At 27.4% G+C, this 57671-nt stretch carries 51 protein-coding genes, 1 tRNA gene and 1 other RNA gene (2 of these 53 cut by a window edge); 45 read left to right on the forward strand and 8 right to left on the reverse strand.

The window, feature by feature from the left end; translation table 11 throughout:
- On the forward strand, nucleotides 1-252 hold the 3' portion of the coding sequence (locus tag J2S18_RS11095) for a hypothetical protein (RefSeq protein WP_307486923.1). It extends 132 nt beyond the left edge of the window; 252 of the gene's 384 nt are visible here — the last part of the coding sequence; its start codon lies off the left edge, out of view; it ends in the stop codon at nucleotides 250-252.
- A 126-nt stretch (nucleotides 253-378) separates the two neighbouring features.
- On the opposite strand, the gene hdhA is transcribed toward J2S18_RS11095, so the two are convergent.
- Nucleotides 379-1167 carry a 7alpha-hydroxysteroid dehydrogenase gene (gene hdhA, locus J2S18_RS11100; RefSeq protein WP_307486924.1) on the reverse strand — a complete coding sequence of 263 codons (789 nt, stop codon included), beginning with the start codon at nucleotides 1165-1167 and terminating at the stop codon, nucleotides 379-381.
- Nucleotides 1168-1548: 381 nt separating this feature from the next.
- Here hdhA and J2S18_RS11105 point away from each other — a divergent pair, with 381 nt between their 5' ends.
- From J2S18_RS11105 to ffs, 14 genes are all read left to right on the forward strand, one after another.
- Nucleotides 1549-2970: a putative bifunctional diguanylate cyclase/phosphodiesterase gene (locus tag J2S18_RS11105; protein ID WP_307486926.1), complete on the forward strand. Its 1422-nt coding sequence runs from the start codon at nucleotides 1549-1551 to the stop codon at nucleotides 2968-2970.
- Nucleotides 2971-3064: 94 nt separating this feature from the next.
- Nucleotides 3065-3850 carry a sulfite exporter TauE/SafE family protein gene (locus J2S18_RS11110; RefSeq protein WP_307486928.1) on the forward strand — a complete coding sequence of 262 codons (786 nt, stop codon included), beginning with the start codon at nucleotides 3065-3067 and terminating at the stop codon, nucleotides 3848-3850.
- Nucleotides 3851-4146: 296 nt separating this feature from the next.
- A complete protein-coding gene (gene nifJ, locus J2S18_RS11115) occupies nucleotides 4147-7659 on the forward strand; it encodes a pyruvate:ferredoxin (flavodoxin) oxidoreductase (RefSeq protein WP_307486930.1) in 3513 nt (1170 codons plus the stop codon).
- Nucleotides 7660-7959: 300 nt separating this feature from the next.
- Nucleotides 7960-8166: a hypothetical protein gene (locus tag J2S18_RS11120; RefSeq protein WP_307486932.1), complete on the forward strand. Its 207-nt coding sequence runs from the start codon at nucleotides 7960-7962 to the stop codon at nucleotides 8164-8166.
- Between the two features lie 27 nt (nucleotides 8167-8193).
- The gene (locus J2S18_RS11125; protein WP_307486933.1) at nucleotides 8194-8640 is read left to right on the forward strand and encodes a hypothetical protein; all 447 of its coding nucleotides are present in this window, start codon (nucleotides 8194-8196) and stop codon (nucleotides 8638-8640) included.
- 296 nt (nucleotides 8641-8936) lie between these two features.
- A complete protein-coding gene (locus tag J2S18_RS11130; RefSeq protein ID WP_307486935.1) occupies nucleotides 8937-9149 on the forward strand; it encodes a hypothetical protein in 213 nt (70 codons plus the stop codon).
- 192 nt (nucleotides 9150-9341) lie between these two features.
- Complete coding sequence (locus J2S18_RS11135; RefSeq protein ID WP_307486936.1) at nucleotides 9342-9728, forward strand: heavy metal-associated domain-containing protein; 387 nt, start codon at nucleotides 9342-9344, stop codon at nucleotides 9726-9728.
- A 358-nt stretch (nucleotides 9729-10086) separates the two neighbouring features.
- Nucleotides 10087-11337 (forward strand): HlyC/CorC family transporter, encoded by a 1251-nt coding sequence (locus J2S18_RS11140; RefSeq protein ID WP_307487014.1) that lies wholly within the window; start codon nucleotides 10087-10089, stop codon nucleotides 11335-11337.
- Between the two features lie 65 nt (nucleotides 11338-11402).
- A complete protein-coding gene (locus J2S18_RS11145; protein ID WP_307486938.1) occupies nucleotides 11403-11861 on the forward strand; it encodes a nucleoside deaminase in 459 nt (152 codons plus the stop codon).
- A gap of 60 nt (nucleotides 11862-11921) precedes the next feature.
- The gene (lgt, locus tag J2S18_RS11150; RefSeq protein WP_307486940.1) at nucleotides 11922-12692 is read left to right on the forward strand and encodes a prolipoprotein diacylglyceryl transferase; all 771 of its coding nucleotides are present in this window, start codon (nucleotides 11922-11924) and stop codon (nucleotides 12690-12692) included.
- A gap of 640 nt (nucleotides 12693-13332) precedes the next feature.
- Nucleotides 13333-14673, forward strand: coding sequence for a 2-hydroxycarboxylate transporter family protein (locus J2S18_RS11155; protein ID WP_307486942.1), 1341 nt, complete (start codon nucleotides 13333-13335; stop codon nucleotides 14671-14673).
- 239 nt (nucleotides 14674-14912) lie between these two features.
- A complete protein-coding gene (locus J2S18_RS11160; protein ID WP_307486944.1) occupies nucleotides 14913-15101 on the forward strand; it encodes a hypothetical protein in 189 nt (62 codons plus the stop codon).
- Nucleotides 15102-15264: 163 nt separating this feature from the next.
- Nucleotides 15265-15354 (forward strand) — tRNA-Ser (locus J2S18_RS11165).
- A 3-nt stretch (nucleotides 15355-15357) separates the two neighbouring features.
- An RNA gene (ffs, locus tag J2S18_RS11170) (signal recognition particle sRNA large type) lies at nucleotides 15358-15622 on the forward strand.
- A gap of 213 nt (nucleotides 15623-15835) precedes the next feature.
- Here the strand turns inward: ffs and J2S18_RS11175 are convergent.
- The 4 genes from J2S18_RS11175 to J2S18_RS11190 form a co-directional block, all read right to left on the reverse strand.
- A complete protein-coding gene (locus J2S18_RS11175; protein ID WP_307486945.1) occupies nucleotides 15836-16291 on the reverse strand; it encodes a hypothetical protein in 456 nt (151 codons plus the stop codon).
- Nucleotides 16292-16520: 229 nt separating this feature from the next.
- Nucleotides 16521-17012: a dihydrofolate reductase gene (locus tag J2S18_RS11180; protein ID WP_307486947.1), complete on the reverse strand. Its 492-nt coding sequence runs from the start codon at nucleotides 17010-17012 to the stop codon at nucleotides 16521-16523.
- Nucleotides 17012-17803 (reverse strand): thymidylate synthase, encoded by a 792-nt coding sequence (locus tag J2S18_RS11185; protein ID WP_307486949.1) that lies wholly within the window; start codon nucleotides 17801-17803, stop codon nucleotides 17012-17014. The genes J2S18_RS11180 and J2S18_RS11185 overlap by 1 nt, the downstream gene beginning before the upstream one ends.
- A 214-nt stretch (nucleotides 17804-18017) precedes the next feature.
- The gene (locus J2S18_RS11190; RefSeq protein ID WP_307486950.1) at nucleotides 18018-18635 is read right to left on the reverse strand and encodes a hypothetical protein; all 618 of its coding nucleotides are present in this window, start codon (nucleotides 18633-18635) and stop codon (nucleotides 18018-18020) included.
- Nucleotides 18636-18888: 253 nt separating this feature from the next.
- Here J2S18_RS11190 and dnaX point away from each other — a divergent pair, with 253 nt between their 5' ends.
- From dnaX to J2S18_RS11285, 19 genes are all read left to right on the forward strand, one after another.
- Nucleotides 18889-20529, forward strand: a complete 1641-nt coding sequence (gene dnaX / locus J2S18_RS11195) for a DNA polymerase III subunit gamma/tau (protein ID WP_307486952.1) — start codon at nucleotides 18889-18891, stop codon at nucleotides 20527-20529.
- 146 nt (nucleotides 20530-20675) lie between these two features.
- The gene (locus tag J2S18_RS11200; protein ID WP_307486954.1) at nucleotides 20676-21014 is read left to right on the forward strand and encodes a YbaB/EbfC family nucleoid-associated protein; all 339 of its coding nucleotides are present in this window, start codon (nucleotides 20676-20678) and stop codon (nucleotides 21012-21014) included.
- Between the two features lie 138 nt (nucleotides 21015-21152).
- Nucleotides 21153-21989 carry a CPBP family intramembrane glutamic endopeptidase gene (locus J2S18_RS11205; protein ID WP_307486955.1) on the forward strand — a complete coding sequence of 279 codons (837 nt, stop codon included), beginning with the start codon at nucleotides 21153-21155 and terminating at the stop codon, nucleotides 21987-21989.
- A 319-nt stretch (nucleotides 21990-22308) separates the two neighbouring features.
- Nucleotides 22309-23211, forward strand: a complete 903-nt coding sequence (locus tag J2S18_RS11210; RefSeq protein WP_307486957.1) for a trans-4-hydroxy-L-proline dehydratase activase — start codon at nucleotides 22309-22311, stop codon at nucleotides 23209-23211.
- Between the two features lie 8 nt (nucleotides 23212-23219).
- The gene (gene hypD, locus J2S18_RS11215) at nucleotides 23220-25583 is read left to right on the forward strand and encodes a trans-4-hydroxy-L-proline dehydratase (protein ID WP_307486958.1); all 2364 of its coding nucleotides are present in this window, start codon (nucleotides 23220-23222) and stop codon (nucleotides 25581-25583) included.
- 29 nt (nucleotides 25584-25612) lie between these two features.
- Nucleotides 25613-26419 (forward strand): pyrroline-5-carboxylate reductase, encoded by an 807-nt coding sequence (proC, locus tag J2S18_RS11220; protein ID WP_307486960.1) that lies wholly within the window; start codon nucleotides 25613-25615, stop codon nucleotides 26417-26419.
- 198 nt (nucleotides 26420-26617) lie between these two features.
- Nucleotides 26618-27214, forward strand: coding sequence for a recombination mediator RecR (gene recR, locus J2S18_RS11225; RefSeq protein ID WP_307486961.1), 597 nt, complete (start codon nucleotides 26618-26620; stop codon nucleotides 27212-27214).
- Nucleotides 27215-27498: 284 nt separating this feature from the next.
- On the forward strand, nucleotides 27499-27747 hold the full coding sequence (locus J2S18_RS11230; protein WP_307486963.1) for a pro-sigmaK processing inhibitor BofA family protein: 249 nt from the start codon (nucleotides 27499-27501) through the stop codon (nucleotides 27745-27747).
- 154 nt (nucleotides 27748-27901) lie between these two features.
- Nucleotides 27902-28816 (forward strand): ABC transporter ATP-binding protein, encoded by a 915-nt coding sequence (locus tag J2S18_RS11235; protein WP_307486965.1) that lies wholly within the window; start codon nucleotides 27902-27904, stop codon nucleotides 28814-28816.
- Nucleotides 28816-30084, forward strand: a complete 1269-nt coding sequence (locus J2S18_RS11240) for a DUF2705 family protein (RefSeq protein WP_307486967.1) — start codon at nucleotides 28816-28818, stop codon at nucleotides 30082-30084. Before J2S18_RS11235 ends, J2S18_RS11240 begins: the two co-directional genes overlap by 1 nt.
- A gap of 226 nt (nucleotides 30085-30310) precedes the next feature.
- Nucleotides 30311-30487, forward strand: coding sequence for a hypothetical protein (locus J2S18_RS11245; protein WP_307486968.1), 177 nt, complete (start codon nucleotides 30311-30313; stop codon nucleotides 30485-30487).
- A 25-nt stretch (nucleotides 30488-30512) separates the two neighbouring features.
- Nucleotides 30513-32009: a carboxypeptidase M32 gene (locus J2S18_RS11250; RefSeq protein ID WP_307486970.1), complete on the forward strand. Its 1497-nt coding sequence runs from the start codon at nucleotides 30513-30515 to the stop codon at nucleotides 32007-32009.
- 633 nt (nucleotides 32010-32642) lie between these two features.
- Complete coding sequence (gene gadC / locus J2S18_RS11255; protein ID WP_307486971.1) at nucleotides 32643-34208, forward strand: glutamate/gamma-aminobutyrate antiporter; 1566 nt, start codon at nucleotides 32643-32645, stop codon at nucleotides 34206-34208.
- 101 nt (nucleotides 34209-34309) lie between these two features.
- Nucleotides 34310-35713, forward strand: a complete 1404-nt coding sequence (gene gad / locus J2S18_RS11260; protein ID WP_307486973.1) for a glutamate decarboxylase — start codon at nucleotides 34310-34312, stop codon at nucleotides 35711-35713.
- A 168-nt stretch (nucleotides 35714-35881) separates the two neighbouring features.
- On the forward strand, nucleotides 35882-36958 hold the full coding sequence (locus J2S18_RS11265; RefSeq protein WP_307486975.1) for a pyridoxal-phosphate-dependent aminotransferase family protein: 1077 nt from the start codon (nucleotides 35882-35884) through the stop codon (nucleotides 36956-36958).
- 22 nt (nucleotides 36959-36980) lie between these two features.
- Complete coding sequence (locus J2S18_RS11270; RefSeq protein WP_307486977.1) at nucleotides 36981-37889, forward strand: D-2-hydroxyacid dehydrogenase; 909 nt, start codon at nucleotides 36981-36983, stop codon at nucleotides 37887-37889.
- A gap of 74 nt (nucleotides 37890-37963) precedes the next feature.
- Nucleotides 37964-39205, forward strand: a complete 1242-nt coding sequence (locus J2S18_RS11275) for a DUF1015 domain-containing protein (protein ID WP_307486979.1) — start codon at nucleotides 37964-37966, stop codon at nucleotides 39203-39205.
- Between the two features lie 127 nt (nucleotides 39206-39332).
- A complete protein-coding gene (locus J2S18_RS11280) occupies nucleotides 39333-41132 on the forward strand; it encodes an ABC transporter ATP-binding protein (RefSeq protein ID WP_307486981.1) in 1800 nt (599 codons plus the stop codon).
- On the forward strand, nucleotides 41125-42912 hold the full coding sequence (locus tag J2S18_RS11285; RefSeq protein ID WP_307486982.1) for an ABC transporter ATP-binding protein: 1788 nt from the start codon (nucleotides 41125-41127) through the stop codon (nucleotides 42910-42912). Before J2S18_RS11280 ends, J2S18_RS11285 begins: the two co-directional genes overlap by 8 nt.
- A 112-nt stretch (nucleotides 42913-43024) precedes the next feature.
- Here J2S18_RS11285 and J2S18_RS11290 read toward each other — a convergent pair whose 3' ends face one another.
- Nucleotides 43025-43480, reverse strand: coding sequence for an NUDIX hydrolase (locus tag J2S18_RS11290; RefSeq protein WP_307486984.1), 456 nt, complete (start codon nucleotides 43478-43480; stop codon nucleotides 43025-43027).
- A gap of 4 nt (nucleotides 43481-43484) precedes the next feature.
- Nucleotides 43485-43685 carry a helix-turn-helix transcriptional regulator gene (locus J2S18_RS11295; protein ID WP_307486985.1) on the reverse strand — a complete coding sequence of 67 codons (201 nt, stop codon included), beginning with the start codon at nucleotides 43683-43685 and terminating at the stop codon, nucleotides 43485-43487.
- 268 nt (nucleotides 43686-43953) lie between these two features.
- Here J2S18_RS11295 and J2S18_RS11300 point away from each other — a divergent pair, with 268 nt between their 5' ends.
- Nucleotides 43954-45687, forward strand: a complete 1734-nt coding sequence (locus tag J2S18_RS11300) for a putative mucin/carbohydrate-binding domain-containing protein (RefSeq protein WP_307486987.1) — start codon at nucleotides 43954-43956, stop codon at nucleotides 45685-45687.
- Between the two features lie 73 nt (nucleotides 45688-45760).
- On the opposite strand, the gene J2S18_RS11305 is transcribed toward J2S18_RS11300, so the two are convergent.
- Nucleotides 45761-46453: a 5'-methylthioadenosine/adenosylhomocysteine nucleosidase gene (locus tag J2S18_RS11305; RefSeq protein ID WP_307486988.1), complete on the reverse strand. Its 693-nt coding sequence runs from the start codon at nucleotides 46451-46453 to the stop codon at nucleotides 45761-45763.
- 892 nt (nucleotides 46454-47345) lie between these two features.
- Between J2S18_RS11305 and J2S18_RS11310 the strand changes: the two genes are divergently transcribed.
- The 10 genes from J2S18_RS11310 to J2S18_RS11355 all read left to right on the forward strand — a co-directional run.
- The gene (locus J2S18_RS11310) at nucleotides 47346-48110 is read left to right on the forward strand and encodes a tRNA threonylcarbamoyladenosine dehydratase (protein WP_307486990.1); all 765 of its coding nucleotides are present in this window, start codon (nucleotides 47346-47348) and stop codon (nucleotides 48108-48110) included.
- 453 nt (nucleotides 48111-48563) lie between these two features.
- Entirely contained in the window at nucleotides 48564-50693 is a 2130-nt protein-coding gene (locus tag J2S18_RS11315; protein ID WP_307486992.1) for a BglG family transcription antiterminator, read from the forward strand.
- A 19-nt stretch (nucleotides 50694-50712) separates the two neighbouring features.
- Entirely contained in the window at nucleotides 50713-51531 is an 819-nt protein-coding gene (locus J2S18_RS11320; protein WP_307486993.1) for a transketolase, read from the forward strand.
- 12 nt (nucleotides 51532-51543) lie between these two features.
- A complete protein-coding gene (locus tag J2S18_RS11325) occupies nucleotides 51544-52470 on the forward strand; it encodes a transketolase family protein (protein ID WP_307486995.1) in 927 nt (308 codons plus the stop codon).
- Nucleotides 52471-52720: 250 nt separating this feature from the next.
- Nucleotides 52721-53182, forward strand: a complete 462-nt coding sequence (locus tag J2S18_RS11330; protein WP_307486997.1) for a PTS sugar transporter subunit IIA — start codon at nucleotides 52721-52723, stop codon at nucleotides 53180-53182.
- Nucleotides 53183-53201: 19 nt separating this feature from the next.
- Nucleotides 53202-53486: a PTS sugar transporter subunit IIB gene (locus J2S18_RS11335; protein WP_307486999.1), complete on the forward strand. Its 285-nt coding sequence runs from the start codon at nucleotides 53202-53204 to the stop codon at nucleotides 53484-53486.
- 59 nt (nucleotides 53487-53545) lie between these two features.
- On the forward strand, nucleotides 53546-54805 hold the full coding sequence (gene ulaA, locus J2S18_RS11340; RefSeq protein ID WP_307487000.1) for a PTS ascorbate transporter subunit IIC: 1260 nt from the start codon (nucleotides 53546-53548) through the stop codon (nucleotides 54803-54805).
- Nucleotides 54806-54852: 47 nt separating this feature from the next.
- Nucleotides 54853-55491, forward strand: a complete 639-nt coding sequence (gene fsa, locus J2S18_RS11345; protein ID WP_307487002.1) for a fructose-6-phosphate aldolase — start codon at nucleotides 54853-54855, stop codon at nucleotides 55489-55491.
- A gap of 224 nt (nucleotides 55492-55715) precedes the next feature.
- A complete protein-coding gene (locus J2S18_RS11350) occupies nucleotides 55716-56672 on the forward strand; it encodes a polysaccharide deacetylase family protein (RefSeq protein ID WP_307487004.1) in 957 nt (318 codons plus the stop codon).
- A gap of 192 nt (nucleotides 56673-56864) precedes the next feature.
- Nucleotides 56865-57671: the 5' portion of a GNAT family N-acetyltransferase gene (locus tag J2S18_RS11355; RefSeq protein ID WP_307487005.1), read on the forward strand. The gene runs 126 nt beyond the window's last position; only the first 807 of its 933 coding nucleotides appear in the window; the start codon lies at nucleotides 56865-56867; its stop codon lies off the right edge, out of view.

Here is a 57671-nt window from a genome sequence, read left to right on the forward strand (position 1 = left end):
GATTATTCATTAGCTAATTCACTTCCAAGTCTTTTAAATACACTAATAATATATAAAGTTATATATTGTCTAAATAAGTCCATAGAGAAAAATAATGCTGATAAAATTTTACTTATGTTTGCAGTTCCTATTGGATGTATATTATCTGAATTAATCCAAAAAACATTATATTTAGGAACTTATGATTTTAATGATATTATATTCATAATATTAAGTATTCCAGTAATATTTTTATTAGAAAAGTTTAATTGATTATTACTTTGAATAATTTTTAATTTAATAGAAAATAAATTTTAAGAGGATTCTACAAAATATAGAATTCTCTTATATTGTTTTAACTTATTTTTGCTAAAATATTTTTAATATAGTAGAGTTAAATTATTTACCCATTAAATACATGTATTCAGCATATTGAGGTGTACCTAATGCAAATCCACCTGCAACTTCATTAATTGTTCCTGTAACATAATTTGAATCATCACTTGCATAATATAATACTGATCTTGCTATATCCTCAGGTACACCAACACGATTTAGAGGCACATGTTTTAAGAAAGATTCTCTAAATTCATCACTCATATTATTAAGAGCTGCTTTAGTTGCTATAAGACCTGGAAGTATTGCGTTACATCTTATATTTTTGTTAGCGTATTGCAAAGCAATATTTTGTGTTAAAGCATTTACTGCAGATTTAGATACACAATAAGCAGTTCTTGATAAGTCAGGAACTATAGAACCTATACTTGATATATTTATTATGCTGCCTCCACCACTTTTTATCATATAAGGTATAGCTCTTTTACTTGTTAAATAAACACTTGCAATATTTGATCTTAATATGCTGAAAAATGCATCAGCATCACCATCTACAACGTTACGATCTAATTTTACATTTGTTGCACCATAATTATTAACTAATATATCTAATCTTCCTTCATTTTCATAAACAGTATCAATCATTTCAAAATAAGTATTTTCATCTTTAGCATTAAAGTATACAAATTTAGCTTTTCCACCTTCACTTAAAATACGCTCTACTGAGTTTTCTTCTTCAATTCCTGCAATGTATACTGTAGCACCATGTTTTGCTAAAAGTCTTGCAGAAGCAAAGCCTATTCCCCTTGATGCAGCTGTTATTATAGCCACTTTTCCTTCTAAATTTTTCATAAAAGTCCTCCTTAACTGTAGTAAAAATTTTAATACTTAAAAAAGTATTTAAAAAACATTGTAATAATATTTTTAAACATTTTAAAGTTATATAAATGTTATAAATATAAAGTTTATAAAGATAACATTAATATACAGTTAATAAAATATATAAATTAATAAAAATAAGAATATTTTCTTAGAAAGTGTTCTTATTTTTATGCTTTTTTGTGTATTTTATATTTTCTTTTATTTAACAATATAAATAAAAATTACAAGTTGTTAATAAAAGAAATTTTATATAGAAAAAACTTAATAGAGTTAATAAAACTTTATAATATTTTAGGGCGAAAATAGGTTATATTATTGTACAGAGTAATATGAATTTTGGGGAGGAAGACTATGGCTATTGATAATGAATTAGATGAAGTAAAGTATATATTAAAAAGTAGTAACCTATGTGATGAAAAAAATATTGATGAATTTTTAGATGCTTTGAAAAATAGAAAAGTTACTGAATTAAAAGCTTACATAAAGGGATTAGAAAATCTTATATATAATGATTATTTAACAGGAATCAATAATAGGAGAAGCCTCTATAAATACATAAATAATTTGAATGTGTCTAAGGGAGAATTTAGTAATATAGCATTATTTATTTTAGATTTAGATAACTTTAAAAATTTCAATGATACCTTTGGACATTTTGTAGGAGACAAAGTTTTAATTTCAGTTGCTAAAGCCATTGTAGATACTTGTAAAGATGCTTTTGTTGCAAGAATTGCTGGAGATGAATTTATAGTAATTTATAAAGATATTACTGATGAAGAGGCTGTTATGAAAATAGGAGAAAATATTTTAAAGGCAATAAATAACATATACATTAAAGATGCTGATTTTAATAAAATTTCAGCAAGTTTAGGGGCAGTTATCGGATGTAAAGATGGGGATAGTATAGAGGATCTTTTAGTAAAAGGTGATATTGCATTATATAAAGCTAAATCTATAGGAAAAAATAAAAGTGTACTTTATACCATTAAATTAGATAAGGAAAGAAAATTCACTTTAGAAATAGAAAAAGACATTGTAAAAGCTATAAAAAACGATGAAATAGAAGTACATTATCAACCTAAGTATACTTGTAAGAAAAAATTAGTAGGATTTGAAGCTTTATTTAGATGGAATAATCCTAAATATAAAAAGATACAAGTTTTAAAGATAATAAACATAATAGAACAAAGTAATTCCTTTGAGATTTTCAATGATTACATTATGAAGGAAGCTTTCAAATTTTCTAAAAAAATAAACAAAAAAAATACTAAAAACCCAATAAAAGTTTCTATAAATATATCTTCAAAACAAATAATGAGTCCAAATTTTATTTTTAAATTTAAAGAGTTATTAAGAGAAGAGGAAGTAGATCCTAAATTTATAGAAATTGAAATTACAGAAACTGTACTTTTAGAAAATATAGATGAAAATATAAGTAAGATAAAAATTTTAAAGGATATGGGTGTTTCTATATATTTAGATGACTTTGGAACAGGATATTCATCTTTAAAATACTTAATATCTCTGCCTGTATCAGGAGTTAAGATAGATAGAGGTTTTGTGGCAAAAATGAATAAGGGAGAAGAATATATAAAACTATTAAATTCAATTGTTAAAATATGCTGTACTTTAAAATTACCAGTTGTAGCTGAAGGTGTTGAAACAGAAAAGGAATTAAACATTTTAAAGAAGATGGATATCAAATATATTCAAGGGTATTTATTCTCAAAACCATTGCCGAAGGATGAAGCTTTAAAGTTACTTAGAAAATAAAGATAAAATATTTAAGGAGAGAACTTTTATTATCTATTCCAAAATAATAGCTAATACTTATTAAAATATGTTTTATAAAAAATAATTATAGAAGGTGATAGTTTTGATAGAAATAATTGTGTATATAATAGCAGGGATTTTAGCGGGAACAGGTATTGGTTTAGTTGGATTATCGGCAGCTTCAATTATTACTCCTGTACTTGTTGTTATTTTGGGATTTAGTGCTTATAAAGCAATAGGTATAGCACTAGCTGCCGATGTATTAGCTGCAATGGTATCATCAATAACTTATTTTAAACATAAAAATATAGATTTGAAAAATGGAATAATAATGATGATATCAACTATGACTTTTACTTATATTTCAAGTTGCTTTGCTAAAAATATTTCAAATGATACATTAGGGAGCATATCAATATATGCAACAATATTTTTAGGAATAAGGCTTATAACAAAACCGATAACAACTCCAAAGGGTGAGGTAAATAAAAATAGAAGTAGGAAAAAGCAAATAATATTATCTATAATATGGGGGGCATTAATAGGAGTGGTTTGTGGTTCTATAGGTGTAGGTGGAGGAGTTATGATTTTATTAGTTTTAACTTCTATTCTTGGATATGATTTAAAGACAGCTGTTGGAACAAGCGTATTTATAATGGCTTTTACAGCCCTTACAGGATCAGTTACTCACATTATTCATGGAGGAACTAACTTAATGGCAATGGCTTTTTGTGGTATTTTTGCCCTTATAAGTTCTAGAACTGCAGCTATTTTTGCAAATAAAACAGATGATAAAAAGTTAAATAAAATAACAGGAATATTTTTAATAATATTTGGTGTTATTTTATTATGTATAAAATTATTTGGACATGTAATTTAATACATAGATTTTTAAATAAAGACTAAGAATTAAGAGATAACATTAAATTTAACAAAAGTTATCATTTTAGACACAAAAAAACAATTGGGTAAATATTTATAGATTTGTTTATGCCTTTAGCATAACAAGTCTATTTTTATTGAAACTTTTTATAATTTTTTTATTATAAGTCTTAATATATGTATTTTCTTATTTATATTATAAATTTTTAATATTATAAAATATAGAAGTAGAGGTGTATAATTTTTATTAGTAATTTAATATTAAAATAAAATTTTGATAAGGAGTAGGTTATTATGAAAAAAATGAAGACTATGGATGGTAATACTGCAGCAGCTCATATATCTTATGCATTCACAGAAGTTGCAGCAATCTATCCTATAACCCCATCATCACCAATGGCTGAACATGTTGACGAATGGGCTGCTAAAGGAAGAAAAAATATCTTTGGACAACCCGTTAAGATTGTAGAAATGCAATCAGAAGGTGGGGCATCAGGTGCAGTTCATGGAGCACTTCAAGGTGGAGCCTTAACAACAACTTATACTGCATCACAAGGATTATTATTAATGATTCCTAACATGTATAAAATTGCTGGTGAATTACTTCCAGGAGTATTTCATGTAGCTGCTAGAGCAATAGCTGCTTCATCACTAAGTATATTTGGAGATCATCAAGATGTCATGGCAACAAGACAAACTGGATTTGCAATACTTGCTGAAGGCGCAGTTCAAGAAGTAATGGACTTATCAGCAGTAGCACATTTATCAGCTATTAAATCAAGAATTCCTTTCATAAATTTTTTTGATGGATTTAGAACTTCTCATGAAATACAAAAAATTGAAGTATTAGACCAAGAAGATTTAAAACCATTAATTGATATGGAAGCTTTAAGAGGATTTAGACAAAGAGCTTTAAGTCCAAATCATCCTGTAACTAGAGGAACAGCTCAAAACCCAGATATATATTTCCAAGAAAGAGAAGCTGTAAATAAATTCTACGATGCAGTACCAGATATTGTTGAAGGATATATGGCTGAAATTACAAAGTTAACTGGAAGAGAATATCACTGCTTCGATTATTATGGTGCAAAGGATGCAGATAGAATAATAATCGCTATGGGTTCATGTACAGATTTATGTGAAGAAACAGTAGATTACTTAAATGCAAAGGGACAAAAGGTTGGTGTTGTTAAAGTAAGACTTTACAGACCATTTGATGTTGAAAGATTAAAGAAAGCTATTCCAGCTACTGTTAAGAAAATTGCTGTGTTAGATAAAACTAAAGAACCAGGAAGCAATGGAGAACCACTATACTTAGATATTGTGAATGCATTTAATGGAGATAAAAATGCTCCTGTAATTATAGGTGGTAGATATGGATTAGGTTCAAAGGATCCAAATCCAAGTCATATAGTTGCTGTATATGACAACTTAGCTAAAGATGAACCAAAGAAAGGATTTACTATAGGAATTGTTGATGATGTAACTAATACTTCATTAGAAATAGATAAGGATATAGATGCAACTAAAGAAGGAACAGTTGCTTGTAAGTTCTGGGGACTTGGATCAGATGGTACTGTTGGTGCAAACAAGAGTGCTATTAAGATTATTGGAGATCATACAGAAATGTATGCTCAAGGATACTTCTCATATGATTCTAAGAAATCAGGTGGAGTTACAGTATCTCACTTAAGATTTGGTAAAACTCCAATTAAATCACCTTATTTAATAGATAAAGCTGACTTCGTAGCTTGTCATAATCAAGCTTATGTTCATAAATATAATGTTTTAGACGGATTAAAGAAAAATGGAACATTCTTATTAAATACTATTTGGACTCCAGAAGAAGTAGATAAGCATTTACCTGCTTCATATAAGAGATATATAGCTAAAAATAATATTAAATTCTACACTTTAAATGCTGTTAAAATAGCACAAGAAATTGGTCTTGGTGGAAGAATTAATATGATAATGCAATCAGCATTCTTTAAATTAGCTAATATTATTCCACTAGATGATGCTGTTAAATATTTAAAAGATGCAGTTGTAACTTCTTATGGTAAGAAGGGACAAAAAGTTGTTGATATGAACAACGCTGCAATTGATAAGGGAATAGAATCACTAGTTGAAATTAAAGTTCCAGCAAAATGGAAAGATGCTAAAGATGAAGCAAAACCTGAATTAAAGGGAGCAACAGAATTTGTAAAGAGAATTGTTGAACCTATGAATAGATTAGAAGGATTTGACCTTCCAGTGTCAGCATTTAATGGAATGGAAGATGGTACTTTTGAACAAGGAACAGCTGCCTTTGAAAAGAGAGGAATAGCTATAAATGTACCAGAATGGGATAAGGATAAATGTATTCAATGTAACCAATGTTCATATGTATGTCCACATGCTGCAATTAGACCATTCTTATTAAATGAAAAAGAAAAGGAAAATGCACCAGAAGGATTTAAATCAGTAGCTGCTAAGGGATTAAAAACAGCTGAACCAATGAACTTTACAATTCAAGTAGATCCAATAGATTGTACTGGATGTGGAAACTGTGCTCAAGTTTGTCCAGCACCAGGAAAGGCTTTAGTTATGAAACCAGCTCATACTCAAGCAAAGGAAATGGAAAACTTTGAATATGCAACTACAGAAGTATCTGTAAAAGAAAATCCAATGAGCAAAACTACTGTAAAAGGTAGCCAATTTGAAAAACCATTACTTGAGTTCTCAGGAGCTTGTGGTGGATGTGGAGAAACTCCATATGTTAAGCTTATAACTCAATTATTTGGAGATAGAATGATGATATCAAATGCAACTGGATGTTCATCAATATGGGGAGGTTCAGCACCTTCAACTCCATATACAACTAATCATAAGGGCTTTGGACCATCTTGGGCTAACTCATTATTTGAAGATAATGCAGAATATGGTCTTGGAATGTTCTTAGGAGCTAAGGCTATAAGAGAAAGACTAGTTCAAAAAGCTAATGACCTTATACTTGCAATAGAAGAAGGAGAAGCTAAGGAAGCTCTTAAAGACTTTGTAGAACACGTAGAAGATGGAACTGGAACTAGAGAAAGAGCTGATAGAGTTATCAAAGCTTTAGAAAAATTAGATAATGATATTGCAAAAGAAATATTAGAAGAAAAAGACTTCTTAATAAAACCATCACAATGGATATTTGGTGGAGACGGATGGTCTTATGATATTGGATATGGTGGAGTTGACCATGTACTTGCATCAGGTGAAGATGTAAATATATTTGTATTTGATACAGAAGTTTACTCAAATACTGGTGGTCAAGCTTCAAAGGCAACACCAACAGCAGCAGTTGCTAAGTTTACTGCATCAGGTAAGAAGACTAAGAAGAAAGACCTTGGAATGATGGCAATGAGCTATGGATATGTATATGTTGCTCAAGTTTCTATGGGAGCTGATAAGAACCAAGTTCTTAAAGCAATAGCAGAAGCTGAAAATTATGATGGACCATCATTGATAATAGGTTACGCTCCATGTATTAATCATGGAATTAAACTTGGAATGGGTAATAGCCAATTAGAAGCTAAGAGAGCAGTTGACTGTGGATATTGGAGTATGTATAGATATAATCCTGAACTAAAGGGAACTGGAAAGAATCCATTTACTTTAGATTCAAAGGAACCAAAGGGAGACTTTAGAGAATTCCTAATGGGAGAAGTTAGATATGCATCTCTTGCTAAATCATTCCCAGAATTTGCAGAAGCATTATTTGAAAAAACATATAATGATGCAATGGAAAGATTAGAAAACTATAAAAAATTAGCCTCAAATTAATATTTTTATTGCCATAACAAAAATATTATAATAAAAAGCGAATTCTTAATTGAATTCGCTTTTTTTGCAAATAATTTTTATGAAAAATTAAGAATATTATAAAAGGGTAAATTAAATAATAACACATAGCTATCTTAAAGTAATTGGAGGAAAATCATAGTATCCTATTAAAATATATTCAAATTGAAAAGTTAGTGATAAATTAGGGCTAATATGGCTAAAATAAAGGGTTTATAGTTTTTACAGCATAATATTTTAGTGGTATTATGTATTTAAATTTAGAGGATGAGGTGATTTGAAATGAGCACTCAAGGTACTAGAAAATTTAGAGAAAAAGCTATTGGTTATGATAAAGAAAGAGTTTCAGAAATGAGAAGAGAAGAAGAAAAATCAGAGAATTTAAATAAACACAAAGGTTGTGGATGTCACGGAAAAAAGGAAGAAATTGAAAGACTAGATGAAGAGACTGAACATAAGAAATGTGGATGCCATAACAAGAAAAACTAGAGTTTATAAAAAGAGGGAGGAATAGTTATGGATATGTATGAAGAAGTTGATGTAGAAAAAGTATTTTCAGGTGAAGATAATATAGATGATTTTAATAAGTTTTTAAAAGCATATGGAATAGAAGATGGATTACAAGACGTTACATTAAAGCATACAAAGGATAGGTTAGAAGCTCTTATAGCAATAGCAGAAGAAGGAACTGATCCAAAATTAACTGCAAAGAAAGCTTTATTAAAGAAGATGTTAGATAATCTAAAAAATGAAAAAGATAAGATAGCAGCAATGAAAGCTTTAAAGAGAATTTATTCAGAAGAATTTTCAATGGAAGATATGGATATAAAAGAATTAGACAAAAAGTTAAAACATTGTTTAAGAGAATATAAAAAGTATGAGCATTTTAAGAAACATGAAGAAAGAATTGCTGATAAATGGATTAGAAATTTAACTAAAAAAGGAAATAAAATAGAAAATTAATATATATAATAATAAAGTTTAAATACAGTAGAAAGTAAAAGTTTAGTTATAAATGAACGTTTATTTTCTACTGTATTTTAATTTTTAGTAGCAGATAATTTGTGAATAAAGTGTTAATTAAAGACACAAGTAAATTAAAATTTCATAATAAAAGTATCAAAAAATTAAGAATATTACTATGTAAAAATGGGAAAAATTTTTGTATAATTAAAGTAAGATATAAATTTAAAGATATATAGATTAATTAAAATTTTAGGAGTTGATGATTATTTATGGAAAAAGGTGCCCTCATAAAGTTGGATAGTAATGAATTAAAGGATGTGTTAAAGGTTACTTCCATAGCAACTTGTTTGGAGATTATATTGTATAATTTGGTATTACTTTTGGATTTTGAATTATTAGGACCTACTTGGATTGAGATTTTAGCAATAGTTACTATATTCTCTTTGCAGTTTACATTTATATATCTTACAAAATCATTAGATAAAACATTAGAAGCATTAAAATAAATATAAGAGCAGCCTAAATTAAGGCTGCTTTTTCTTATATATTATTGGATCTTTAAATCCCAAATTAACTTTTCTATTTTTCTCAAAAACTTCACTAACCATTAAAATTCCATAATAATATAATATTTTTCTAATAAAGAAAATAAGTATAAAGTATATATTTAATAAAAAATAATTATATAGGAGAGAAGCATGGGATTTAAATCAAAAATGGTAGATAAACTAATAAAGTTTAAGGTGTATAAGTATGTGCCTGGCAAGGTAATAATTGAAATGAAGTGCTTAAAGATGATTTCAAGTAAACATAGAAATTATGAGATATTTTTGCAAAGAGCTATTATGAAGTTAAAAGGAGTAACTAAAATAGAATTTGATTTATATAAAGGATATGCAACTATTAATTATGATGAGAATAAGCAAAACAAAGAAAATATAATTAAGTGGATAGGTAGCGTAAAAAGTATCGGAATAGACAATTTAGATTTAATAAGGTCTTATGGAGACAAAAATTTAGATTATGTAGTTGAAGTTATAGAGAAAAAACTTGATAAAGAATCTAAAAAGTATATGTTAAAATAATAACGATAAAATTAAGATAACGTTACACATATTGGTGTTACTTAGGTTAATAGAGGTGCAAAATAGAGAAAAATATAGGTATTGTGAAATAAATAACTAATAATAAAATATGGGTTAAATATTTAACAATAAAGTATAAGTTTGTTGAAAGAGTTAATAATATTTTTATATATAATATAGTTAATATTTTTTTGAAAAGTTTTGTATTAAATAATGTAAAAAATAATATAATTATTGCAAAATCAATGGAATAATTAGTATTTTTTTACTTACAATAGGACATGAGTATATGTAAAAATTTTTTTGTATATGATATAATTAAGTAATTAAAATGAGGATTACAGGAGAGTGATAATTGTTGGACTCTAGTTATACGGGGCAGATTATTTTATTAATAATACTTCTTATATTATCAGCATTTTTTTCAATGTCAGAAACGGCACTTATGTCTTTAAGTAAAATTAGAATTAGACATATGGTTGAAGAAGGTGTAAAGGGAGCTAAGCTTGTAGAGAAGTTAATAGAAGATCCAAATAAGCTTTTAGGAGCTATTTTAATAGGAAATAATATAGTTAATATAGGAGCATCATCTTTGGCTACATCCCTTGCAGTTAAGATGTCAGGTGGAAGTGAAGGTGCTGTTGTAATTGCAACTGGAGTAATGACTGTTTTAGTTCTTATATTTGGAGAGATTACTCCAAAATCCATTGCAAAGCAAAAGTCAGAAGCTGTTTCTTTAAAGGTAAGTAAGCCTATAAAGTTATGCGTTTTTATATTTAAGCCTTTTGTTACTATCTTTACTATAATATCATCAGTATTTATAAAAATATTTGGAGGAGATCCAAAGGCTGCTGAACCATTTATTACAGAAGAAGAATTAAAAACAATGGTTGGAGTTAGTGAAGAAGAAGGCGTTCTTGAAGATGTAGAAAAGGAAATGATTTTTAATGTTTTTGATTTTGCAGATCTTCAAGTTAAAGATGTTATGGTACAGAGAGTTGATGTTACAGCTATAGAAATTAATGATGGATATGATGAATTGTTAAAAGTAATAAAGGAAGAACAATTTTCTAGAATTCCTGTGTATGATGACACTATAGATGATATAGTAGGTATATTAAACGTAAAAGATCTTATTATTGCAGGATATAATGGTGGAGAGCTTATAGTTAAAGATTATATGCGTGAACCTTTATATACCTTTGAATTTAAAAAGATTACAGAACTTTTTACTGAAATGAAAAAATCAAGAAATCATATGGCAGTAGTTTTAGATGAATATGGTGGAACTGTTGGGATTGTAACAATTGAAGACTTAGTTGAAGAAATTGTTGGAGATATAGAAGATGAGTATGATAAAGAGAGAGATAGCATTGAAGTAATAAAAGAAGATGAATATGTAGTTGATGGAAGTGCTAGACTTGATGATGTAAGTGATCTTATAGGAGTTAACATGGAATCAGAGGAGTTTGATTCAGTTGGAGGACTAATTATAGGAGCACTTGGTAGAATTCCAGAAGAACATGAGGAAGTTGTAATAGATAGAATCAAGTTTGTGGTGGAAGAAGTAGAAAAAAATAGAATTATGAAGGTAAGAATATATACTTAGAGTAAAAGGACAGCTTTGGACTGTCCTTTAATTCTATATTTTTATATTTAAAGTGGTGATTATTTTTGAGTTATATAAATTTAGCTATTAGTGAAGGTAAAAAAGCATTAAAATTAGGAGAAATACCTGTTGGTGCAGTTATTTTAAAAGATGGACAAGTAATAGGAAGAGGATATAATTTAAAAGAAAGTAAAAAAAGTGTTATTGCTCATGCTGAAATAATTGCAATAGAGGAAGCTTGTAGAACTATTGGAGATTGGAGATTAAATGGTTGTGAGATGTATGTAACTTTAGAGCCATGTCCAATGTGTGCAAGTGCTATAGTTCAGAGTAGAATTTCAAAACTTCATATAGGGACATTTAATAAAGATATGGGAGCCTGTGGCTCTGTTATTGACATAGTTAATAATAAGTATTTAAACTCATATTTAAAAATTAATTGGCTATATAATGAAGAGTGCAGTAATCTTATGACTGATTTTTTTAAAATGAGAAGAAAAGAAAGAAATTTAACTAAAAAGTAATGAAGAAATAACTATTATTTGGTATATTAATATAAAATATTAAATTAAGGGAGGTATGATATGAATAATCCAATAGCCTTTGAACTCTTTGGATTTAAGGTTATGTGGTATGGGGTGCTTATAGGACTTGGAGTTATTTTAGCCTTTGCATTAGCTTATATAAATGCCAAGAAAAAAGGATTAGATTTTGATGCATTAATTGATATATTTCTAATTGCATTTCCTTGTGCAATAATAGGGGCAAGAGCATACTATGTAATTTTTGAATGGAATAATTATAAAGACAATTTACTTGATATATTTAAAATAAGAGAAGGTGGACTTGCTATTCATGGTGGGCTTATAGGAGCTTTTTTAGCAGCTTTTATATATACAAGAGTTAAAAAAATAAAATTTTTAGCCTATGCTGATTTAGTTGCACCATCAATAATATTAGCTCAAGGAATTGGTAGATGGGGAAACTTTATGAATAGTGAAGCTCATGGAGATGCCGTATCTTATGAGTTTATATCTAAATTTCCTAAGTTTATTCAAAATGGAATGAATATAAATGGACAGTTTTATAATCCTACTTTTTTATATGAATCAATATGGGATATATTTGTATGTGTTTTATTAGTAATAATACTTTATAAAGTTAAAAAAGGTTATGAAGGAATTGTAATAAGTTCATATATGATTTTATATTCTGTTGGAAGATTTTTTATTGAGGGGCTAAGAACAGATAGTTTAATGTTTTTTGGACTTAGAATAGCTCAAATAATATCTCTTTGTGGAATTGTTTTAGGATTAGTGTTTATAATTTATATTATTAAGAAAAATAGAAAATAATTATTAGTATATTTAAAGGAATATCTATATAGGTATTCCTTTATTTTTATAAAAAAAATTATCATTTGATTAACATAATTATACTTAATTAGAAAAATAAGAATATAAACTTTAAACAAATGATAAAAAAATAAAAAAATGTTAATAAGAAATGATTGATAAAGTGACATAAAAATACATGTAAAAGTATTAAGTTTATTAAAAAATTCACTAAAAATAAGTGTAAACGATATAAATAAACTAAATTTTGAAAAAATATTGAACTTTAAAAAGAATGTGGTAAAATATAATCATATCACAAATGTTAAAAAAATAAACAAATGTTAAAACTGCTTTGTGATAATTTGTATTTAAGTGGAACATAAAAATAAAAAAATTAAATAACTAATTACTCTAATTTGATACTATAAAAAGCTTTATGTAAATGTATTCTTAGGCTGATTTATAGTTTTATAATAGTAAAATTAGTTTATTTCTTTATATTTAATAGTAATTAAATAGCTATAGACTTTATGATAACGTTTGCTAGATTGGTGCTTTAAAATGCTATGAATATTTAATTTGACTTCAATGTAGTTAATGCAGAGATTTAATACTTTTTGCGAAACTATATTTAAATAATAATTAAGGAGGATTTTTTATGGAATCAAAAAGTAAAAGTACTTCAAGTAATCAAGAAACTGGACTTATAAAAAAATTTTTTAAAATAAGTCTTTTTGGGATACCAATGCCATTATTTCTTTTTGGACTAGTTATAATTATTTTAGGTATACAAACTAAATCTTTACCTAAAGATATGGTTGGAAGCTTATTTTTAATATTTACTTGTGGTATAGTTTTAGGTAAATTAGGTGACTCAATACCTATTTGGAAAGATTATCTTGGTGGTGGTGCAATACTTGCATTCTTAGTAATGTCATGGCTTGTGTATGTTGGACTTATACCAACAGTATACGTAAAAAATGTAAAGTCACTTTTCAGCGGTGGATTTTTAAATTTATACATATCTATAATGATTTGTGGTTCATTATTATCCATTGATAGAAAGTTCTTAGCAAAAACAATAGGAGGATTTATTCCAATGGTTCTTATTGCTACAGTTACAGCTGGAGGCTTTGCTGTATTAGGAGGACTATTAACAGGGGTACATCCTAAAGATGTTATATTAGATTATGCACTTCCTATTATGGGAGGCGGAAATGGTGCAGGTGCTATACCTATGAGCCAAATATGGGGACAAGTAACAGGTAAAGATCCAAAGATTTGGTATTCATCTGCAATGGCAATATTAACAATAGCAAATATTATAGCTATTATAGCTGGTGCACTTTTAAATGGAATTGGTAACAAAAAACCAGAATTAACAGGTCACGGTGAATTAATAAAAGGTGTTTCCAATGCAAAATCAGAAAAATCTACTTTTAAGGCAACATTTGAAGATGGTGCAGCTGGATTATTTATAACACTTGCATTTTATTGTTTAGCAAATCTTTTTGGAAAAGGATTTTTCCCAACTATAGGTGGAGTAGTAATTCACCCATTTGCTTATTTAGTTGTTTTTGTATTATTAGCTAACGGATTTAACTTAGTTCCAGAAAGAATAAGAGTTGGAGCAAAGCAAGTACAAAAATTCATGGTAGGTAACTTATTCTATGTTCTTATAGCTGGTGTTGGATTAGCTTTAGTTGATTTCGGAGCATTAATAAAAGCATTTAACTTAACAACAGTAGTAATTTCATTATTTGCTGTTATTGGAGCTATACTTGGACCTTGGTTAACAGCTAAAGTCTTTGGTTTCTATCCTATAGAATCTGCAATAGCTGCTGGATTATGTCACGTTAACAGAGGTGGATCTGGAGACTTAGAAATATTAGGAGCTGCAAAGAGAATGAACTTAATGGCTTATGCTCAAATAGCTACAAGACTTGGAGGAGCATTAATATTAGTATTAGCAGGAGTTCTTTTCAGTATATGGCTTTAGTAAGTAACATATAATATATTTAAATGAAATATAGGTCTCTTTAGTTAATTTAAATAGGTTAGCTAAAGAGACTTTCGTTTTATTTATTACTTATATAAAATTTTATTTTTAATGTTAAAATTTTTAGTTTATATATTTATATAGAAAAATAAAATATTTTATTAAAGTTAATTGCATTGTTTTATTAAAGGTAAGTATTATGTATAATAAGTATGAAATATAATTAAGTAGGTGAAATTTTGAAAAAATTATCGTATATACTAAATGCAATAGAAATAATTGTTTTAATATCAATTATATTTTTAGTACATAATAATGTAATAAGGGGAGCCTTATTTGTATTTTTAATACCAATACTTTTAATAAATGGACAAATAAAAAAACAGTTATATTCTGAATATAAAAATGATACTGAGAATAAGAAATAATATTTAAAAAAATATCTCTTATTCTTACAAAATGTTTCTATTGAACTAAAATAATATTTGTGTTAGAATGATGAAGTGTAAAAAAGAATAAAGCTTATATATCGTAGGTCAAGAACCATAAACGGTAATAGGAATTATCTAAACCGTTAAAAATTTTTGATATGGAGAGGTGTCCGAGTGGTCGAAGGAGCACGCCTGGAACGCGTGTGTAGGGGAAACTCTACCGTGGGTTCAAATCCCACCCTCTCCGCCAGAGCCGTGCTAGATGGGGAGTTAGCGGTGCCCTGTAACCTGCAATCCGCTATAGCAGGGTCGAATTCCTCGTGGAGGCTTTGGTTTGTGTGGTCTGCCCTATGTAAGTGGTGTTGATGGCTGGGTCCCACGCAACGGGAGCCCATGAACCTTGTCAGGTCCGGAAGGAAGCAGCAATAAGTGGATACTTCCGTGTGCCGTGGATCAATCTAGCCTGAGCTAACTGCATAGGTAACGCACATAAACTACTGTCGAATCGAGGTGCGCGGCTTTTTTAATGTTAAATTTTGAATATAGATGTACATATTCAATAAAAATAATTAAATTTGGTTACTCTTCAATAGGATTAACAATATAGGACAAAAAACAATAGGATAAGAAAGAGAGGGAACTTTGAAACCAAGATCAAAGAACCCTCTTTTTCTTGTAATAAATAAAAAGCTATTTTATACTAAAAATTTTTAGTATAAAATAGCTTTTATTTATATTCTTTTTATAATGTTTTTATATTGAATAAATGCAACTAAGAAAAGAATACCTGCACAAAATAATGCTGAGCCTAATCCTGTGAAAAATGGACTTAAGTAAACTGGACTTATAAGATTATAACTTCTAATTACTATTCCAAAGGTAATCATAAAAATTATTATAATGTAGCCTTTAATATCAAAAAAAGCAAAGGCACATAAGAAATCCTTAGGATTAGATAATATTCTATTTTTATGTTTAAGATGCATTTTTAAAAATATAAATTTAAAGAACACAAAAAACACTATTATTGCAAAGATAATGCTTATAATAGAGGAACTTGTTCCATTTAGCATGTTTGGAAGGCCAAGGCTTAATAATTTATATCCTGCAAATCCCCAAAATAGCCCAGCAAATAACAATAAAAATCTTTTTTGTACTCTTGGAGCAAATTTATCTGAAAAACTCATTTTATAATCCTCCTTTTAACTATTAAATTTTAGATTTATTATACTATTTTATTTTAAATAATACTAATAAAAATATTAGTAAATTAAACTTAGTAATTAAATAAATTGAATATAAAATAATAAAAAGTATGGAATTTTATATCCATACTTTTTAGTTATATTTTTTACTATGTTTTAAACACTTAGTTTAGCTAAAACACAGTCATATTTTTAATTAAATTTATAATAGTTATTTTCTTAAAAGGTCTATAAATTCAAAATTTAATTCACTTTTTTCATCAGTTTTAGTGTTAGATTTGTGGATAACTTCCCATTCATTCATATCTATTTGTGGAAAAAATGTATCTCCAACAAAATCCTTATTTACCTTTGTTAAATAAAGTTTCTTTGCATAAGGAAGTAATAGTTTATAAATTTCTCCACCACCTATTACAAATATTTCTTCATCACAATTTTCATATTGTTTTAGTATATCTCCTAAACTATAAATTACAGATACTTTATCAGAATTTACAGTGAAATTTTTGTCTCTAGTTAAAACTATATGATGTCTATTTGGTAGTATTTTAGGTAAAGATTCAAAGGTTTTTCTTCCCATAAGTATTTTATGATTAGAAGTTATCTCTTTAAATCTCTTTAAATCCTCTGATATATGCCATAATAAACTATTGTCTTTTCCAATAGCATTGTTATTTGCAATTGCAACTATTATTGATAACATTAAACAGATACCTCCATTTTTATAGATGGATGATGTTTATAATCTTCTAGTTTAATGTCTTCTGGTGTAAAGTCGTAAAAATCTTTTATTTCTGGATTGATCCAAAGTTTTGGAGCTTCATATGCTTCATCTCTTCTTGTTAATTGAAGCTTCATTCCTTCTATTTGATTTTCATATATATGTGCATTATTAATAACGTGAGTAAATAAGCCTGGCTTTAATCCAGTTACTTGTGCTATAAGATGAACAAGAACTGCATATTGAGTAGTATTAAAAGGTACTCCAAGAGGAATATCTCCACTACGTTGTATAAGCATACAGTTTAATCTTCCATCTGTTACATCCCACATAGTAAGGAAACAGCATGGGTGAAGAGCTCCTGTATCTAAGTATGGAATTTGCCATAGGTTAATCATCATTCTTCTATCTTGTGGATTAGTTTTTAAAGTTTCAATTAGTTTGTCAATTTGATCAAACTTTTTAACAACCCAACCATAAGATGTTCCTATAGTTCCGTCATCCATCATCCATTCATTCCAAATCTTAACGTTTTGTTCTTGAAGTTTTTTTACGCTGTTTGATTGGTCTTTATATATCCATAGAAGTTCTTTAACTGCAGTTTTAAATGCTACAAACTTAGTTGTAAGTATAGGAAATTCCTTTTCTAAATCAAATTGTAATATTTGATGAGGAATTTTATATGTAGCAACTCCAGTTCTGTTTTGGTCATAGTATCCATGGTCTAAAATTTTTTCTACAATATCAAGGTATTGCTTATCGTATAAACTCATTTTAAAACCCCTTTCATTTCTTTAGTATATTTTAAAAAAGTGATTATTTAATTCCTTTTATAATTTAGGCATACTTTTAATTTCATTATACTATTTTAACAAAAGATAGAAGGGTATTAAAGGATTAAAATTATTAATTAAGTTTATTAAAAATATATAAATGATAAATAAAAAAACCTAAAATACTAAAAATAGTATTTTAGGTTTTTTAAATTTAGATAAATGCTATATGGAGGCACATTAAAATTATAAATGTTATTCCAAGTCCTTTGTGTATATGAATACTTTTATTAAACATTCTAAGTATTCCTGTAATAAGCATTAATCCTAAATCTACAAGAGCTAAAAAACCAAAGATATATCCAATTTTCCACTTAAATCCTAAATGTAAAAATATATAAGCATGAATCATAATTATAGAAATTGCAATTAATGCTATTAATATATGAAACCTTTGAAAAATTTTAGAAATACTTAAAAGAAATTTTCTAATCTTTCCAAGTATTGTACTTTCTAAAAATTCACTTTGAGCTTCCTTTGGAATATTTAAATGGATTTTGTTTAATCCTTTATCTAATAAATTTACTCCTTTTTGGTTTAAGTTTTTAATTATAAGTCTTAATACAAATAGTCCTATTACTAAGAAAAAGCTAATTTCAGCAGTGGTAGCTAAAGTTTTAGCAAAGTCTTTTAATCTTTTAGGATTAAATTTTAATAAATAATTATTTGTAACTGAATAATAAATAATAAAAGCTGAACAAATAATTAATATTATGCCTATAGCAAATGATGCTAAACGTTCCTTTTGTATAGGAAGTAATTTTTTCTTCATGTAAATCACCTCAAGTATTTATATGTGAGTATAATATCATAAAGTAATTAAATTAGTTTGAATATATATTAAAATTTTAGGTGAATATTGATTTTAGATAGCCAAATATAAATATAAAGTTATCTTAATAAATAGCTTATAGAATTTATATTATAGGTAATAATCAGTAATAGAAGTTTATCCATAGTTTTATTAATATATTTATTGTATAATTAATATAAACTTTAACTTTAGAAAAAGAGGTGACAAGACCTTGGCATATACAGCACTTTATAGAGAGTGGAGACCTAAAACATTTAAAGATGTAGTAGGTCAAGAGCATATAACAACAACACTTAAAAATCAAATATTAAATGAGAGAATTGCTCATGCATATCTTTTCTGTGGTACTAGAGGAACTGGTAAGACCTCAACAGCTAAAGTATTTGCAAAGGCTTTAAATTGTCTTAATTTAAAAGATGGTGAGCCTTGTAACGAATGTGAGATGTGTAAGAAAATAAATGAAGGTCTTGCAATAGATGTTACAGAATTAGATGCAGCTTCAAATAACGGAGTTGATAAAATTAGAGATATTATTGAAGATTCTAAATATCCTCCACAAGAGGCTAAATATAAGGTTTATATAATGGATGAGGTTCACATGCTTTCAACAGGAGCAGTTAATGCTTTCCTTAAAACACTAGAGGAACCACCAGCAAATGTTATATTTATTTTAGCAACAACAGATCCTCAAAAGCTTCCAATAACAATACTTTCAAGATGTCAAAGATTTGATTTTAGAAGAATAAATAATTCTGAAATAACAGGAAGACTTAGAGAAATTACTGAAAGTAAGGGAGTTTTTGCAGAAGATAAGAGTTTAGAACTTATTGCAAGAGTATCAGATGGAGCAATGAGAGATTCACTAAGTATATTAGATCAAGCTATTGCAATGGGAGATGGAAATGTAGACTATAGTGAATTAGTTTCAATGCTTGGCTTAGTTACTAATGAGTATTTATTCCAAATAACTTCATCTATAATAGAGAGAAATATAGAAAGTGCAATGACTACAATAGATAAAATAGTTTATGCAGGTAAGGATATATTTTTATTTATAAAAGATTTAATAGCTCATTATAGAAATCTTCTTATGATTAAGGTAACAAATAATCCAGAAGAGGTTCTTGATATGTCCCTTGAAAACATAGCCCTTGTTAAAGAGCAAGGGGAAAGAATAAGAGTAGAAGAAATAATGAGAAGTATTAGAATTTTGCAAGAGGCTGAAGAGAAGGCAAAAATGTCAAAGCAGGCAAGACTTTATTTAGAACTTGCTATAATTAAAATGTGTAAAATAGAATATGATACTTCAAATGAAGTTATACTTGGAAGATTAAATAGATTAGAGTCAGCTTTAAAATCAGGAAAGATACAAGTGTCTAGTGTTAATCAAGGACAAAAAATAGATGGTGAAAAGGCTGTTTCTAACTTAAAGAAGGAAGTAGTTTCTAAAGGCATAAACAATACTGTAAAGCCTTCAGAGAGTATTAAAGAAAATGAAGATCTTTCAAATGATATAACTATTCAAAGCGTTAAAGCTTCATGGAAGGATATATTAGAAGAATTTAAAAATAGAAGAGCTATGATTATTTATGCTTCAATAACTACTGGTAGACCAGCAAGTTGTCAAAATGGAGTAATAACAGTTCAATATACTGAACAATATTCTTTTAATAAAAATAGATTAGAAAAGGCAGAAAATAATAAGCTTATAAATGAAGTTTTTTCAGAAGTTTTAAAGGGAAATGTAAGAGTTAGATTTGAAGTTTTAGATGAAGGAAAAGAAAACTCAGCACCAGAAGATGTATTAAGTGATGTAATAGGAAAAGACTTTTTAGAAATAATTGATGAATAAAGGATTATATTATTTGGTACACTTTAGAATAAAAACACATAAGTTATAAAGTGAGAATAGAAATGAATAGTACTATAAGATATAGTAAAGTTTTTAAAAATAATATATAATTAAAATTAGATTTTATTATTAAGGAGGACATATACATGGCAAAAGGTGGATTCCCAGGTGGTATGGGAGGAATGAATAACTTAATGAAACAAGCACAGCAAATGCAAAAGAAAATGGAGCAAATGCAAAAAGAGCTTGAAGAAAAAGAATTTGTAGCATCAGTTGGAGGCGGAGCTGTAACTGTAACTGCAAATGGTAAAAAAGATATATTAGCAATTAACATAAAACCAGAAGTTGTAGATGAAGATGACGTAGAAATGCTAGAAGACTTAGTTTTAAGTGCAGTAAATGAAGCATTAAGAAAAGCAGAAGAAGAAACTTCAAGCAAAATGGGTAAATTAACTGGTGGAATGAATATACCAGGATTATTCTAATTAGAAGTAGTCTAACTAACATTAGTAATAAAAAGTCAGTTATTTAACTGGCTTTTTTATTATAAATAAAATATTAAGCTATTTTTAGGTGATTTTTAATTTTAAATAGCTGAAATTTAAAATAAAAGGGGGGAGCAAATGAAAAAATATTTAAGCATATTTTTAAAAGTAATTGGATTTATTTTAGAGTATCTATTATTTCAAGTAGGAGTGGTATTAGTTTATTCTATTATAATTTCCATAGAGGTATTAAAGGAAAATAGAAATTTAGAACTAGTTTTAAAAGAAAAAGTAGGAAATAATATATTTACCTTATTTATGATAGCAGCGATTATAAATTTTTTTGTTTATATTTTAATGTTTAGAAATAAAAATAAAAATCTTTTTAAAAGGTGCAAATTTAATAGAATAAATATAAGGTATATTCCTAAATTAATTTTAGTTATAATTGGAATGACTTTAACTTCCGTAGCTTTAGTTAGTGAATTTGGAGATATTTTTAATAGTTATAACGTAGTTCAGCAAGCTATAATCCAATCCTACAATTCTATAATTTCAATGTTTAGTATTATAGTAGTATTACCAATTTTTGAAGAGATTTTGTTTAGAGGTTTAGTTTTTTATGAATTAAGAGAAAGATTTAGTGTTATAGCAACTGTTATAATACAAGCTTTAATTTTTGGAATATGGCATCTTAATCCACTGCAAGCAGTGTATACGTTTTTTGCAGGGATAATATTTGGGGTAATACTAGTATTTACAAATTCTATATGGGGAAGTATCATCGCTCACATAATATATAATTTATTAGGTTCTTTATGTATTCCAGCTCTAATTTATTTTTTAGGAGATTCTGTAGATATATATATGTACATAATAGTTGGAATTATATTATTTATACTAGGAATAATTCTTATGTATAAACAATATAAGAGAAGTAAAAGAAAGTATTTATTTTCAAACATAAAAAGATAGATTGTAATAAACAATACTTATAAATTATAAAATCAGACTACTATTTTTTAGCTGTCCTTAATAATTAGGGCAGTTTATTTTTTTGTATATTAAAATATAAACTTAAAAGAGATTTTTACATTAAACATTCCAAAATTATGAAATAAGATTTAATAATAACAAAATGTTAAATTTTTATTCATTAATTGTACTATAATAAGAATAAGGGAATGTTAATTTTTTCATAAAGTAAGTTAGGTTTTATAAATAAAATAGTTATTAGTAATTTAATTAATATTAAAAAAGTAAATTAATAATGATTTTAAAAGGTGATGATTTTATGAATAAGGGGACTATTATAAATATACAAAAATATTCGGTACATGACGGGCCTGGAATAAGGACAACAGTGTTTTTTAAAGGATGTCCTTTAAATTGCTTATGGTGTCATAATCCAGAAAGTCAAAATAAAGAAAAAGAGATTATGTTTTTTAGGGAAAGGTGTACAGGCTGTGGAAAGTGTGTAAAAAGATGCCCTAATAATGCTATAAAAATAACAAATGGCAAATCTTTAATAAATAAAGAAAAATGTATCTTATGTAATAAATGTATAGATTTTTGTCCTAATAATGCAAGGGAACTTGTAGGAAAAAATTTAAGTAAAGAAGAGCTTTTTAAAGAAATACTAAAAGACGAAATATTTTATGAAGAATCAGGTGGCGGAGTAACTTTTTCAGGTGGAGAACCAATGTTATATGCTGATTTTATAGATGATATATTATCTCAGTGTAAAATTAGAGGAATACATACTGCAATAGATACTTGTGGCTATGTATCTTGGGACAAATTTGAAAAAATAAAGGATAAAGTAGATTTATTCTTGTATGATTTAAAACTAATGGATAATGAAAAACATAAAAAATATACAGGAGTAGAAAATAAATTAATATTAGATAATCTTAAAAGACTTTCAGATAATGGACATAATATTTTTATAAGAATGCCTATAATTACTGGTGTAAACGATGACTTGAAGAATATAGATGAAGCTATAAACTTTATATCTAAATTAAATATAATTCAAGTGAATTTATTACCATATCACAAAATGGGAATGGATAAATATAAAAGACTTAATATGAAGTATAAACTTTCAGGAGATGAAAAACCTTCTGATGAAAAAATGAGTGAAATACTTAAAAGGTTTAAAAAAAATAACATTAAAGTAAAAATAGGAGGGTGAATTATATTATGATGAGTGAAAGAGTTAAAAAGTTAAGGTCTCAAAGTTTAGATGCAGTACCACGTATTTCTATGGAAAGAACACAAATTGTAACAGAGGTTTATAAGAAATATGAGGGAACTGTATCAATTCCAGTTTTAAGAGCATTAGTATTAAAAGAATTAATGGAAAAGAAAGAAATATGTATTAATGATGGCGAACTTATAGTTGGTGAAAGAGGGGAAGAACCTGCTGCAACTCCTACTTATCCAGAGTTATGTTGTCATACTATTGAAGATTTTGATGTAATGGACAAGCGTGAAAAAATTTCTTTTAAAACTACAGAGGAAGATAAGAAAATTCAAAAGGAAATAATAATACCTTTCTGGGAAAAAAGATCAATGAGACATAAAATATTAAATAATATGACTCCAAAATGGAAAGAATGTTATAAGGCTGGAATGTTTACTGAATTTATGGAACAGAGAGGACCAGGCCATACAGCTGGTGGAGATAAATATTATAAAAAAGGATTTTTAGAAATAAAAAAAGATGTTGAAAATTCTATAAAAGAATTAGATTATTTAAATGATGATAGGGCTTTAGATAAAAAAGAAGAATTAGAAGCTATGAAAATTGCTTGTGATGCCATAATGATTTATGGAAAACGCTGTGCAGAAAAAGCTTATAAATTAGCAGAGGATGAAAAGGATGATAAAAGAAAAAAGGAACTTATAGAAATAGGAGAAATGTGCAGCTGGGTTCCAAGTCATAGTCCAAGAACTTTTAAGGAAGCACTACAAATGTATTGGTTTGTTCATATATGTGTAATTTCTGAATTAAATCCTTGGGATGCCTTTAATCCAGGAAGATTAGACCAACACTTATATCCATTTTACAAAAAGGAAATTGAAGAGGGAACTTTAACTAGAGAAGAGGCAAAGGAACTATTAGAATGTTTCTGGGTTAAATTTAATAATCAACCAGCACCACCTAAGGTTGGTATAACATTAAAAGAAAGTGGAACTTACACTGATTTTGCAAATATAAATAGTGGTGGAATGAAAGCTGATGGTTCAGATGGAGTTAATGATGTAAGTTATTTAGTTCTTGAAGTTATAGATGAAATGAAATTATTACAACCAAGTTCTAATGTTCAAATAAGCAAAAAAACACCACAAAGATTTTTAAAGAAGGCTTGTGAAATAATAAGAAAGGGATGGGGACAACCATCACTATTTAATGCAGATGCTGTAGTTGAAGAATTATTAAGGGCTGGTAAGTCAATAGAAGATGCTAGATGCGGAGGAACAAGTGGTTGTGTTGAAGCTGGTGCCTTTGGTAAAGAAGCCTATATATTAACAGGATATATGAATTTACCAAAAATATTAGAAACAACTTTATTAAATGGTATAGATTCTCAAACAGGAAAACAAATAGGATTAAAAACAGGTGAAGTATCAACATTTAAAACCTATGAAGAATTATTTGAAGCCTTTAAAAAACAACTTAAATATTTTATTGATATAAAGGTAAAGGGAAATAGAGTTATAGAAAGAATGTATGAAACTTTAATGCCAGTTCCATTTTTATCAGTTATTACAGATGATTGTATTAAAAAAGGAAAGGATTATAATGGAGGTGGAGCTAGATATAATACAAGTTATATTCAAGGTGTTGGTATAGGAACAATTACAGACAGCTTGGCAGCAATTAAATATCAAGTATTTGATAATAAAAATATAACTATGGAAGAATTAATGAATGCTTTAAAGGATAATTTTGAAAATTATGAGGATATATTAAATTTAGTGAAAAATAAAACTCCTAAGTATGGAAATGATGATGATTATGCAGATGAAATAATGCAGAAAGTATTTAATGCATATTATAATGAAGTTGATGGAAGACCAAATTGTAGAGGAGGAGTATATAGAATAGATATGCTACCAACTACATGCCATGTTTATTTTGGTTCAGTTATAAATGCAACTCCAAATGGTAGAAAGGCAAAACTACCTGTGTCAGAGGGAATTTCTCCAGAAAAGGGAGGAGATACAAATGGACCAACAGCAGTTTTAAAATCAGCCTCTAAAATGGATCATTTAAGAACAGGAGGAACATTATTAAATCAAAAGTTTACTCCATCTGTTGTACAGGGCGAAGAAGGATTAGATGGTATGGCAAATTTAATAAGAGCTTATTTTAGAATGGACGGACATCATATTCAATTTAATGTTATAAGCAAAGAAACACTATTAAAGGCACAAGAAAATCCAGAGGAATATAAGGATTTAATAGTACGTGTTGCAGGATATAGTGATTACTTTAATAACTTAGATAGAGTATTACAAAATGAGATTATAGAAAGAACAGAACAAAGTAATTTCTAAAAAATTATATAAATTTAGGAGGTATAGGAATGAATAAAACAATAGGATTTATTGGCGCAGGGAACATGGGACAGGCTATGATTGGTGGAATAGTTAGCTCTAAACTTACTATGCCAGAAAACATAATTGTAAGTGACTTAAGTGACGATAATTTACTAAAGGCTAGGGAAAATTTCGGAGTTAAAACTACAAAGAAAAACATTGATGCAGCTAAGGATTCAGACATATTAGTATTATCAGTTAAACCTAATATATACAGTATAGTTATAAATGAAATAAAAGATTTTGTAAAAGACGATGTAATAATAGTTACTATAGCTGCTGGTAAAGCACTAAAAAATACTGAAGAACTATTTGGAAAGAAAATAAAAATAGTTAGAGTTATGCCAAATACTCCAGCTCTAGTTGGGGAAGGTATGGCTGCTATATGTGCCAATAAATTAGTTTCAAAGGAAGAAATTAAAGAAATTACAAATATTTTTGAAAGCTTTGGAAAAGCTGAAGTAGTAGAAGAAAAATTAATGGATGTAGTAACATCAGTAAGTGGATCTTCTCCAGCCTATGTTTATATGTTTATTGAAGCTATGGCAGATGCAGCCGTATTAGATGGAATGCCAAGAAATCAAGCATATAAATTTGCAGCCCAAGCAGTTTTAGGTTCTGCAAAGATGGTATTAGAAACAGGAAGTCATCCAGCAGTTCTTAAGGATATGGTTTGTTCACCAGGGGGAACAACTATAGAAGCTGTAGCAACTCTTGAAGAGGAAGGCTTTAGAAATGCAGTTATAAAAGCTATGAGAAGTTGTACAGAGAAATCAAAGGAGATGTCTAAATAATTTAATTTAAAATTAAATTATGATTTTAAAGAGTATTAGATTTTTTCTAGTACTCTTTTTTGTAATAAATTTATATTTAGATTCAGAAAAATATTTTTTATAAAAGTTGTTAAATAATATAAACTATATTAAACTACTATTATTAGAGTTTTAAAGTTTAATTTAATAGAGAAAACTTTTGAAAGGAAGACGAGATTTATGGAATTTTATCCAGTTGCAATAGAGAAACTAATAGAAGAGTTTGCAAAGCTACCTAGTATAGGACAAAAGACAGCTCAAAGATTAACTCTTCATGTATTAAATTTACCAGAGGATGAAGTAAAAGAGTTTGCAGATGCTTTAGTTAAAGCAAGAGGAACAATAAAATATTGTTCAGTTTGTGGTAATTTTACTGATTCTGATCCATGTGCAATATGTTCAAATCCTAATAGAGATAAAAGTACTATATGTGTTGTTGAACAACCAAAGGATATTATGACAATGGAAAAGGTAAAAGAATATAATGGAGTTTATCATGTACTTCATGGAAATCTATCACCAATGCAAGGAAGAGGGCCTCAAGATATTAGAATAAGAGAATTAGTATCTAGAATGAAAGAAGAAATAAAAGAGGTAATTATAGCTACTAATCCTAACATAGAAGGAGAAGCTACAGCTATGTATATAGCAAAAATTCTTAAGCCTTTAGATGTTAAGGTTACTAGAATTGCAGCAGGTATACCAGTTGGTGGAGATTTAGAATATGCAGATGAGGTAACTCTTTCAAAGGCATTAGAAGGAAGAACTCAAATATAAAAAAGAAGGACTCAAAAATTTTTTGAGCCCTTAATTTATAGATGGGAGTTAGAAGTTTTGTTTGAGAATGAGTGAAAAGCTTCTTATGATAACAATGTATGGTATTATAAGAAAAAGTGTTACTAAAATTTAAAAAAGGCTTGTATACTTATCCATAATTTTGGATAGAATTATATATAGGTAATTTTTGGAGTTATATTATGGGGAAAATTTTGAACTTAAATACAGGCAAATAAAAATTATATTATGAATATATGATATTTGCAGAATAAAGAGGTGGTTTTATGGATATGGAATTAATTATATATGGAGCTATAGGATTAGTGGTTTTATATGTACTTATAACTTTACTAAAGTGGCCAATTAAATTATTAATAAATGGCTTAATGGGAGTTGTATTGTTATATATAGTAAATTTAATTGGAGGAGCATTAGGATTCCATATAGCTATAAATATAATAACAGCTTTAATAGCTGGTATATTTGGAATACCGGGAGTTGCGGCACTTATATTATTTCAATTGTTTCTTTAAGGAATTTAAAGAGAGTAGTTTTACAAGATTTTTTGTAAAGCTGCTCTCTTTTTTCCATTTAAGAAATTATTAAGGATTTAATAAGAAATTATATAATGTAAAATTAAGCTTTTGTAGATAGAATTTTATTATAGAAAGTAATGGAGGGGTAGTAATGAATGTTTTAGAGGTTAGAAACCTTAAAAAGGTTATTGGAAAAAGAGAAATAATAAAAGATTTAAACTTTACAGTAAAACCAGGAGAGATATATGGATTTTTAGGACCAAATGGAGCTGGTAAAACAACAACAATTAGAATGTTAGTTGGACTTATAGCACCTACTTCTGGAGAAGTGTTGATTTGTGGAGAAAATCTTCAAAACAATAAAGAAAAGGCCCTTAAAGATGTTGGAGCTGTAGTTGAAAATCCAGAACTTTATAAATACCTTTCAGGAAGAGAAAACTTAATGCAAATTGCAAGAATAAGAAAGGTATCAAAGGATGAAATTAATAAATTAATTAAGCTTGTAGGATTAGAAAATAGAATAGATGATAAAGTTAAGAAATATTCTCTTGGAATGAAACAAAGATTAGGACTTGCAGCAGCCCTTATTGGTAATCCAAAATTATTAATATTAGATGAGCCAACAAATGGACTTGATCCATCAGGAATTATAGATTTTAGAAATATAGTTAAAAAAGCTTCAAGAGAAAGAGGAATGGCAGTTCTTGTATCTTCACATATATTAAGTGAAGTTCAGCAACTTTGTGATAGAGTCGCTTTTATAAATGATGGAGTTATAAAGGCTACAGAAGATATGGGTGAAGCAATTCAAGGAACAAATAAGGAAAGTTTAACATTAGTAGCAAGAGATAAAGAAGATAAAGTAATTAAAGTACTTAGAAATCAACCTTTTGTAGTAACAGCAGAGGGAAATAAAGATGGAATAAATGTTGTTGTACACGTTGGAATGACTCCTGAATTAATTAAAGCATTAGTAAAAGAAGACATATTGATAGAAGAAATATATAAAAATAGAGAAGGATTAGAACAAAGATATATGGAGCTTGTGGAAGGAGGAATAAGATAATGGTACTTACTTTAATTAAAAACGAACTTATTAAAATATCAAAAAGAGGAAAAACATGGATAGTGTTTGGAATGTTTATTTTAGCTATGATAGGACTTATAGTTGTTGGTAAAGTTAGTGCGAATGAAGCAAAACATTGGCATTCTCCACAAGGGCAAATCGAAAATATAGATAGACAGTTAAAATGGCAAAATGAAGACTTAAAAAATAATGAAGCTCATTTAAAATCTTTGGAAAATAATAAAACTAAAAATAAGTCAGAAATAATTAGCACTAAAGAACATATAACTTTTGCAAAAGAGGATATAAAAAGGTTAAAGGAAGACAGAAAACTTCAAGAAAAACTTGTTAATGCTAAAACTCCAGATTGGAGAGAAGAAGTTAAAACTTCTATAAAAAATCTTAATAGCGAAAAGGAAAAGGCAAAAAGGGAAGGAAATACAGATAAAAAATATTTAGATAATTTAAATAAGCAAATTGATAGAAATCAATATTTTTTAGATAATAATTTAAAACCAGTAGAAAAGTGGGAATTTTATCCTAGTAATGTAGCTATACAAGTTATGATGATACTTGGTATGGCAATGTTAGTTGCAGGTATAGCAGTTTTTATGAGTGATATAATATCAGGAGAATGTACTCCAGCAACTCTTAAATTTTTACTAGTACAGCCAATTTCAAGAGGAAAAGTAATATTATCAAAATTTGTAGCAATTGTAATAACAGTTGTTATGATGATATGTGGAAGTGAATTAATAGCCTTTGGAGCAGTTGGAGCATTTACTGGATTTGATGCTATAAAAATGCCAGTAGAATTAGGTCTTAGGTATAAAGTAAATCAGGAGATCTTAATGAAAGAAGGCTTTAAGCAGCTGGATGTAGTAGCAAATTCAGGATATAATTCAACTATGGGAGATTTTGTTTTACAAAGTTTCTTACTACAAATTTTATTTGTAGTAGCTTGTTGTGCATTTATATTTATGATATCTTCTTTATTTAAGAGTAGTATGATAACTATGGCAGTTTCAGTTGTAATTTCAATTGCTGCTGTAATTTTACCAACAGTAAGTAAAAAGATTGGAGAATATGCACATTTAAATTTCTTAAATTATGGTAATACTCCAGGAGTTATAAGTGGAGACATAGCACATATATATGCAAATCCAAATTTCACTCCAGGACTTGGAGCTACACTTATGGTTATAACTATAATAGTTTCATATATAATAGCTCATGTAGTATTTAGTAAAAGAGATATGTTAGTGTAAATATTATCTTAAAAAAATTATTTAATAAAAAGGCAAAGTAATAAAAACTTATTTATAAGTTCTTTAGTATTTTGCCTTTTATTTTTATTATTATTTCTAATAATGACAAAATATGTTATATTTATAATGGATAATATAATAAAATTTTATTGTGATAAATAATAATTAAAGCACTTTAAATATTCTTTGGTATAATGATACTATAGACAAAAAGAGGAGTGTTTTTATGGCAGCAGGAGTTGGAGTAAATTGTTTAGAATGTCCAGAAAAGAAGAATGGAAACTGTGATGGAAAGGATCTACAATGTGTGTGTTTTAAATGTCCAAGAAAGTTAAGTGAATGTATAATAACTAAATATTGTAGAGAAACAGAATCTGTACTTTATTTTGGACCAGAATATTAAATTAAAGGAGATGCATTTTGAGATTATGAGAGAAGAAAAATTAAAAGAATTAAAAGAGTACATCGCAAGTATTGGGAAAATGAACAAAGCTTTAGAAATTATATACTGGGATATGCAAACAAAGATGCCAAAGAAGGCAATTGAGCAGCGTTCAGAAATTATAGAACATATGTCAGGTGAAATATTTAAAATGACAACTTCTGATAAATTAGGAGAACTTTTAAATTATTTCGTGGGAAATACTGAAGGATTGTCAGATATAGACAAGGCGATAATAAAAAATACTGAAAAAGAATATAATGAAACAAAGAAAATTCCAGAAGATAGATATAGAGAATTTATTGTTGCATCAACTCTTTCACAAGGTGCATGGGAAGAGGCTAAAGAAAAGAATGATTTTGAAATATTTAAGCCTCATTTAAAGAAAATGATAGATTTTCAAAGAGAGTTTGTAGATTATTGGGGTTATAAAGATAACAAATATGATACTCTTTTAGATAAGTATGAAGAAGGACTAACAGTAAAGAAATTAGATAATGTCTTTGGAGAACTTAAAGAGGGAATAATAGAGATACTAGAAAAGATAAATAAAAGTGGAAAAGTAGTAAATAAAGATTTCTTAATTGGAGACTTTAAGAAGAAACCACAAGAAAAATTTTCTAAATTTGTTCTAAATAAAATGGGATATGATTTTGGTGCTGGAAGAATTGATGAAAGTATGCATCCATTTACAATAGGATTTGGTAATAAGGATGTAAGATTAACAACAAATTATGATAATCCTGATTTTACTTCAGCTTTATTTAGTTGTGTTCATGAAGCAGGTCATGGAATATTTGAACAAGATATTCCAGATAATCTTCAAAATACTGGACTTGATTCTGCAATTGCAATGAGCATTCATGAATCACAATCTAGATTTTATGAAAATATTATAGGAAGAAGTAAAGAATTCTGGGAATACTTTTTCCCATATGCAAAGTATCAGTTTAAAGAATTTAATGATGTAACTTTAGAAGAGTTTTATGAAGGAATAAACTATGTAAAACCTTCACTTATAAGAACAGAATCAGATGAATTAACATATAGTCTTCATATAATAATTAGATATGAAATAGAAAAGGCTCTTATAAACGGAACATTAAGTATTGATGATGTTAAAGAGGAATGGAATAGAAAATATAAGGAATATCTAGGAGTAGAACCTGAAAATGATAGTGATGGAATTCTTCAAGATATACATTGGTCTGATGGATCCTTTGGATATTTTCCAAGCTATGCTCTAGGAAATCTTTATGGAGCACAAATGCTTTATGTTATGAAAAAAGAATATAAAGGATTATATGATGATATTAAAAAAGGAAATTTAGATGGAATTCATAGCTGGTTACGTGAAAATGTCCATAAATATGGAGCAACATATTCTCCAAGTAAAATTATAAAAATGATAAGTGGAGAAGAATTAAATCCAAAATATTTCTTAGATTATCTAGAAAATAAATATTTAGCAATATATAAGTAGATTTAAATTGTTAACACCTAAAAATAAAGATTTTCGTCTTTATTTTTAGGTGTTTTCTTTTTCATTACAAATAGTTCAAAAATACATTTAAATTTAGTTAAAAGGATAGATTTAAGCAATAATTTAAAAAAATATATTAATGAAATATTGACCAGTATTAACAAATAAGACTTAAATGGTAAGATATGTGGCAAATTTACTAAAAAAATAAAAATTTTAAATAAATGTTGAGAAAAAAGATAGAATATTTGTAATATCACAAAAGATTAAACGTTTACATTAAGTCTAAATCGAATTCCATAAAATTAACAATTACGAAAACATTTAGGTAAAGCTCCCAAAGTATTGAAAATAAAGGGGTTGAGAAGAACAATCATTTAATTTTTATAAAAAACATAGTAAAAATGCAAAAAATATATATTATTAGAGAATGAGTGAGCTTTTTTATTAAAATTGTATAATTTGATTAAAAATGAGATTTGGAGATTAATTCTTTAAATTTACATAAAAATTAAAGGGTACTATACTTGAGCCATAGATAAGGACAAGAAAATGTTCTTTACTTACTTAAAATTGTCGACAAAGTTTAAGTTGTGGAATTTATTAAAAATTAATAGCGAAGGTCGTGAAATTATGGATAATGGGTCAGCAGGTACTAAAAAAAGTTTAACTTTATTTGGGTTCTTTGCAATAACAGCATCTATGGTAATGACAGTATATGAATACCCAACATTCGCAACATCAGGATTTCACTTGGTATTCTTCTTACTATTAGGTGGATTTTTGTGGTTTTTACCAGTAGCTCTATGTGCAGCTGAAATGGCTACAGTAGATGGCTGGCAAGAAGGAGGAATATTCGCTTGGGTAGGAAATACTTTAGGTGAAAGATTTGGATTTGCGGCAATATTTTTTCAATGGTTTCAAATTACAGTTGGATTTGTAACAATGATTTATTTCATATTAGGAGCATTATCATATGTATTTGATTTTCCAGCACTTAATACTAATCCAATTATAAAGTTCATAGGTGTTTTAGTAATATTTTGGATTTTAACTTTCTCTCAATTAGGAGGAACAAAAAATACTGCTAAGATAGCTAAAACAGGATTTATAGTAGGTATTGTAATACCAGCAATAATTTTATTCGGTTTAGTAATAGCTTATATAGCTGGAGGAAATCCAATTGATGTAAAGATAAGCTCAAGTACATTTGTACCAGATTTTACAAAGGTTAATACATTAGTTGTTTTCGTTTCATTTATATTAGCTTATATGGGAGTTGAAGCATCAGCATCTCATGTTAATGAAATGACTAATCCAAAGAGGGATTACCCAATAGCTATGATTATACTTGTAGTATTAGCTATTATATTAAATACTGTTGGTGGTTTAGGTGTTGCAGCAGTAATACCACAATCACAATTAAACTTAAGTGCAGGTGTTGTACAAACATTCCAAGCTTTAATAGGTCACTTTAGTGGTAGCTTAGGTTGGCTTGTAAAGATAATAGCATTAATGATATCTCTTGGTGTTATGGGAGAAGTTAGTGCATGGGTTGTTGGACCTTCAAGAGGAATGTATGTAGCAGCTCAAAAAGGAATTTTACCAAAAGTATTTAGAAAAGTTAATGAACATAATGTTCCAGTTCCATTAATTATGGTTCAAGGACTTGTAGTTACAATATGGGCAGCAGTTCTTACATTTGGTGGTGGCGGAAACAATGTTTCCTTCTTAACTGCAATATCATTAACAGTTGTAATTTACTTAGTTGGATATATATTATTCTTTATAGGTTACTTTGTATTAATATACAAGAAAAACAATTTAAAGAGAGCATATCAAATTCCAGGAGGTAAAGGAGTAAAAACTATAATTGCAGCAGCTGGATTAATAATGTCAATACTTTCATTAGTAATTTCATTTGTTCCACCAAGCAGTTTAACAGGAAAGAGTATTACAGAATATGAAGCTATATTAGTAATAAGTTTTGTAGTATCAGTTATAATTCCTTTTGTTATATATGCATTACATGATAAGTCAGAACACAAAAATGTTGTACCTAAGGTTTCAAGAATTAAACACTGTGAAGTTAATAGTTTTGTACATCCAATGGCAAGAGGAGAACATCATATCAATCCAGATCCAGAAGATGTTATGAAGCAAACAGATAACATGAAAAATGATTCAGATAAAAAATAAGTTTAAAATATAGTTCACCAAAAAGGCAATGGTTTACTACTAAAATATTTACCTATGATGAACATTAAAATACAAATTAATTAATTTATGGAGGTATTAATATGTTGTTTAGTAGAGATGATAAAAAATTAAAGGATACTTATAGTACACCGATATTTGGAACAGAGGAGGAAGATGTAGAGTTACCAAGATATACCCTTCACAAAAATCCAATAGAACCAAGAATTGCTTACAGACTAGTTAAGGATGAATTAATGGATGAAGGTAATGCAAGAATGAATCTAGCTACTTTCTGTCAAACTTATATGGAACCAGAAGCAACTAAGATAATGGCAGAAACATTAGAAAAGAACGCTATAGATAAGTCAGAATATCCACAAACAACTGAACTTGAAAATAGATGTGTAAATATACTTGCTGATTTATGGCATGCACCATCAGACATGAAATATATGGGTACTTCAACAGTTGGATCATCAGAAGCTTGTATGCTAGGTGGTATGGCAATGAAGTTCAGATGGAGAGATAGAGCAAAAGCATTAGGAATAGATGTTAATGCTAAGAAACCTAACTTAGTAATATCTTCAGGATATCAAGTATGTTGGGAAAAGTTCTGTGTATATTGGGATATAGAAATGAGATTAGTTCCATTAGATGAAGAACATATGAGCTTAAATATTGATAAAGTATTAGACTATGTTGATGAATATACAATTGGTGTAGTTGGAATACTTGGTTTAACTTATACTGGAAAGTATGATGATATTAAAGCATTAGATAAAGTAATGGAAGGATATAATAAGACTGCAAAACTTACAGTACCAATTCACGTTGATGCTGCATCAGGTGGATTCTTTGCACCATTTGTTGAACCAAGTCTTGATTGGGACTTTAAATTAAAGAATGTAGTATCAATAAGTGCATCAGGTCATAAATATGGTCTTGTTTACCCAGGAATTGGTTGGGTATTATGGAAAGATGAACAATACCTACCAAAGGAATTAGTATTTGAAGTAAGTTACCTAGGTGGTAAAATGCCAACAATGGCAATTAACTTCTCAAGAAGTGCAAGCCAAATAATAGGACAATATTATAACTTCTTAAGATACGGATTTGAAGGATATAGACAAATACAACAAAGAACAAAAGATGTTGCTATGTATATATCAAAAGAAATAGAAAACACAGGATTATTCGAAATATACAATGATGGATCAAACTTACCAATCGTTTGTTATAAATTAAAACCAGATGCTAATGTAGAATGGACATTATATGATTTAGCAGATAGATTATTAATGAAGGGATGGCAAGTACCAGCTTATCCATTACCAAAAGACTTACAAGATGTAACAATCCAACGTATTGTATGTCGTGCTGATTTAGGTCATAATATGGCTGAACAATTAGTTCAAGACTTAAAAGATGGAATCAAAGCACTTAATAATGCTCATGTATTACAACAAAAAGAACCTAAAAAAGGTGCATATGGTTTCACACACTAATTTAAAGTAAATAAATTATAAAAATAGCCTTAGTCAAAATTCACTATATATTATAAAAGCACTTATTTAAATTAAGTTTAAATAAGTGCTTTTTTTATGCAAATTTTTAATTTATAAATCATACTATTAATAAGTAAAGAATGATTACAAAGGCATGGAGGGATTTAAATGCATAAAAAATTATTTATTCCAGGGCCAGTTGAAGTTAGATACGAAGTGTTAAAGAAAATGTCAGAGGCTATGATAAGTCATAGAAGTAAGGATGCTTCAGAAATTCAAAGGCGAATAAGTGATAATTTAAGAAGGTTATTCTTTACAAAAAGTGAGATTTTATTATCTACTACTTCTGGAAGTGGACTTATGGAAGGTGCTATAAGGTCATGTACATTAAAAAAAGCAGCAGTTTTTTCTATAGGTGCTTTTGGTAAAAGGTGGTATGATATGGCTATTAAAAATAATATAGATGTAGATATTTTTGAAGAAGATATGGGAAAGGCAATAGATGTTAATAGACTTAATGATACTTTAAGTACAAATAAATATGATTTAGTTGCAATAACTCATAATGAAACTTCTACTGGAGTTATGAATCCAATGGAGAAAATAGGGGAGGTTATTGAAAAATATCCTGAAATAGTATTTATAGTTGATGCTGTAAGTTCAGCAGGTGGAAGTAAGATAGAGGTTGATAAACTTGGAATTGATGTATGTATTACTTCAACTCAAAAAGCATTAGCCTTACCTCCTGGAATGGCAATTTGCACCTTTTCAAAAAAGGCATTAGAAAGGGCAGAAAATGTTAGAAATAGAGGATATTATTTAGATCTTTTGTTACTATATAAATATATTAAGAAGAAAAATTATCAATATCCATCAACCCCTTCTTTATCTCATATGTATGCATTAGACTATCAGCTAGATTATATTTTAAATAAAGAAGGTTTAGAAAATAGATTTAATAGGCATATAGAAATGGCTAATATAGTAAGAAGTTGGGGAAGAAAATATTTTGAATTACTTCAAAATAAAGAAGGGCTATTATCAAATACAGTAACTACTATTAAAAATACTAGAGGAATTAATATAGGAGATTTAAATAAAAAATTAGGTAATAGAGGCTTTGTAATTTCAAATGGATATGGAGAACTAAAGGAAAAAACATTTAGAATAGCTCATATGGGGGATTGTACCATAGATGATATTAAAGAATTATTAAAAAATATAGAGGATATATTGGGATTATAATTTAATTAGGGGGAAGAGAGAAATGTATAAAATACTTGCTAATGATGGAATTTCAGATAATATGATTTTTAAGTTTAAAGCTTTGGGGATTGAAGTAGTAAATGTTCATTATAGTGAAGATGAATTAGAAAAAGTTTTAAAGGAATTTGATGTATTAATAGTTAGAAGTAAAACAAAGGTTACTAAAGAAATTTTAGATAAGGTAGCAAATAGTAGACTTAAACTTATTATAAGGGCAGGAGTTGGGTTAGATAATATAGAAGTAGATTATGGAAAATCCCTTGGAATTGAAATAAAAAATACTCCAAATGCTAGTACAGATTCTGTTGCAGAACTTGTTATTGGTCATATATTTTCCCTTGCTAGATTTATTGGAATTTCAAATGTAACAATGAGAGAAGGAAAGTGGAATAAAAAGACTTATAAAGGTATTGAAATTAGCGGGAAAACCATTGGAATTATAGGAATGGGAAGAATAGGTCAAAGTGTAGCTAAAAAAGCTGAAGCCTTAGGAATGAAGGTAGTTTATTATACTATTGAAGGTAAGCATAATGATTTAGATTATGATTTTTTAAGTTTTGAGGATCTTTTAAAAACTTCAGACTTTATATCAATTCATGTTCCTTATGACAAAAATAAAGGACCTTTAATAGGAAAAACTGAATTTAAATTAATGAAGGATGGAATTTATATTATAAATTGTTCTAGAGGAAAGGTTATAGATGAAAAAGCATTAGTTGAAAGTTTAAATAATCATAAAGTAGCAGGAGCTGGACTTGATGTTTTTGAAGAGGAACCAACTAATAATAAAGAGTTATTAAATCATGAAAATGTAAGTGTAACACCTCATATTGGAGCTTCAACAATAGAGGCTCAAAATAAAATTGAAGAGGAAGTATTTAGTATAGTTAAGAAATTTTTTAACTTATAAATTTATAGTTTACAATTGGCAATTAAATTCTAAGTTGTCAATTGTAAGTCTATATAAAGGGGGAATAAAAGAATATGACTATAGTTAAACCTTTTAGAGGGATTAGACCAACCAAAAATTTAGCATCAAAAATAGCAGCATTACCTTATGATGTTATGAATAGTGAGGAAGCAAGGGAAATGGTAAAGGATAATCCATACTCATTTTTACATATAGACAGAGCTGAAGTTGATTTAGATAAAAGTATTGATATTCATGATAAAAGGGTATATGAAAAGGCAAGGGATAATCTAAACAATATGATTAATAAGGGTAATTTTATTCAAGATGAAGAGGCGAAATTTTACATATACAGACAGATAATGAAGGGGAAAAGTCAGACAGGATTAGTTTTTGTAGCATCAATTGATGATTATATTAATAATGTAATTAAAAAGCATGAGTTTACAAGAAGGGATAAAGAGGAAGATAGAGTAAATCATGTTGATTATTGTAATGCAAATACAGGTCCAATATTTTTAACTTATAGAGAAAATGAAAAGATATCTAATGTTATAAATAATAGTACTAAAGAAAGGGCAGAATATGATTTTAAATCAGAAGATGGAGTTAGACATATTGTTTGGGTTATTAATAATAAGGAAGATATTAAAGATTTAGAAAATTTATTTTTAAAGGTAGATAGTATGTATATTGCAGATGGTCATCATAGAAGTGCTTCTGCAGTAAGAGTAGGTAAAATGAGAAGAGAAGAAAATCCAAATTATACAGGTAAAGAGGATTTTAATTATTTTCTAGCAGTAGCATTTACACATAAAGATTTAAATATTATGCCTTATAATAGGGTGGTTAAGGATTTAGGAGGATTTACTACTGAAGAATTTTTAGAAAAACTTTCAGAGGATTTTTTAGTTACTAAATATAATGGAAGTTTTGGATTTTCTCCAAAAGAAAAAAATACTTTTGGAATGTATTTAGAAGGTAATTGGTATATTTTAAAGGCGAGAAGAGGAAGTTTTAATAAGGAAGATATTATTGATAGTTTGGATGTTTCTATTTTAAATAATAATATTTTAAAGAAGATACTTAAAATTGATGATGTTAGAACTTCAGACAGAATAGATTTTGTAGGTGGAATTAGAGGTCTTAAAGAATTAGAAAAGAGGACTCATGAAGATATGAAGGTAGCTTTTTCAATGTATGAAACGGATATAGAAGATATAATGAAGATTTCTGATATGGGGAAGATTATGCCACCTAAATCAACTTGGTTTGAGCCAAAACTTAGAAGTGGACTTTTTATCCATAGAATTTAATAAAGATTAAATTTTAAATAATTTTGTTTTTTTGATACAATTTATATAAGACAATAAAATTCAAAGTTTACATTTTTTTAGATTATAAAAGGTTTCCTAAAAATATAAAAAAGGGGGGGGCTATTTTATGGAGTATATTAATGTAAAAGGTAAAGCGCTAGAAAATTTAACAATACCTTTTAAATTTTCTCCTAAATATTCTTTAATAATGACTTTTCAAAAAATTTTTGAAGGGTTAGTTCCAACATTTCAAATAATAGTTACAGCAAAATTTATAAACATAGCTATAAAAATCTTCAATAAACAAGCAGACATAAAAGAAATAATCTTACCTATTATTTTAATTATATTATTAATATCTTTTCAGTGGACTTCAAGAAAGTTAGTTGATTTTATAAAAGTTAAACTTGAGGCAAGATTAAGGGAAAACTTTAGAGTTATGATAGTTGAAAAGAAGGCTAAACTTAAATATAAGTATATTGAAAATAAGGAAACTTGGGACTTAATATCAAGGGTTTCAAAAACTCCTGAATTACAAATAACAGAAGCCTTTGATAATATATTAAATTCAATTGCCTTAGCAATTAGAGTTATAGGTTTAATTTTCGTATTAATTTATGCTGTTTGGTGGTCTGCATTTATAATTCTTTTAATATCAATCCCTTTATTTTATTTAGCTATAAAGGCTGGAAAATCAAACTATGAAGCACATAGAAGTGTTTCAGAATATCAAAGACAATCTGATTATATAGAAAAAGTAATTACAGGAAGAGAAAGTGCCTCTGAAAGAGCTATATTTCAATATACAAATTTTCTAAATGAAAAGTGGCTGAATCTATATGAAAAGGTAAGAAAATTTGAATTTAAAGTATATGCAAAATGGTTTGCTAGAATGAAGCTTGGAGGGGTAATTACTGCAATTATTTCAGTTTTAATAGTAATAGTTTTATTAAATTTAGTTAAAGATAATTTCTTAAATATAGGTTTATTTATTTCCATAACTAATTCAGTTTTTGATCTTGTTCAAGCAATGACTTGGGATTTAACTGCATATACTCAAGAACTTGCAAAAAGTAAAGAATATTTAAAAGATTTATCTGAATTTATGAATATGGAAGAATGTAAAAATGCCATAGATAAACCTACCACAGAAAATATAAATTTAGAAACTTTAGAGTTTAAAAATGTATCATTTAAATATCCTAATACTGATAGATATATACTAAAAAATCTTTCATTCATTATAGAAAAGGATAAGCATTATTCCTTTGTAGGCATAAATGGAGCAGGAAAAACTACCATAACAAAATTAATAACTGGCTTGTATGATGAATTTGAAGGAGAGATTTTAATAAATGGAATAAATATAAATGAATATACCCAAAGTCAATTAAAAAGGCTAACATCAGTAGTTTATCAAGACTTTGCTAAATATTTTATTTCCATTAAAGATAATATAGCATTAGGCAATTTAAATTATACAGATAATAACCTTAAAGAAAAGGATATAGATAACGCAATTAAGCTTATAGAACTAGATAATTTAGTTTCTAAGTTAGATAAGGGAAAGGAAAGTAATTTAGGGAAAATTAAAAGTGATGGAATTGATGTATCAGGAGGACAATGGCAGCGTATAGCCCTAGCTAGAAATATTTTAAGTGATGCATCTTTAAAAATATTAGATGAACCAACAGCAGCGCTAGATCCAATAAGTGAAAGTAATCTTTATGATGAGTTTAAAGAAATAAGTAAGGGAAAAACTACAATATTTATAAGTCATAGACTAGGTTCTACAAAACTTGCAGATGAAATTTTTGTAATTGAAAATGGTAAAGTTATAGAAAAAGGTAGCCACAGAGAACTTATGAATATTAATGGAAAATACGCAAATATGTATGAAAGTCAAAGGAGTTGGTATTGTGATTAAGGAAAAATCAAAAGATAATATTTCTGTTTCTGAAATACTAAAAACATTGGTACCAATGGTTTTTAAAGCAGCTCCAATTTATTGCACTTTACATATAGTTTTTGGTATTTTACATGGAAGTTCTTGGGCTTTTAATACCTTTGCAACTCAAAAATTATTTGATTCAGTTACAGATATGGTAAATGGAAGAGCTACATTATCCTATGCTATATTAATGGCACTTTTCCTAGGACTAGTTTTTATAATTTGCCAAGTGTTAAATGGTATAAGTAATTTTATATTTCAAAACTTATTAAAAAAGGCAACTGGAAAGGTAACAAGTCTAGTAAATATAAAAACTGGTAAGATAGACACAATATTATTTGAAAATCCTGAAACTTTAGATAATATAAATAAAGCTAATGAAGGTATACAAAATAGTGTAGTGTTAATTATTATAATGATTGCTATTTTGACTATTTATGTTCCTTATTTTATATTTATGGGAATATATTTATACAAATTAAGACCTATTTTGTCATTCTCACTATTATTTATTTTTATTCCAATTGTATTTACACAATTTATAAGAGTTAAAATATTTGGTGAACTTGAAGATAAATCAGCACCTATTAGAAGGGAATATGACTACTATGAAAACTGTATAGGAAGTAGAGAATATTTTAAGGAAACACGTATTTTAGGAGCTTTTGGGTACTTTAAAAAGTTATATTTAGATTCTTTAAAAATATTAAATAAAGAAATATGGAAGGCTCAAAAAAAGGCAATAAGTTTAGAATTATTAATGAAAGTAATAACACTAGTTGGTTATTTTGGAGTTCTTTATTTATTAGTTGTTAGTTTAATTGATGGACATATATCAGTTGGAGCCTTTGGCGCTATTTTTGCCTCTATAGGAACTATGGTTAGTTTAATGGAAGAGATGATTTGTGTTCATATATCAAATATTACTAAGGGAATGGGAACTGTAAGAAACTTTATAAAGTTTTTAAACCTTAAGGAAAAAGAGGGAAAAGATATAGAAATAGAAGGAGTTCCAGATATAAAATTAGAAAATGTTTCTTTTTCATATCCATTAAGCAATAAACTATCTTTAAATAATATAAATTTACACATAAAATCAGGAGAAACAGTTGCAGTAGTTGGGGAAAATGGCTCTGGGAAAACTACTTTAGTAAAGGTTATAATTGGGCTTTATTTGCCAACTAAAGGAGATGTGAAAATAAAAGATTTTAATACTAAGGAAATTTCTAATAAGTCTTTATTTAAAGCTGTTTCAGCAGTATTTCAAAACTTCCAAAAATATAAGATGACTTTAGGAGAAAATATTTCAATTAGCAGTCCTTTAAAGGAGGATTCTTCTAATAAATATAAAGATATTGCAATGAAAAAAGCAGATTTAGTTATGGATAAAGAAGGATATAATACAATGCTATCTAGAGAGTTTAATGGTATTGATTTATCTGGTGGACAGTGGCAAAGAGTTGCAATTGCAAGGGGATTTTATTCAAATCATAATATTATAGTTTTAGATGAACCAACAGCTGCAATTGATCCTGTTGAAGAAACAAGGGTTTATAAAAAGTTTAATGAAATGTCAAAGGGAAAAACATCTATAATAGTTACTCATAGATTAGGCTCAGCTAAAATTGCAGATAAAATAGTAGTTTTAGATAAAGGTGAGATTGTAGAGTGTGGAACTCATGAGGAACTTATTAAAAATAAAGGAAAGTATGAGGAGATGTTTAATTCTCAAAAGAAATGGTATGTGGAAGCATAAAAATTTAATCTGTTATAAATAGTATTAAAAAACACTTAATTTACTTTTGTAAGTTAGGTGTTTTTTAGAAAATAGTTTAAGTATATAAAATAGTGGACAGATAATTTGTCCACTATTTTTTCAATAGATTCAATGCTTCATTAGCCATTGTTAAAATATTTTCTTGTATATTATTAGCACTTTTTAAATCATCCTTAGTGTACCATTTAAGTAATTTAGATTCTCCAATGGCTGGTTTTGTTTCATTAGATTTTGCACATGCATAATAGACAAAATCTATATGATAATGTTCTGGAGATATTTCACCAAAAATTGTGTGCATAGGATTTACTAATAATTTTTCTCCGGATAATTCGCATGCTTGTTTTAGTTTTTTGTTTAATGGATTGTATAGATTTATTTCTAAGCCAGACTCTTCTCGCACTTCACGGATACATGCTTCTTCTGGTGATTCATTAGTTTCTATATGTCCACCTAAAGGAAGGATTTTTTTAGCTTTTTTATGTACGTGCAATAGAACTTTATTTTTATAAACAATGAATATTGAAACTGTAAAGTGTTTATCCATATTTTCAATCCTCATTTGTAAAAATCCAAAATAATGTGTTTAAATCAGTTCCTAGGGCTTTAGCAATTTTAATACATAAATCTAATGAGGGATTATATTTTTGGTTTTCAATTAAATTTATAGTTTGCCTTGCAACACCAACTTTTTTGGCTAATTCTAGTTGAGATATTTTAGATAACGTTCTGTATTTTTTTATATTATTCATAATTTCACCTTCATAAAAGTAAATGTATTAAACAGCATATATTATATTTTAAATTTATGATATTAATATTAATTTTTAAATTTATACAATAAAAATCAATACAATTATTAAATAAAGTGTATTAAATATTTATAAATAATTAATTTTTTTAAATTAAATTAAAATATGTTCAGAAATTATTGTATGTATTTTTATACTATAATAAGATAGAAATGTATTATTAATTAAAAATAAATATTAATAAAAAATTATTCTGGGAGGGTATTGTATGAAAAATAAAAAGATTCACTCGTTAATAGCAGCTATTGTTATAACTGTAAGTTTGGTAAGTCCAAATATTAAGGCTTTTGCAGCAGATTTAAATTTAAAATCTAATGATAATATGCTAACAAATACTACTTTAGTGGAAAGAAATGAAAGTAGTAAAGAAATTAGTTTGCTAGGTTATCAAGATAAAGAATATGCAAATATTAAATTTAATTTGGATGAAGGAAAATTAATTTTAAAAACAAATAATATTCAGCCACATAAATTTTTTGGTGGAGCCACTTATGTAAGTGTAAAAATATTAAATGAAAATAATAATTTAGTTTATGAAAAAAGTTTTATTGGAGACAAATCCTTAAAAAGTAGTGAAAAAGAATTTAAAATTAAACCAGGATATAAATTAGAATTAACAAGTAAAGAACCAAATAGAGTGAAGGTATTAAATTCAGATAGAAGCTTAGATAAAAGCGTTACTATAAAATCTAATAATATATTTGCAATTACTAAAGGTGGACTAAAAGAATATAATTATAAAAATAAAGAATTTAGATTTTTAGGTTATGAAGATAAAGAGTATGCAAATATTAAATTTAATTTGGATGAAGGAAATGTAATTTTAAAAACAAATAATATTCAGCCACATAAATTTTTTGGAGGAGCTACTTATGTAGATATAAAAATATTAGATGAAAATAATAATTTAGTTTATAAGAAAAATTTTATTGGGGATAAGTTTTTAAAAAATGAAGAAAAGGAATTTAAAATTAAACCAGGATATAAATTAGAATTAAGAAATAGAGAACCAAATAGAGTAAAAATATTTGACGAAGATGGAAACGTAAACAAATCATATAAAGTTAGTGGAAAAACAAGTTTTGAAGTTACGAATAATGGATTAGTAGATTATGATAAAAGTATATTAGATGATATAACAAAACCTTTTCCAAACAATTTATATTATGGAAGAAGCTTATTAAGTGAAGAAGGCAAAAAGGCTTGGGATTTATCTCTTAAAACATTATTAAAATATGATAATAGGGCAAATAAATATACTAAAAGAGATAGAGAAGGAAATGTTTTAGTTGAAATTAATTATGAAGAACATGGAATTTATCCAACTGTAAATGATGGAATGTGTATACAAAAATATTTAGTAAGAAATGAACCAAGAATGTTTCTTCTAAAAGATTGGGGAGCTGATATTAAGAAGGATAAAAGTCAAAAAGTTGTAGTTTCTCAAACATTCCATATAGGAAATACAGCTCAAAATGGAGATGATTATCATAAAGCTTTATTGAAAATTGAACCAGAAGTTCAAAGGATACTAAGTGTAATAAATCCTAATATGACAGTTTATCAAAAAATAAAAGCACTTCAAGATAGTTATGAAAAAAGTTTAAGATATAGCTTTGAAGGAAGTAATAGTGATATTAGAGGAGTATTTATTAATCACAAAGCAATTTGTGGAGGATATGCTAAAGGATTTGAGTATTTATTACAACGTATAGGAATAAACAATATATGGGTTAATGGGTATGCTGGTGGTCCACATGCGTGGAATATGGTAGAAATATCAGGAAAATGGTATTTGATGGATACTACATGGGGTGGTCGTAATTGGTATTTAAGAGGTGCAAAGGATACTTCAAGTCGTAGTGTTTATGATACATTTAATCCTATGCCAAAATTAGAAGAAAATAGTATTTCATATGAACTAGCAGAATATAATGGTTAAGTATAAGATTTAAAAATTTAAATGATAAATATAAAATGACTTTATCTTTACAAAGATAAAGTCATTTTATATTTTATAGTTTCTCTATCATTTTCTTAAGAATTGTTGTTGAGTTTTTAACACCAATTGGAGTAAACTTCTCATAATCCATATGAGCTCCATTATTAGCATTATCAGAAATAGATCTTATTACTACAAAAGGAATATGGTTTAAATAGCAAACGTGAGCAATACTTGCGCCTTCCATTTCAACAGCCTTAGCATTAAACTCTGCCTCAAGCCACTTAATTTTTTCAATACTTGCAACAAATTGATCCCCAGATACAATTCTTCCAGAGAAAGTATTAAAACCTTCAATTTCATTACAAGCTTCCTTGCAAACTCTAACTAATTCATTATCACATACAAAATCAAAAGTATCTAATCTTGGTATTTGACCATGTCTATCACCAAATACTGTTGTATCCATATCATATTGAACTAAATTTTCAGCTATAACAACATCTCCAGGGTATATGTCCATTCCAATACCACCAGCAACTCCAACGTTAATAATCTTATTAACCTTATATTCTGATATAAGTATTTGAGTACAAACTGCTGCATTAACCTTACCTATTCCAGAAACTACAGCAACAACATCTTTGCCCCAAAGTTTACCTTGATGGAAAGTCATATTAGCTTTAACTTTTTTATCTTCAACAGTCATATCTTGTAAAAGAATTTCTAATTCTTCATTCATTGCACTTATTATTCCAATTATCATAAACACAATCCTCCATAACAAAAATTAGGCTATAATACCTAGTTATCATTATAATGTTAATTAATAGTTTAGTAAACTAAGGTGAAATTTTATTATTTATGTGATTGGTGATTTTAATAGATAATTATTATTTTACAATATATTTTTGGATATTAGCGTTAAATAAATTGTTTGTTTTTTCAATATTAATAATTGTAAATTAAGTAATTAAAAGTATATTATTATATAGAAATAAATTACAATATTTAATATAGAAAAATTTAAATAATACTTAAAAATTCAAAAATATAATTTAAAGGTTGTGCAGAGTAATAGTATTATTTTAGTTAGAAGATAAATTTATAAAAAGCATTAAAAGTAGTATATTTGAAAAAAAGATGAATCATAAAATTTATTGATAAAAATTATATGATAGGGAATACATTTTATAGTAGCAGCATTGTTTTGTGTATTTTTTATTAAAAAGAGGTGATTAAAATTAAAGATATAAAATTTAGTATAGTATTATTAATTTTTATGATAATATTTACACTTATAAAAAATTTTGCACCACCTAAATACTTTGTATTATTTGTTATATTGTTACCATTTATAATAATTACTTTAGGATTAATTGCTTTTAGAAATAAAAATAAATAATTTTGAGGGAATAATTGTTATGTTTTTTTAATTAATTTAGGAGTGAATTAAATGCATTTTGAACAAGATTATATGGAAAGAGTTACAAAAACTATATGAAATATGTTAGTTGCAATTGCTGCTGGAAAAGATTCAGTACAAAGTGGAATAGAAAAATTTTTTGGAATGATATGATTAAATAAATTTCTTGTATAACCTAATGATATAAAATAAAATATATATAAATATTTTTTACAAAAGGAGAGAAAAAATAATGGCAGAACATTCATTATCAAGAATTGAGTTACTTATAGGAAAAGAAGGTTTAGATAAATTAAAAAAATCAAAGGTAGTTGTATTTGGAGTTGGTGGTGTTGGTAGCTTTACTGTAGAAGCATTAGCTAGAGCTGGTGTTGGAACTTTAGTTTTAATTGATAATGATACAGTATCAATTAGTAATTTAAATAGACAAATACATGCAAACTATAATACTGTAGATAAAGTTAAAGTTGATGTTATGAAAGAAAGAATTTTAAGTATCAATAAAGATTGTAATGTAATAACTCATCAAACTTTTGTTACGCCAGATAACCTTAAAGATTTTATAGATGATGATGTAGATTATGTTGTAGATGCAATTGATACAGTAACTGCAAAAATTGCTATTGCAAAGTATTGTTATGAAAATGATATAAAAATAATAAGTTCAATGGGAACAGGAAATAAGTTTGATCCAACTCAATTTAAAGTAAGTGATGTATTTAAAACAAAGGTATGTCCTCTTGCAAAAGTAATGAGAAGGGAACTTAAAAATAGAGGAGTTAAAAAACTTAAAGTAGTTTATTCAGAAGAACTTCCAGTTAAACCAAATGTTCCAGAGGAAGTTAGTGAAGAAAAGAAAGAAGTTTCAGAAGATAATGGAAAAATAAATATAGTAAAAAGACAAACGCCAGGTAGCATGCCTTTTGTACCTTCAGTTGCAGGTATGATAATTGGTGGAGAAGTTATAAAAGATATAATTGGAATGAATAATAAATAATTAGTGTGGATAACTTTTAAGAGTAATATTTAAAAAGAGATAAATTTTGACTATTGTCGATTTACTTAGTCAAAAATATATAAGATGTAACAGTATATGAAATACAAGATGTAGTAGTTAGATTAAAAGTTATCAACAACATGTTGATAAAATTGGGGATAACTTTAAAGTTATCCCTAAATGTATATAGAATAGAAAACATATAATATATGATTAAAATTAAAATAAATCTAAAAAACTCTAAAAGTATTTCTTTAAATTTAGGCTATCTAATTAAAACTTAACTAAAATATAGCCTTTAAAATCTATTTTACTCTTTTAAATTCTTAAATTTAATTTTCAAATTATCTAAAGGTTCATTTTTTCAATTTTAATACGAAGAAAAGATTACACATAACCAATATTATATAGAAAATTACTTCTATATAATAAGAATGGAAAGGATTGAATGATATGGAACTTAATAAAGATTGTATTCAAATATTACAATATCTCGTAGAAAAGAATGATTTTGTAGAGATAGATGAAATAGCAAAAAAATATAAAGTAACAAATAGAGCAATAAGATACAAAATAGATAAGATAGAAAAGTTTTTGCTTAAAAATGGATTTGGATATTTGGATAGAAAATATAAAAAAGGAATAAGGGTGCCAGAAGATAAAAACTTAAAAAACTATCTAAATAAATTTGTTGGAGAATATACACCATATAAATATGTATATTCTAAAGAAGAAAGATATTTACATATGTTGCTTAAATTACTTCAAAGTGATACTCCTGTAAAAATAAGATTTTTTGAAGAAAAATTATGTGTATCTAAAAATACCTTACTAAAAGAATTAGATTCCATTGGAGAGTGGCTAAAGGAAAGAAATTTAACTTTAGTTAGAAAGCCAAAAATAGGGATGATTGTAGAGGGTAATGAAATCGATAAACGTAATGCTGTTGTAAAGATAATATCTCAATCAACTTCCTCAGAAGACTTATTAAATTATGTTTCAAGGAAATCAATTCAGTCAAAAATAAATAATTTACAATTTGACACTTTATTTTCTGATATAGATATAGATTTTATAGATGGTCTTATAAAGAGAGCAGAAATAGAACTAAAAAGAGAGTTTAGTGATGAAGCTTATGGTGGATTAATTACTCACTTATCAATAATGATAAAGAGAGTTCAGCTTAATAAGGAAATATATCTTCCAAATATTAATGAGGACATAGTTAAAGAAACAAAGGAATATGAAGTTTCTAAAAATATTATTGAAAAAATAGAGAGTCACTATAATATTAAAGTTCCTGAATGTGAAATAAGTTATATAGTAATTCATCTTTTAGGTGCAAAGGTTTTAAAGAACATTTCATCAGGAGAAAGTAAATACAAAGACAGTGAACTTAATAAAGTAGTTAATTTAATGACGGACTATATTGAAATGTCTTATGGAATTAAGTTTGCAGAAGAGGAAAAAGAAGGACTTATAGAAGGACTAATACTTCATTTAAGACCTAGTATATATAGAATAAAATATGGCTCAAACCTTATAAATCCACTATTTGATAAGATAAAAACTAAATATCAGGAATTATTTAAAATAGTTAAAGCATCTAGTAAATACTTAGAAGAATTTATTGGTTCTCCATTAAGTGAACATGAAATTTCATATATAGTTTTACATTATGGAGCAGCCCTAAGATTATATGAACAAAGAAAAAGTAAAAAAGCTAAAGTTATTATTGTTTGTGGAACTGGAATTGGAACATCAAAGATGATAGCTGCTAGTATTTATGAAAAGTTTCAAGTAGAAATTCTAGGAACATATGCAAGTAGAAATATTGATAGCAACATAGTAAAATCCTGTGATTACATAATTAGCACTATAGATATACCAACCCTTGAAAGAGATGAATATATAAAGATAACTCCTCTTCTTAGTGAAAAGGATTATGTAATATTAAATAAACATTTACTACCAATGGTTAAAAAAGAAGATTGTACAGATGAAATAGAAAAAGCAAATAGACTTATTGATACAATAAGAAAATATTGCAATATAACAGATGAAGAACAATTAAAATATGAAATATTATATGAGCTAAAAAGAAAAGAGGAGAAATTCCCAGAAGAAAAAAGAGATATATCTTTATCAGAGTTTTTAAGAAAAGAAACTATAGAATTAAAGCTTAACTGTAAAGACTTTGAAGATGTAATTTTAAAGGGGGTTGAACCTTTAGAAAGAAAGGGATACATAACTGAAAAGTATGGAAAAGAGATAATAAAAAATTTAAAAGCTTTAGGACCATATATGGTTATTGCACCTGGAGTTTGTTTAGCTCATGCTAATTTACCAGAGGAAATTAATAAAACTTCAATGAGCTTTATTAATTTAAAGTATCCAATTAAGTTTAATAGTAAATTTAATGATCCAGTTAAGATTGTACTAACTTTTGCAACTAAGGATAAAGAGTCACATTTACATGCTCTTTCACAATTTATGGATATAATAAACAATCCAAATGAATTGCAAAAGCTTATGAATGCATCATCTAAAGATGAGGTGTTAAAAGTAATAAATAAGTACTAATAGAAATGGAGGAAATATCATGAGAAAAGAAGAAGAACAATTTTTAATTGAAAAATGTAAGAGAGTAAGAAAATTATTGGTAGAAGAAATAAACAGTGTAGGAAAAGGACATTATGGTGGAAGTTTATCAATAATTGAAGTTTTAACACTTTTATATAATAAGGAAATGAATATAGACCCTTCAAATCCTAAAAAAGAGGATAGAGATAGACTAGTTTTATCTAAGGGACATGCAGGTCCAGCATTATATGCAGTTTTAGCAGATAAAGGATATATAGAAGAGAAAGCTTTATTTACTTTAAATAAAGAAAATACTCTTCTTCCAAGTCATTGTGATATGAATAAAACTAATGGTGTAGATATGACAACAGGTTCTTTAGGACAGGGAATAAGCTGTGCTGTTGGAATGGCTAAGGCTTCAAAGATAAAGAAGGACAATGCTTATATTTATTGTATAGTTGGAGATGGAGAATGTAATGAAGGTCAAGTTTGGGAGGCTGCACTAGCTGCTTCAAATTTTGGACTTAATAACCTAATTACATTTGTAGATTATAATAAGCTACAGCTAGATGGAAAAACAGAGGATATTATGGATATGCACCCAATGGATGATAAGTGGAGAGCCTTTGGATGGCATGTTATATCAGTAGATGGACATAATTTAAAAGATATACATAAGGCAATAGAAGAGGGAAAAGGTCAAGAGAAACCAGTTGCAATTATTTTAGCTACTAAAAAAGGAAAAGGAGTTTTAGCAGTTGAAAAAGCAGGGTATAAATCTCACAGTATGGGATTAACTGAAGAAGAATATAAAAATTCAATAAAGGAATTAAGCTAGGAGGTTTTTGTTATGGAAATGAGAAAAGTATTATGTGAAGTAATGGAAGACTTAATGAATAAGCATGATAATATTGTATTTATGGATGGTGATTTAGCAGAAGCTAATGGGACAATGCCTCTTAGAAGTATATTTAAAGAAAGAGCCTTTGATACTGGAATTAGTGAGGAAAACATGGCTTCTATGGCTGCTGGAATGAGTGCTTATGGAATGAATCCATATATATGTACATTTACAGCCTTTGCAACTAGAAGAATATGTGACCAAATAGCAATATCAATGGCTTATGCAAAGCAAAATGTAAAAATAATTGGAACAGATGCTGGAATTGCATCAGAACTTAATGGGGGAACTCATATGAGTTTTGAGGATATAGGAGTTTTAAGAAGTATACCAGGAGTTACCATTGTAGATGTTGCAGATGAAGTTCAATTAAGAGAGGCATTATATGAAACTGTTAATTATAAAGGTGTAGTATATTTAAGAATGCCAAGAAAAGAAGTTCCTAAAATATATGATGAAAACTACAAGTTTAATTTATTTAAGGGAGACATAATTTCAGAGGGGAAGGATATAACTATTTTTTCTACAGGAATTATGTGTAAGCCTGCAATTGATGCCTGTAATATTTTAAAAGAAGAGGGTATTAGTGCTGAAGTAATAAATATTCATACAATAAAACCAATTGATGAAGATATTATTATAAAGTCATTAAATAAAACTAAAGCTGCAGTAACTTGTGAAAACCATAATATTTTAGGTGGGCTTTATAGTGCTGTTTCTGAAGTAGCTTGCAGGAATATTCCTGTACCTATTGAGCCAATTGGAATAGTTGATCACTTTGGGGAAGTAGGAAGTAGAAAATTCCTTTCAGAAAAATATAAAATGACAGCATTAGATATAGTAGAAGCCTGTAAGAAAGTAATAAATAAAAAATAATAGTTTAAAAATATTTTATAAAAAGCAAGAGGATAGCCACTTCTAAAATAATATTTTTGGAGGGTTATCCTTTTATTTTTTTAATTTAGGAAATATTTTAGAGAATTTTTAATTTTAATATAAGTACTTTTAGTTCAATTTTTCACTTTTAATTCGAAATAGAAGGTGTTGAAAACATATTCAAAGGGAAATTCAAATTATATATAATAAAGATACATTAAGGGGAAACAATTTTAATGCAGGAATGGAAGTGAATTATGTGATAGGAGATTTAGTAATAAAAGATTTTATAAAAGTAAAACAAAATTGTACAAGTTGGCAAAATGCCATAGAAACAGGAACATCACTTTTAGAAGATAAAGGTATTGTGGAAAATCGATATAAAGAGGAAATAATTAATAATTTTAATGATTTAGGCCCCTATATGGTTATAGCCCCTGGAATTGTGTTATCACATGCAAGACCTGAAGCGGGAGTAAATGAAACAGGTATTAGTTTAGTTACATTAGAAGAACCAATAAATTTTGGAAGTGAGCAAAATGATCCAGTAAAATTAGTTGTTACTTTAGCAGCTAAAGATAATACAAGTCATTTAGAATTACTTTCAAACTTAATGGATATATTTATGAATTCAGAAGATTTAAATAAAATCTTTGAAGCAAAATCAGAAAATGAAATTTTAGAAGTATTAAAAAAATATAAAGAAAATTAAATTTTAGGAGGAATTAATTATGAAAATATTAGTATGTTGTGGAAGCGGATTAGGAAGCAGTTTTATGATTGAGATGAATATAGAGAAGGTTCTTAAGGAATTAAACTTAAGTGGAATTGAAGTAAATCATTCAGACCTTTCATCAGCAAAAGGAATTAAGGCAGATATATATGTTGGAACAAGAGATATCGCAGTTCGATTAGAAGGTTTAGGTGGAGAAGTTGTTTCATTAAACAATATGATAGACATGAATGAGTTAAAGGAAAAATTAACTGATACATTAAAGAATTTAAATTACATCTAAATTTACCTTAAAAAATACTAAATAACCATAATAGAAAATTAAAAAGGAGATGAAATTTTATGTTGAAATTTTTATTAGATATATTAAGTACTCCAGCAATACTAGTTGGATTAGTTGCTTTAATTGGTCTTATATTTCAAAAGAAACCATTATCTGATTGTATTACAGGAACAATTAAAACAATAATGGGATTCTTAGTACTTGGTGGAGGTGCAACAATTGTTGTTGGAGCACTAGATTACTTTGGTAAAATGTTTCAATTTGGCTTTGGAATTACGGGAATAGTTCCTAATAATGAAGCTATTGTTGGAATGGCATTAAAAGATTACGGAACTCAAACAGCTTTAATAATGGCATTAGGTATGCTAGCTAATATATTAATAGCTAGATATACAAAGATGAAGTACATATTTTTAACTGGACATCACACATTATACATGGCTTGTATGCTAGCAGCAATATTAATTGCTGGAGGAATTAAAGGTACACCATTAGTTATAATTGGAGCATTACTTTTAGGATTCTTTATGGCTTTAATGCCAGCACTGGCTCAGCCTATTATGAGGAAAATAACAGGAGTAGATGATATTGCCTTTGGACATTTTGGAACATTTGGATATCTTGTATCAGCAGGTGTTGCAAAGGTTGTAGGTAAAGGATCTAAATCAACAGAAGAAATGAAATTCCCACAAGGATTAACTTTCTTAAGAGATACATCAGTTGCAATTAGTTTAACAATGTTAATATTATATTTAATAGTTGCAATAGCAGCAGGCCCTGAGTATGTAGAAAAATTAAGTGGCGGACAAAATCTTGTAGTATTCTCATTAATTCAAGCAATTACATTTGCAGGTGGAGTTTATGTAATACTTGCAGGTGTTAGATTAATACTAGGTGAAATAGTACCAGCATTTAGAGGAATTGCTATGAAGTTAGTTCCTAATGCAAAACCAGCATTAGACTGTCCAGTAGTATTCCCATATGCACCAAATGCAGTTTTAATAGGTTTCTTATCAAGCTTTGTTGGTGGTATAGTTGGAATGTTTATACTAATAGCTTTAAAAGCACCAGTTATATTACCAGGAGTTGTACCTCATTTCTTCTGCGGAGCAACAGCTGGAGTATTTGGAAATGCTGTTGGAGGAAAAAGAGGAGCTATATTAGGAGCTTTTGTACATGGATTAATAATAACATTCTTACCAGCTTTATTACTTCCAACTTTAGGTAGCCTTGGATATTCAGGAACTACATTTAGTGATGCGGACTTTGGAGTAATAGGAACTATATTAGCTAAGGTAATAGCGTTATTAGGATTTTAAAAATTAAAATTTAACTTAGGATAAATAGAGAGAGGAAATGGTTATATATGAAATTATTTATAGATACAGCAATTGTAGATGAAATTAAAGAAATAAATGATATGGGAATTATTTGTGGAGTAACTACAAATCCTTCATTAATAGTAAAATCAGGACGAGTATTTGAAGAAGTAATAGAAGAAATTACAAATATAGTAGATGGACCAATAAGTGCAGAAGTTACAGGTCTTACTGCTGAAGAAATGGTTAAAGAAGGGTTAGAATTATCAAAACTTCACAAGAATATAGTTATTAAAATTCCAATGACAGAAGAAGGTTTAAAGGCAACAAGTGAATTAAAGAAAAATGGAATTAATGTAAATGTAACTTTAATATTCTCAGCACCACAAGCATTACTTGCAGCAAGAGCTGGAGCTAGATATGTAAGTCCATTTTTAGGAAGATTAGATGATATTGGAATGGATGGAATACAATTAATAGAAGAAATTTCAGAGATATTTAATGTTCATGGAATAGAAACTGAAATAATAGCAGCAAGTGTTAGAAATCCTATCCATGTTACTAGAGCTGCAATTGCAGGATCAGATATAGCTACTGTTCCATACAATATATTAAAGCAAATGGTTAAACATCCATTAACTGATGCAGGAATAGAAAAGTTTATGAGTGATTGGAATTCAAAATAATTTTATAAATCAAAAAAAGACAACCTATATAATTGGTTGTCTTTTTTAATAAGCTAGGGTTTAAATAAAAAAATTATATTTTTAGAAGGTTAATATTTTTTCATAAAATAGAAGAAATATTAACCTTTTTGTTTTCAAATAGTAATTTTTTTCAATAGTAGAAAGGGTAGAATTAAGGAAAAAAGAGTAGAAATTAATCAAATGATAATGGAGGGAGAAATTAAATGGATGATAAAGAGAGAAATAGACGAAAAAATAGAGCTATCATGAGAGCTAAAAGGAGAAGAAGTATAACAATAATTACCCTAATTGCAGTAATAGTTTTAGGAACAGGGATTTATGTTTATGCTCACCATAATAGTAATGATACAGATGGAAAAACAGCTTCAAGTAGTACAAGTCCTAAAAAACCTAATCCATCAGAAATAATGAAGGGAGAAAATATAATTTATTCAGCAGATAGCTATGCTGTACCTGCAAATGAAGTGGATAAGATGTTACAATCTAAAAAGCCATTAAGTGATAAGAAGGAAGTATTTTTAACTTTTGATGATGGTCCAAGTGAAAATACAAGTAGCATTTTAAAAACATTAAAGGATGAAGGTGTACATGCAACTTTCTTTGTAATAGGATCTCATCTTAAAAATGATCCAGAAAATCAAAAACTTTTAAAAGAAGAAATAGAAAGTGGAAATGCAATAGGAAATCATTCCTTTAGTCATGAATATAAAAAGCTATATCCTGGTAACAGTGTTAATGTAAAAGTATTTATGAATGAAATAAATGAAACTGATAATGAAATGAAAAAAGTATTAGGAGAAAACTTTAATACTAGAGTTTTAAGAATGCCTGGAGGATATTTATCAAGAAAATATTATAGAGATCCACATTTAAAACAATTAGATGAAGCCTTTAATAAAAATGGTATAGTATCTATTGACTGGGATGCAGAAACTGGTGATGCAGAATCTAATACTTATACAGTAGACCATTTAGTTTCTAGAGCTAAATTTTATATGAATCAAGAAAAGGAAGTAATATTATTAATGCATGATGCTGCTGCAAAAAAATCAACAGTTAAAGCTCTTCCACAAATTATAAAAATGTTTAAAGATAACGGATATGAATTTAAAGTAATAAAGAATGCTCCTATGAGTTATTTTAATAATAGTAATAAATAAAGAGATAATGATGTTAAAATGAGGCACTAAATAATTAGTATTTTATTTTAACATCATATATTTTTGCAAATATAAGCTATAATTATATAAAAAGAGGATATATTATTTATAAATATAAACACTTATGCCTTGTAAAGACTAGATGATACTATATAATATTGTTATAAGACTATAATTTTAGGAGAATTTAATATGTCATCAAATCATAATATAAATATAGCTTTAAATAAAGGAAGTAAAAAAGAGTATCTTATTAAAGATAAAAATAGTATAAGTATAGGTAGATTTTCTATAGAAGAATTAGATGAGAGTAATAAAAGATGTACTATTGATTTTAAATTTTATAGAGAAAATGATTATAATTTATTAAGAGAAACACTAGAATTAGTTTTAATGGCAACTTTTAAAGATAAAAATATTTTTAAAGTTAATATAAAGGTTAGTGAAGGAATTAATCTTTCACCATTTCTTGATTTAGGATTTATATTAGAAGGTATATTATCAGATAATGTTTTCTTAAAGGGAATTTACAAAGATGAACTTATATTAGGAATTAATAGAGAAGATTATAGATATAAAAATTGTGCACCAATGATACAACTAAAAGGAGAAAATATTAGTTTAAGAAATTTAACTCCGAGTGATGCAGAAAATCTTTTGGTATATTATACTAAAAATAAGAAACATTTAGAAAAATTTGAACCTACAAGAGATAATGATTTTTTTACAATAGAATCTCAAAGAAATTCATTAAATGAAAGTTATAAACAATTCTTAAATGGAACCTCAATAGATTTAGCAATTATAAAGGATGATAAGATAATTGGCAAGGTTAGATTGTCAAATATAGTATATGGAGTTTTCAAAAGTGGGATATTAGGGTATTCTATAGATGAAGACTATCAAGGTAAAGGATATATGAAAGAAGCAGTTAATTTAGTAGTAAATTATGCTTTTAAAGACTTAGACCTTCATAGAGTTGAAGCATCAGTTTTATTA

It is taken from the genome of Eubacterium multiforme (assembly GCF_030813415.1).
GTDB lineage: Bacteria > Bacillota > Clostridia > Clostridiales > Clostridiaceae > Clostridium > Clostridium multiforme.

Excerpts from the sequence above, each read along its gene's own strand:
- hdhA (WP_307486924.1), bottom strand. The coding sequence starts at position 1,167 with ATGAAAAATTTAGAAGGAAAAGTGGCTATAATAACAGCTGCATCAAGG.
- J2S18_RS11105 (WP_307486926.1), top strand. The coding sequence starts at position 1,549 with ATGGCTATTGATAATGAATTAGATGAAGTAAAGTATATATTAAAAAGT.
- nifJ (WP_307486930.1), top strand. The coding sequence starts at position 4,147 with ATGAAAAAAATGAAGACTATGGATGGTAATACTGCAGCAGCTCATATA.
- J2S18_RS11120 (WP_307486932.1), top strand. The coding sequence starts at position 7,960 with ATGAGCACTCAAGGTACTAGAAAATTTAGAGAAAAAGCTATTGGTTAT.
- J2S18_RS11125 (WP_307486933.1), top strand. The coding sequence starts at position 8,194 with ATGGATATGTATGAAGAAGTTGATGTAGAAAAAGTATTTTCAGGTGAA.
- J2S18_RS11135 (WP_307486936.1), top strand. The coding sequence starts at position 9,342 with ATGGGATTTAAATCAAAAATGGTAGATAAACTAATAAAGTTTAAGGTG.
- lgt (WP_307486940.1), top strand. The coding sequence starts at position 11,922 with ATGAATAATCCAATAGCCTTTGAACTCTTTGGATTTAAGGTTATGTGG.
- J2S18_RS11155 (WP_307486942.1), top strand. The coding sequence starts at position 13,333 with ATGGAATCAAAAAGTAAAAGTACTTCAAGTAATCAAGAAACTGGACTT.
- J2S18_RS11175 (WP_307486945.1), bottom strand. The coding sequence starts at position 16,291 with ATGAGTTTTTCAGATAAATTTGCTCCAAGAGTACAAAAAAGATTTTTA.
- J2S18_RS11180 (WP_307486947.1), bottom strand. The coding sequence starts at position 17,012 with ATGTTATCAATAATAGTTGCAATTGCAAATAACAATGCTATTGGAAAA.
- J2S18_RS11185 (WP_307486949.1), bottom strand. The coding sequence starts at position 17,803 with ATGAGTTTATACGATAAGCAATACCTTGATATTGTAGAAAAAATTTTA.
- J2S18_RS11190 (WP_307486950.1), bottom strand. The coding sequence starts at position 18,635 with ATGAAGAAAAAATTACTTCCTATACAAAAGGAACGTTTAGCATCATTT.
- J2S18_RS11200 (WP_307486954.1), top strand. The coding sequence starts at position 20,676 with ATGGCAAAAGGTGGATTCCCAGGTGGTATGGGAGGAATGAATAACTTA.
- J2S18_RS11205 (WP_307486955.1), top strand. The coding sequence starts at position 21,153 with ATGAAAAAATATTTAAGCATATTTTTAAAAGTAATTGGATTTATTTTA.
- J2S18_RS11210 (WP_307486957.1), top strand. The coding sequence starts at position 22,309 with ATGAATAAGGGGACTATTATAAATATACAAAAATATTCGGTACATGAC.
- hypD (WP_307486958.1), top strand. The coding sequence starts at position 23,220 with ATGATGAGTGAAAGAGTTAAAAAGTTAAGGTCTCAAAGTTTAGATGCA.
- proC (WP_307486960.1), top strand. The coding sequence starts at position 25,613 with ATGAATAAAACAATAGGATTTATTGGCGCAGGGAACATGGGACAGGCT.
- recR (WP_307486961.1), top strand. The coding sequence starts at position 26,618 with ATGGAATTTTATCCAGTTGCAATAGAGAAACTAATAGAAGAGTTTGCA.
- J2S18_RS11230 (WP_307486963.1), top strand. The coding sequence starts at position 27,499 with ATGGATATGGAATTAATTATATATGGAGCTATAGGATTAGTGGTTTTA.
- J2S18_RS11235 (WP_307486965.1), top strand. The coding sequence starts at position 27,902 with ATGAATGTTTTAGAGGTTAGAAACCTTAAAAAGGTTATTGGAAAAAGA.
- J2S18_RS11240 (WP_307486967.1), top strand. The coding sequence starts at position 28,816 with ATGGTACTTACTTTAATTAAAAACGAACTTATTAAAATATCAAAAAGA.
- J2S18_RS11245 (WP_307486968.1), top strand. The coding sequence starts at position 30,311 with ATGGCAGCAGGAGTTGGAGTAAATTGTTTAGAATGTCCAGAAAAGAAG.
- J2S18_RS11250 (WP_307486970.1), top strand. The coding sequence starts at position 30,513 with ATGAGAGAAGAAAAATTAAAAGAATTAAAAGAGTACATCGCAAGTATT.
- gadC (WP_307486971.1), top strand. The coding sequence starts at position 32,643 with ATGGATAATGGGTCAGCAGGTACTAAAAAAAGTTTAACTTTATTTGGG.
- gad (WP_307486973.1), top strand. The coding sequence starts at position 34,310 with ATGTTGTTTAGTAGAGATGATAAAAAATTAAAGGATACTTATAGTACA.
- J2S18_RS11265 (WP_307486975.1), top strand. The coding sequence starts at position 35,882 with ATGCATAAAAAATTATTTATTCCAGGGCCAGTTGAAGTTAGATACGAA.
- J2S18_RS11270 (WP_307486977.1), top strand. The coding sequence starts at position 36,981 with ATGTATAAAATACTTGCTAATGATGGAATTTCAGATAATATGATTTTT.
- J2S18_RS11275 (WP_307486979.1), top strand. The coding sequence starts at position 37,964 with ATGACTATAGTTAAACCTTTTAGAGGGATTAGACCAACCAAAAATTTA.
- J2S18_RS11280 (WP_307486981.1), top strand. The coding sequence starts at position 39,333 with ATGGAGTATATTAATGTAAAAGGTAAAGCGCTAGAAAATTTAACAATA.
- J2S18_RS11290 (WP_307486984.1), bottom strand. The coding sequence starts at position 43,480 with ATGGATAAACACTTTACAGTTTCAATATTCATTGTTTATAAAAATAAA.
- J2S18_RS11295 (WP_307486985.1), bottom strand. The coding sequence starts at position 43,685 with ATGAATAATATAAAAAAATACAGAACGTTATCTAAAATATCTCAACTA.
- J2S18_RS11300 (WP_307486987.1), top strand. The coding sequence starts at position 43,954 with ATGAAAAATAAAAAGATTCACTCGTTAATAGCAGCTATTGTTATAACT.
- J2S18_RS11305 (WP_307486988.1), bottom strand. The coding sequence starts at position 46,453 with ATGATAATTGGAATAATAAGTGCAATGAATGAAGAATTAGAAATTCTT.
- J2S18_RS11310 (WP_307486990.1), top strand. The coding sequence starts at position 47,346 with ATGGCAGAACATTCATTATCAAGAATTGAGTTACTTATAGGAAAAGAA.
- J2S18_RS11315 (WP_307486992.1), top strand. The coding sequence starts at position 48,564 with ATGGAACTTAATAAAGATTGTATTCAAATATTACAATATCTCGTAGAA.
- J2S18_RS11320 (WP_307486993.1), top strand. The coding sequence starts at position 50,713 with ATGAGAAAAGAAGAAGAACAATTTTTAATTGAAAAATGTAAGAGAGTA.
- J2S18_RS11325 (WP_307486995.1), top strand. The coding sequence starts at position 51,544 with ATGGAAATGAGAAAAGTATTATGTGAAGTAATGGAAGACTTAATGAAT.
- J2S18_RS11335 (WP_307486999.1), top strand. The coding sequence starts at position 53,202 with ATGAAAATATTAGTATGTTGTGGAAGCGGATTAGGAAGCAGTTTTATG.
- ulaA (WP_307487000.1), top strand. The coding sequence starts at position 53,546 with ATGTTGAAATTTTTATTAGATATATTAAGTACTCCAGCAATACTAGTT.
- fsa (WP_307487002.1), top strand. The coding sequence starts at position 54,853 with ATGAAATTATTTATAGATACAGCAATTGTAGATGAAATTAAAGAAATA.
- J2S18_RS11350 (WP_307487004.1), top strand. The coding sequence starts at position 55,716 with ATGGATGATAAAGAGAGAAATAGACGAAAAAATAGAGCTATCATGAGA.